This window comes from Bacillus sp. FSL L8-0193 (assembly GCF_037976065.1).
Classification (GTDB): Bacteria; Bacillota; Bacilli; order Bacillales; family Bacillaceae; genus Bacillus; species Bacillus paralicheniformis.
On sequence record NZ_CP150261.1, the window covers coordinates 826,885 to 884,555 of the forward strand.

49 protein-coding genes (1 of these 49 running past the window's edge) are annotated in these 57,671 nt (G+C 47.9%); 32 read left to right on the top strand and 17 right to left on the bottom strand.

Annotation, left to right across the window (positions count from 1 at the left end; genetic code table 11):
- Positions 1-113 precede the first annotated feature (113 nt).
- On the bottom strand, positions 114-1,016 hold the full coding sequence (gene folE2 / locus MHH76_RS04100; RefSeq protein ID WP_023855779.1) for a GTP cyclohydrolase FolE2: 903 nt from the start codon (positions 1,014-1,016) through the stop codon (positions 114-116).
- Positions 1,017-1,148: 132 nt separating this feature from the next.
- Between folE2 and MHH76_RS04105 the strand changes: the two genes are divergently transcribed.
- The 9 genes from MHH76_RS04105 (at position 1,149) to MHH76_RS04145 (ending at position 11,548) form a co-directional block, all read left to right on the top strand.
- On the top strand, positions 1,149-2,261 hold the full coding sequence (locus MHH76_RS04105) for an NAD(P)/FAD-dependent oxidoreductase (protein WP_020450508.1): 1,113 nt from the start codon (positions 1,149-1,151) through the stop codon (positions 2,259-2,261).
- On the top strand, positions 2,255-3,928 hold the full coding sequence (locus MHH76_RS04110; RefSeq protein WP_020450509.1) for a nucleoside recognition domain-containing protein: 1,674 nt from the start codon (positions 2,255-2,257) through the stop codon (positions 3,926-3,928). The genes MHH76_RS04105 and MHH76_RS04110 overlap by 7 nt, the downstream gene beginning before the upstream one ends.
- A gap of 65 nt (positions 3,929-3,993) precedes the next feature.
- Positions 3,994-5,196, top strand: a complete 1,203-nt coding sequence (locus tag MHH76_RS04115; RefSeq protein ID WP_020450510.1) for a GTP-binding protein — start codon at positions 3,994-3,996, stop codon at positions 5,194-5,196.
- Between the two features lie 181 nt (positions 5,197-5,377).
- Complete coding sequence (bioW, locus tag MHH76_RS04120) at positions 5,378-6,148, top strand: 6-carboxyhexanoate--CoA ligase (protein WP_020450511.1); 771 nt, start codon at positions 5,378-5,380, stop codon at positions 6,146-6,148.
- On the top strand, positions 6,145-7,491 hold the full coding sequence (bioA, locus tag MHH76_RS04125) for an adenosylmethionine--8-amino-7-oxononanoate transaminase (RefSeq protein ID WP_020450512.1): 1,347 nt from the start codon (positions 6,145-6,147) through the stop codon (positions 7,489-7,491). The genes bioW and bioA overlap by 4 nt, the downstream gene beginning before the upstream one ends.
- On the top strand, positions 7,481-8,632 hold the full coding sequence (gene bioF / locus MHH76_RS04130; protein ID WP_020450513.1) for an 8-amino-7-oxononanoate synthase: 1,152 nt from the start codon (positions 7,481-7,483) through the stop codon (positions 8,630-8,632). Before bioA ends, bioF begins: the two co-directional genes overlap by 11 nt.
- Positions 8,629-9,336, top strand: coding sequence for a dethiobiotin synthase (bioD, locus tag MHH76_RS04135; RefSeq protein WP_020450514.1), 708 nt, complete (start codon positions 8,629-8,631; stop codon positions 9,334-9,336). The genes bioF and bioD overlap by 4 nt, the downstream gene beginning before the upstream one ends.
- Entirely contained in the window at positions 9,333-10,334 is a 1,002-nt protein-coding gene (gene bioB / locus MHH76_RS04140) for a biotin synthase BioB (protein WP_020450515.1), read from the top strand. Before bioD ends, bioB begins: the two co-directional genes overlap by 4 nt.
- Positions 10,335-10,351: 17 nt before the next feature.
- Positions 10,352-11,548 carry a cytochrome P450 gene (locus tag MHH76_RS04145; RefSeq protein ID WP_020450516.1) on the top strand — a complete coding sequence of 399 codons (1,197 nt, stop codon included), beginning with the start codon at positions 10,352-10,354 and terminating at the stop codon, positions 11,546-11,548.
- A 37-nt stretch (positions 11,549-11,585) separates the two neighbouring features.
- Here MHH76_RS04145 and MHH76_RS04150 read toward each other — a convergent pair whose 3' ends face one another.
- The gene (locus tag MHH76_RS04150) at positions 11,586-12,416 is read right to left on the bottom strand and encodes an ion transporter (RefSeq protein ID WP_020450517.1); all 831 of its coding nucleotides are present in this window, start codon (positions 12,414-12,416) and stop codon (positions 11,586-11,588) included.
- A gap of 165 nt (positions 12,417-12,581) precedes the next feature.
- On the opposite strand from MHH76_RS04150, the gene MHH76_RS04155 reads away from it, so the two are divergent.
- Positions 12,582-13,004: a MerR family transcriptional regulator gene (locus tag MHH76_RS04155; RefSeq protein WP_035336978.1), complete on the top strand. Its 423-nt coding sequence runs from the start codon at positions 12,582-12,584 to the stop codon at positions 13,002-13,004.
- Positions 13,005-13,063: 59 nt separating this feature from the next.
- Positions 13,064-14,248 (top strand): MFS transporter, encoded by a 1,185-nt coding sequence (locus MHH76_RS04160; protein WP_020450519.1) that lies wholly within the window; start codon positions 13,064-13,066, stop codon positions 14,246-14,248.
- Between the two features lie 221 nt (positions 14,249-14,469).
- Here MHH76_RS04160 and MHH76_RS04165 read toward each other — a convergent pair whose 3' ends face one another.
- A complete protein-coding gene (locus tag MHH76_RS04165; protein ID WP_020450520.1) occupies positions 14,470-16,026 on the bottom strand; it encodes an ABC-F family ATP-binding cassette domain-containing protein in 1,557 nt (518 codons plus the stop codon).
- 137 nt (positions 16,027-16,163) lie between these two features.
- Here MHH76_RS04165 and MHH76_RS04170 point away from each other — a divergent pair, with 137 nt between their 5' ends.
- Positions 16,164-17,294, top strand: coding sequence for a DEAD/DEAH box helicase (locus MHH76_RS04170; protein WP_035336973.1), 1,131 nt, complete (start codon positions 16,164-16,166; stop codon positions 17,292-17,294).
- A gap of 43 nt (positions 17,295-17,337) precedes the next feature.
- On the opposite strand, the gene MHH76_RS04175 is transcribed toward MHH76_RS04170, so the two are convergent.
- The gene (locus tag MHH76_RS04175; RefSeq protein ID WP_105979179.1) at positions 17,338-18,366 is read right to left on the bottom strand and encodes an NADP-dependent oxidoreductase; all 1,029 of its coding nucleotides are present in this window, start codon (positions 18,364-18,366) and stop codon (positions 17,338-17,340) included.
- A gap of 50 nt (positions 18,367-18,416) precedes the next feature.
- Positions 18,417-18,800 (bottom strand): DUF3212 family protein, encoded by a 384-nt coding sequence (locus MHH76_RS04180; protein WP_035336969.1) that lies wholly within the window; start codon positions 18,798-18,800, stop codon positions 18,417-18,419.
- A 195-nt stretch (positions 18,801-18,995) separates the two neighbouring features.
- Here MHH76_RS04180 and MHH76_RS04185 point away from each other — a divergent pair, with 195 nt between their 5' ends.
- The 6 genes from MHH76_RS04185 (at position 18,996) to MHH76_RS04210 (ending at position 25,690) form a co-directional block, all read left to right on the top strand.
- Positions 18,996-19,343, top strand: coding sequence for a general stress protein (locus MHH76_RS04185; RefSeq protein WP_026578903.1), 348 nt, complete (start codon positions 18,996-18,998; stop codon positions 19,341-19,343).
- Positions 19,344-19,621: 278 nt separating this feature from the next.
- Entirely contained in the window at positions 19,622-21,058 is a 1,437-nt protein-coding gene (locus MHH76_RS04190) for an anion permease (protein ID WP_039073282.1), read from the top strand.
- A 288-nt stretch (positions 21,059-21,346) separates the two neighbouring features.
- Positions 21,347-21,766: a hypothetical protein gene (locus MHH76_RS04195; RefSeq protein ID WP_026578901.1), complete on the top strand. Its 420-nt coding sequence runs from the start codon at positions 21,347-21,349 to the stop codon at positions 21,764-21,766.
- On the top strand, positions 21,744-22,457 hold the full coding sequence (locus MHH76_RS04200) for an ABC transporter ATP-binding protein (RefSeq protein WP_223254876.1): 714 nt from the start codon (positions 21,744-21,746) through the stop codon (positions 22,455-22,457). The genes MHH76_RS04195 and MHH76_RS04200 overlap by 23 nt, the downstream gene beginning before the upstream one ends.
- Positions 22,458-22,469: 12 nt before the next feature.
- The gene (locus MHH76_RS04205; RefSeq protein WP_043054173.1) at positions 22,470-25,028 is read left to right on the top strand and encodes an ABC transporter permease; all 2,559 of its coding nucleotides are present in this window, start codon (positions 22,470-22,472) and stop codon (positions 25,026-25,028) included.
- 83 nt (positions 25,029-25,111) lie between these two features.
- Positions 25,112-25,690, top strand: coding sequence for a VanZ family protein (locus MHH76_RS04210; protein WP_043054174.1), 579 nt, complete (start codon positions 25,112-25,114; stop codon positions 25,688-25,690).
- A 45-nt stretch (positions 25,691-25,735) separates the two neighbouring features.
- Here the strand turns inward: MHH76_RS04210 and MHH76_RS04215 are convergent, their stop codons facing one another.
- Positions 25,736-26,518 (bottom strand): MBL fold metallo-hydrolase, encoded by a 783-nt coding sequence (locus tag MHH76_RS04215; RefSeq protein WP_039073280.1) that lies wholly within the window; start codon positions 26,516-26,518, stop codon positions 25,736-25,738.
- Positions 26,519-26,622: 104 nt separating this feature from the next.
- Between MHH76_RS04215 and MHH76_RS04220 the strand changes: the two genes are divergently transcribed.
- The 4 genes from MHH76_RS04220 (at position 26,623) to MHH76_RS04235 (ending at position 31,544) form a co-directional block, all read left to right on the top strand.
- Positions 26,623-27,417 carry an MBL fold metallo-hydrolase gene (locus MHH76_RS04220; RefSeq protein ID WP_039073279.1) on the top strand — a complete coding sequence of 265 codons (795 nt, stop codon included), beginning with the start codon at positions 26,623-26,625 and terminating at the stop codon, positions 27,415-27,417.
- 207 nt (positions 27,418-27,624) lie between these two features.
- On the top strand, positions 27,625-29,268 hold the full coding sequence (locus MHH76_RS04225; RefSeq protein ID WP_043054175.1) for a M14 family metallocarboxypeptidase: 1,644 nt from the start codon (positions 27,625-27,627) through the stop codon (positions 29,266-29,268).
- Between the two features lie 128 nt (positions 29,269-29,396).
- Positions 29,397-30,494 carry a nitric oxide synthase oxygenase gene (locus MHH76_RS04230; protein ID WP_043054176.1) on the top strand — a complete coding sequence of 366 codons (1,098 nt, stop codon included), beginning with the start codon at positions 29,397-29,399 and terminating at the stop codon, positions 30,492-30,494.
- Between the two features lie 15 nt (positions 30,495-30,509).
- A complete protein-coding gene (locus MHH76_RS04235) occupies positions 30,510-31,544 on the top strand; it encodes a glycosyl hydrolase family 18 protein (protein WP_026578893.1) in 1,035 nt (344 codons plus the stop codon).
- 40 nt (positions 31,545-31,584) lie between these two features.
- Here MHH76_RS04235 and MHH76_RS04240 read toward each other — a convergent pair whose 3' ends face one another.
- The 3 genes from MHH76_RS04240 to MHH76_RS04250 form a co-directional block, all read right to left on the bottom strand.
- Complete coding sequence (locus MHH76_RS04240) at positions 31,585-32,223, bottom strand: SdpI family protein (protein ID WP_039073277.1); 639 nt, start codon at positions 32,221-32,223, stop codon at positions 31,585-31,587.
- Entirely contained in the window at positions 32,220-32,504 is a 285-nt protein-coding gene (locus tag MHH76_RS04245; RefSeq protein ID WP_020450536.1) for an autorepressor SdpR family transcription factor, read from the bottom strand. The genes MHH76_RS04240 and MHH76_RS04245 overlap by 4 nt, the downstream gene beginning before the upstream one ends.
- A 107-nt stretch (positions 32,505-32,611) precedes the next feature.
- Positions 32,612-32,884: an acylphosphatase gene (locus MHH76_RS04250; RefSeq protein ID WP_020450537.1), complete on the bottom strand. Its 273-nt coding sequence runs from the start codon at positions 32,882-32,884 to the stop codon at positions 32,612-32,614.
- A 111-nt stretch (positions 32,885-32,995) separates the two neighbouring features.
- Between MHH76_RS04250 and MHH76_RS04255 the strand changes: the two genes are divergently transcribed.
- Positions 32,996-33,646 carry an MOSC domain-containing protein gene (locus MHH76_RS04255; RefSeq protein ID WP_035336959.1) on the top strand — a complete coding sequence of 217 codons (651 nt, stop codon included), beginning with the start codon at positions 32,996-32,998 and terminating at the stop codon, positions 33,644-33,646.
- Positions 33,647-33,686: 40 nt separating this feature from the next.
- Here the strand turns inward: MHH76_RS04255 and MHH76_RS04260 are convergent, their stop codons facing one another.
- From MHH76_RS04260 to MHH76_RS04275, 4 genes are all read right to left on the bottom strand, one after another.
- Entirely contained in the window at positions 33,687-33,818 is a 132-nt protein-coding gene (locus MHH76_RS04260) for a DUF2639 domain-containing protein (protein WP_003179731.1), read from the bottom strand.
- Between the two features lie 130 nt (positions 33,819-33,948).
- Complete coding sequence (locus MHH76_RS04265) at positions 33,949-34,104, bottom strand: hypothetical protein (RefSeq protein WP_020450539.1); 156 nt, start codon at positions 34,102-34,104, stop codon at positions 33,949-33,951.
- Positions 34,105-34,187: 83 nt separating this feature from the next.
- Complete coding sequence (map, locus tag MHH76_RS04270; protein WP_035336955.1) at positions 34,188-34,940, bottom strand: type I methionyl aminopeptidase; 753 nt, start codon at positions 34,938-34,940, stop codon at positions 34,188-34,190.
- A gap of 125 nt (positions 34,941-35,065) precedes the next feature.
- Positions 35,066-37,027, bottom strand: coding sequence for an LTA synthase family protein (locus MHH76_RS04275; RefSeq protein ID WP_035336953.1), 1,962 nt, complete (start codon positions 37,025-37,027; stop codon positions 35,066-35,068).
- 262 nt (positions 37,028-37,289) lie between these two features.
- On the opposite strand from MHH76_RS04275, the gene MHH76_RS04280 reads away from it, so the two are divergent.
- The 9 genes from MHH76_RS04280 to MHH76_RS04320 all read left to right on the top strand — a co-directional run bounded on the left by MHH76_RS04280 (position 37,290) and on the right by MHH76_RS04320 (position 53,860).
- Entirely contained in the window at positions 37,290-37,667 is a 378-nt protein-coding gene (locus MHH76_RS04280; RefSeq protein ID WP_020450542.1) for a DUF1992 domain-containing protein, read from the top strand.
- A 70-nt stretch (positions 37,668-37,737) separates the two neighbouring features.
- On the top strand, positions 37,738-39,150 hold the full coding sequence (locus tag MHH76_RS04285) for a sodium:alanine symporter family protein (RefSeq protein ID WP_020450543.1): 1,413 nt from the start codon (positions 37,738-37,740) through the stop codon (positions 39,148-39,150).
- A 188-nt stretch (positions 39,151-39,338) separates the two neighbouring features.
- Positions 39,339-40,751: a PTS system trehalose-specific EIIBC component gene (gene treP, locus MHH76_RS04290; protein ID WP_020450544.1), complete on the top strand. Its 1,413-nt coding sequence runs from the start codon at positions 39,339-39,341 to the stop codon at positions 40,749-40,751.
- Between the two features lie 72 nt (positions 40,752-40,823).
- On the top strand, positions 40,824-42,512 hold the full coding sequence (treC, locus tag MHH76_RS04295; protein WP_020450545.1) for an alpha,alpha-phosphotrehalase: 1,689 nt from the start codon (positions 40,824-40,826) through the stop codon (positions 42,510-42,512).
- A gap of 21 nt (positions 42,513-42,533) precedes the next feature.
- A complete protein-coding gene (gene treR / locus MHH76_RS04300) occupies positions 42,534-43,250 on the top strand; it encodes a trehalose operon repressor (RefSeq protein WP_020450546.1) in 717 nt (238 codons plus the stop codon).
- A 105-nt stretch (positions 43,251-43,355) separates the two neighbouring features.
- On the top strand, positions 43,356-44,048 hold the full coding sequence (locus MHH76_RS04305) for an N-acetyltransferase (RefSeq protein ID WP_023855753.1): 693 nt from the start codon (positions 43,356-43,358) through the stop codon (positions 44,046-44,048).
- A 126-nt stretch (positions 44,049-44,174) separates the two neighbouring features.
- Positions 44,175-45,797 (top strand): NTTRR-F1 domain, encoded by a 1,623-nt coding sequence (locus MHH76_RS04310; RefSeq protein ID WP_268441487.1) that lies wholly within the window; start codon positions 44,175-44,177, stop codon positions 45,795-45,797.
- Between the two features lie 225 nt (positions 45,798-46,022).
- Positions 46,023-51,701 (top strand): NTTRR-F1 domain, encoded by a 5,679-nt coding sequence (locus MHH76_RS04315; protein ID WP_339224568.1) that lies wholly within the window; start codon positions 46,023-46,025, stop codon positions 51,699-51,701.
- Positions 51,702-51,934: 233 nt separating this feature from the next.
- The gene (locus tag MHH76_RS04320; RefSeq protein ID WP_339224054.1) at positions 51,935-53,860 is read left to right on the top strand and encodes an NTTRR-F1 domain; all 1,926 of its coding nucleotides are present in this window, start codon (positions 51,935-51,937) and stop codon (positions 53,858-53,860) included.
- 175 nt (positions 53,861-54,035) lie between these two features.
- Here the strand turns inward: MHH76_RS04320 and MHH76_RS04325 are convergent, their stop codons facing one another.
- The 4 genes from MHH76_RS04325 to MHH76_RS04340 form a co-directional block, all read right to left on the bottom strand.
- Positions 54,036-55,127 carry a DegT/DnrJ/EryC1/StrS family aminotransferase gene (locus MHH76_RS04325; RefSeq protein WP_035339212.1) on the bottom strand — a complete coding sequence of 364 codons (1,092 nt, stop codon included), beginning with the start codon at positions 55,125-55,127 and terminating at the stop codon, positions 54,036-54,038.
- The gene (locus MHH76_RS04330) at positions 55,124-55,666 is read right to left on the bottom strand and encodes a DapH/DapD/GlmU-related protein (RefSeq protein ID WP_035339210.1); all 543 of its coding nucleotides are present in this window, start codon (positions 55,664-55,666) and stop codon (positions 55,124-55,126) included. The genes MHH76_RS04325 and MHH76_RS04330 overlap by 4 nt, the downstream gene beginning before the upstream one ends.
- A 17-nt stretch (positions 55,667-55,683) precedes the next feature.
- Complete coding sequence (locus MHH76_RS04335; protein WP_035339208.1) at positions 55,684-56,658, bottom strand: NAD-dependent epimerase/dehydratase family protein; 975 nt, start codon at positions 56,656-56,658, stop codon at positions 55,684-55,686.
- A gap of 66 nt (positions 56,659-56,724) precedes the next feature.
- Positions 56,725-57,671: the 3' portion of a glycosyltransferase gene (locus tag MHH76_RS04340; RefSeq protein WP_043054179.1), read on the bottom strand. The gene runs 427 nt beyond the window's last position; the window shows 947 of its 1,374 coding nt (coding positions 428-1,374); the start codon falls outside the window, past its right edge; the stop codon is at positions 56,725-56,727.

Here is a 57,671-nt window from a genome sequence, read left to right on the forward strand (position 1 = left end):
CATCGGTATTATACATTTCTTCAATGCTCCTGTTTAAAAACAGCCGGGCGCTGAATCAATCAAAAACTGCATAAGAATCGAGTCTGCCGGAAAAACCGGCAGCTCTTTTTGATTTATATTTTGGAAAACGACAGCCGCGCCACCGCATCATGCATGTGAATCGATTCTTCGTTCCGGCATTCGATCTCAAAGGCGGAGATCCAGTTCATTTCGTATAAGTCGGCAGCCGTTAAGCGGATGACGTCTTCTACAAATCTTGGATTTTCATAAGCCTGTTCAGTCACTCTTTTTTCGTCGGGCCTTTTTAAGACGGGATGGAGCTTTGCGCTTGCGTTCGTTTCCGCTGCGGCAAGAAGCTCGGTTTTGAAATCGTCCGGCATCTCCGCCTGCTCATTGATATGTGCGGTGATCTTGATTATGCCGCGCTGGTTATGGGCGCTGTATTCGCTGATTTCTTTTGAACACGGGCAGAGCGTCGTCACATGGGCCGTGATGCCGACGGTTTGTGAAAAGCCTTTGTTTTCATGATAAGAGACTGTCATATGGATATCGGCGTGCATCAATCCTGACAGTTTGGTTTCCGGGCTAAGGCGCTCGAAATACCATGGAAAACTGACAGAGACGGATGCGCTTTGCTGTTCCATATTGTCGGCTAAATCCTTTGCAAAATCTTTCAGTGTATGGACATCAATCGTCCAGTTTGCTTCGTGATAGCGCTGCAGCTGTTCTGTCAGGCGGCTCATATTGATTCCTTTGCGGCCGCGCGCAAGGCTCGTCGTAAAGGAAAAAGCGCCGATCGTCGTTTGTGTAAACGGCTTGAGCGAGGATGCAATCAAAATCGGATGCGAAACGTTTGAGACACCGACATGGTCAATGTCAAAAAAATAGTCGTTCGGTGTATTTTGAATATCCTTCATCTGTTCTTTATCGGTCGGTTTTATTCCTTTCACGGCTTCGACAGATCCGAAGCGGCGGTGGCGTTCGGGTTTTGCGGGCAAATGCAGGATACGTTCCATTGATGAGACCCCTTTCTATAGTAAATCGAAATAGTTCCTATTTATTTTGAGGGAATGCTGTGATAAAATCAAGTGGTCATGTCTAAAGCATGCAAATTAAATCGAAATGATTTCGTTTAGGGAGTGGTTGTTTTGCAGCATAGCGAAATCGTCATTGTTGGAGCGGGACCCGCAGGTATTGGAATGGGAATCGTTCTGAAAAAACTCGGTTTTCAATCGTTTGCGATTTTGGAAAAAGACCGTGCAGGAGCTTCATTTCGAAGCTGGCCTGAAGAAATGAAACTGATAACACCGTCCTTTACCGGACAGGGGTTCGGGGCTTTGGATTTAAATGCTGTTGCTCCGGGAACATCCCCTGCCTTTACTTTTCACCGCGAGCACTTGAGCGGGCAGGAGTATGGAGATTATTTGGCGCTTTTGGCCGATCATTTTCAGCTTCCAATTCAAGAAGGCACATCGGTTCGCAACGTTTATAAAGACGACGGCGGTTTTTCAGTTGAAACTAATAAAGGCATGATGAAGGCCAAAGACGTTATTTGGGGAGCCGGTGAATTCCAATTTCCGAAATATTCGTTTCATGGTGCAGAGATTGGCATCCACAACAGCAAGGTCGCCAGATGGAGCCAATTTGAAAAGGCCCATTATTACGTGGTAGGCGGCTATGAAAGCGCAATGGATGCGGCGGTTACACTGGCGTCCTATGGCAGCGATGTGACGGTTGTGATGCCGAATTCGCTCAGCGAAAACGCTGAAGCCGATCCAAGCCGGTCGCTTTCACCTTATACATGGGAGCGTCTTGAAGATGCGTATGAAAAAGGGAAGGTTCAGTTTTTGGAAAAAGCCCTGGTAGAGAAACTGGCGAAAAACGGACCAGCCTATGATTTATATTTGTCAGACGGGAGGAAAATCCGCTCGGAAACACGGCCGATTATCGCGACAGGCTTTCATTCCGGGGCAAAACAAATCGAGCATTTGTTTGAATGGGGAGAGAACGGCAAACCGCTTTTAACGAATGAAGATATGTCGACCGTGACGGACGGTCTTTATTTAATCGGGCCGAGCGTTCAGCACCAAAACGCCGTCTTTTGTTTCATTTATAAATTCAGGCAGCGATTCGCCGTCATCGCCGAGCATTTGTTGGAGAAACGAAAGTTTTCGATCGATGAAAAGGTGCTGACAGAATACAGGGAAAATCAAATGTTTCTCACGGATTTGAGCTGTTGTGAGGTGCAGTGTGAATGCTGAAAGAGCCAACGCGGCGGCAGCGCATGCTCTTCATCGGACTCGAATCGGTCGGGAAAACAACGCTTTTTTCCGCGATCACAGATCAGAGAGCAGGCGAAGCAGCCAATGTGAAAGGATCGACGATATTTGCGGCTGAACGGGAGATCAAAAGCCTTCCGGGCTGGCAAGCCATTGATACACCGGGCATTCGGGAGGATGACAGCGTGTCGAAAAGAGCGCTGAAAAAAGAGATCGAAAAGGCCGATGAGGTGGTTGCCGTCTTGCGCGGCACCCATTTTTCAGAAGAGGTGAACGCGGTCTTGGACCTGATTCCGCCGGATGCCAGGCGCGTCTGCTTTATCGTTACGTTTCAGGACAAAATGACGGACGCCATGCGCCGGACGCTTTCTGAGCAAGTGGCCAAGCACAGTCTCCCGGTCCTGCTGGTTGATACGAGAACTGTGACAGACGATAAAAAAGAGCATATCATCGCTTTTTTAAGAAAAGAGGCTGAATTTCATCCGCTGAAACGGAAACGGATGAAACAGATTGAACTTGAAAGTGTGGCTGTTCAGCAGTTTGTGTTTCATCGTCCCGTAGTTGGGCCTGTTGTGAGTACTGCACTTTTATGTTTGTTATTTATGGTGCCGATCATATTGGCTTATCATACATCAGAGTGGATGCAGCAATACGCGGACGAATGGGCGGTTGAACCTCTCCAAAATGCGGTCGGAGGCTTGCCGTCATGGCTGAGCGCGGCATTGGCGGGGAATTATGGCCTGTTATCCCTTGGCATTTACTCGTTTGTTTGGGCGTTTCCTGTCGTTTTGTTTATGTCTATAGCAAATGCGGCAGCAGATGATTCGGGTTTAAAGGACCGGATCGTCGATTCACTGGACCCGCTGATGCGGAAGATCGGTCTGAACGGCCGCGATTTAGTTCCGCTTTTGACCGGATTTGGCTGCAATGTCGTTGCCGTTCAGCAGACGCGGTCGTGCAGCATGTGTACGAGAAAGCGTTGTGTATCATTTATTTCTTTCGGATCAGCGTGCAGCTACCAAATCGGCGCGACGCTGTCGATTTTTCATACTGCGGGAAGGGAGTGGCTGTTTATCCCTTACCTCGCTGTTCTTGTTGCCGCAGCAGCCGCTCATAACCGGATATGGTATCGCATTGATCAGAAATGGGCCGCTTACTTCGAGCGCCGGCAAACGTTTTTACAGATGCCGTCCTGGAAAGGGATCGTCTTTCGAGTAAAGGAAGTGCTTCAGCAATTTATCTTTCAGGCGATGCCGATCTTTCTCATCATTTGCCTGGCGGCGACAGTATTGAATGAACTCGGTGTCATCCGTCTTGTGACATTGCTTGTCTCGCCTGTTTTAAGCCTGTTCGGTGCTCCGGAAGATGCGGCGCCGGGCCTTGTTTTTTCTCTGATCAGGAAAGACGGCATTCTCTTGTTCAATGAAGGGAATGGAGCGCTTCTTGATGTGCTGCCGGGGGCAACGCTCTTTCTGCTCATTTACTTGGCATCAACCTTTACTCCATGCATGGTGACGGTTTGGACAATTGCCAAGGAACTGGGGATGAAAACGGCGGCAGCCATTATGGGAAAACAGATGGCCACTTCAGTCGTGTCAGTTTTGATCATCATGATCATCTGGAAGCTGACACTTTGCATTTTTAAATAAATTGTGGTGAAATAAAATACAAATCGTAATCATTACGATTTGATAAGAGAAAGGAGAATGGAAAAATGAGTAAAAGGATTCCTGTAACAGTATTAAGCGGATACCTGGGGGCGGGTAAAACGACGCTGCTGAATCACATATTGCAAAACCGCCAAGGGCTGAAAGTCGCCGTTATCGTTAATGACATGAGCGAAGTCAACATTGATGCCGGGCTTGTCAAGCAAGGCGGCGGCCTGTCGAGGACGGATGAAAAGCTGGTCGAAATGTCAAACGGCTGCATTTGCTGCACACTCAGAGAGGACTTGCTGGTTGAAGTCGAAAAACTGGCGAAGCAAGGAAATATCGATTATATCGTGATCGAATCGACCGGTATCAGCGAACCGATCCCGGTCGCTCAGACGTTCTCTTACATCGACGAAGAATTGGGTATTGATTTGACGCGGTTCTGCCGTTTGGACACAATGGTCACGGTGGTCGACGCCAATCGTTTTTGGCACGATTTTCAGTCGGGTGACAGCCTGCTGGACCGGAAAGAGGCTGTCGGTGAAGAGGATGAACGTGATATCGCCGATCTGCTCATCGATCAAATCGAGTTTTGCGATGTGCTGATTTTGAATAAATGCGACCTTGTCTCCGAGGAAGATCTGGGAAAGCTTGAGAAAGTGCTGAAAACGTTGCAGCCTAAAGCAAACATCATCAGAGCGGTCAAAGGAGAGGTCGATCCGAAGGTCATCTTAAACACCGGTCTTTTCAATTTTGACGAAGCAAGCGGCTCAGCAGGCTGGATCAGGGAATTAAACGAAGGACACCACCAGCATACGCCTGAGACTGAAGAATACGGAATATCTTCGTTTGTATACGAAGCGCGCCGTCCTTTTCATACCGAGCGGTTTTATAACTGGATTCATTCGCTGCCGGAAAACGTCGTCAGGGCGAAAGGAATCGCCTGGTGTGCGACGCGCAACAGCCTTGCCCTTTTGATGTCGCAGGCAGGCCCATCCGTGTCGCTGGAACCGATCTCTTATTGGGTGGCCGCGCTGTCCAAGGCGGAACAGGAGCAAATCCTCAGACAGAATCCAGAGCTATTAAAAGAATGGAATGAAGAATTCGGAGACCGCCACACAAAGCTCGTCTTTATCGGATTGGATCTGTCCCCGTCAGAAATTACCGCCGAAGCGGATCGATGCCTTTTGACAGATTCGGAGATGGCGGACGACTGGTCGCTTTTATCTGACCCGTTCGATTGGCAGATTGAAAGAGCTAGATAAATGAATTTCCACATTAAGACAAAAGAGATATCTCTTTTGTCTTTTTTTATTTCAAACAAACCGGTGTTTTGTACACCATGTTGACATATCAGGAAAGGAATACTAATATTTTATTGTAATGTTAACTTAAATTATTTATAGGTTAACATATGAGTGCGGTGTTTAGAGGGGGGATGAAAGCATGAAGGGAGAAGCGTATTACAGTGTGAGAATGAGAGCCTCCGAGAACGGTCCCCATGAAGAGGGGGGAAAACACATATCCGGAGGAGAGCGGCTTGCGCCTTTCATCGGTGTAAAGGATGCCGTCAGCGATTTATTGGAAAAAGCATTGTCTCATTCGCGGGGCAAGCCGGACTTTATGCAAATTCGCTTCGATCTTGTAAACGAACCGATAAAGTTTGTCCAGCCTCTGCGCATTGAAACGAATGAAACAAAATCAGCGGAAGAAGGACAAGCGCTTGCCCGTGAGCTGATCAGCCGCGCCGGCGTACCGAAAAACGCGGTAGACAAAGCGTTTCAAGGCATTGCCGAATACTCGGACGTAAGGGGCGCCGTTTTGTTTGACATTCATTCAGGCCGGAGGATTGACGGAAGAAAACAAAAAGGAGTGCGCGTCTCACGGCTCGATTGGCCGGAAGCCGATTTTCAAATGTGGGCGGCTTTGTGCGGAATGCCGCCGAATCCGCGGTTGAAAGAGGCGCTTGCCATCGCTTCTAAGGTATGTGAGCATCCGGCTGTCGTCGCCGAATTATGCTGGTCAGATGACCCTGATTACATAACGGGCTATGTTGCCGCTAAAAAGCTGGGTTATCAGCGGATAACAAGGATGAAAGAGCATGGAGACGAGAGCGGCTGCCGGATTTTTTTTGTTGATGGATTAACAGATATCAAGAGCTGTATAGACGGCTTGGAAAAACAGCCTGTATTCATTCGGTCGGGAGGTAAAACATGAATCAATCATTCGTTGAAAAAAGCAAAAAATATCTTTGGCTGCCTTTTACCCAAATGAAAGACTATGACGAAAACCCGCTGATCATCGAAAGCGGGGAGGGCATCAAACTGAAAGATATCGACGGCAGGGAGTACTATGACGGATTTTCTTCAGTATGGCTCAATGTCCACGGCCATCGCAAGAAGGAACTGGATGAAGCCATCAATAAACAGCTCGGCAAAATCGCTCATTCGACATTGCTGGGGATGACAAATGTTCCGGCGACAGAGCTTGCCGAGGTGTTAATCAAGATCACACCGGAAAAGCTGACGCGTGTTTTTTATTCGGACAGCGGCGCTGCAGCAATGGAAATCGCGCTGAAAATGGCCTTTCAATATTGGAAAAACATCGGCAAGCCGGAGAAACAAAAATTCATTTCGATGAAAAACGGCTATCACGGCGATACGATCGGCGCTGTCAGCGTCGGTGCGATCGAGCTCTTCCACCATGTATACGGGCCGCTTATGTTTGAAAGCTTTAAGGTAAATGTTCCTTACGTGTACCGCTCGAAAAGAGGCAACCCGGACGAGTGCCGCGATGAATGCCTCGCAGAACTCGAACGGCTCCTGAGCGAGCGGCACGGTGAGATCGCCGCGCTGTCGGTCGAATCGATGGTCCAAGGGGCATCGGGGATGATCGTGATGCCTGAAGGATATTTGGCAGGCGTCCGGGAGCTTTGTACGAAATATGACGTTTTAATGATTGTCGATGAAGTGGCGACAGGATTCGGCCGAACCGGGAAAATGTTTGCCTGTGAGCATGAACGTGTTCAGCCTGACTTGATGGCGGCTGGAAAGGCCATTACCGGAGGCTATTTGCCGATCGCCGTCACTTTTGCGACAGAGGAAATTTATCAGGCATTTTATGATGACTATGACAAACTGAAAACGTTTTTCCACGGCCATTCGTACACGGGGAACCAGCTTGGCTGCGCCGTTGCTCTGGAAAATTTGCGCCTGTTCGAATCGGAAAAAATCGTCGCTCAAGTTGCGGAAAAGTCGAAAATAGTGGAATCGCTTTTTCATGATCTTGCAGCGCTCCCTCATGTCGGCGACATCCGCCAGCTCGGTTTAATGAGCGGGATCGAACTCGTTCAGTCGAAAGAAACGAGGCAGCCTTATCCGCCTGAAGAGCGAATCGGATACCGGGTGTCTTTGAAAATGAGGGAGCTTGGCATGCTGACGAGGCCGCTCGGGGATGTTATCGCATTTCTTCCTCCGCTCGCCAGCACCGCCGATGACCTGAGCGCCATGGTGTCCATTATGAAAGAAGCGATTCAAGAGGTTACAGGCCGTGCCCATTGACGAATGGCTCAGCAGTCGGCTCGCCAGGACGAAGGCAGCCGGGCTTTACCGCTCGCTTAAACCGCCTCAAGCTGTCGCGGAAGCGAAACGTACGAATTGGGCGTCAAACGATTATTTGAGCCTGGCGAACGACAAACGGCTGATTCACGCCGCAGAAACGGCGCTTCGCCGCTTTGGAGCCGGGAGCACAGGGTCAAGGCTGACGTCCGGCAATACCGAATGGCATGAAAAACTTGAGCGGAAAATCGCCGGTTTTAAGCAGACAGAAGCCGCTCTCTTGTTTTCAAGCGGATATTTGGCCAATATCGGCGTGCTTTCGTCTTTGCCTGAAAAAGGAGACGTCATATTAAGCGATCAATTGAACCATGCGAGCATCATCGACGGCTGCCGCCTTTCAAAAGCTGATACGGTTGTTTACCGCCACACGGATATGAATGATCTTGAAGAAAAACTCCGCACCGCACAGAGCCGTGCTCGCTGTTTTATTGTGACAGACGGCGTGTTCAGCATGGACGGCACAATTGCACCGCTTGACGAAATCATGCTCCTTGCCAAGCGGTACCGGGCCTTTGTCATCGTTGATGATGCCCACGCAACAGGGGTTTTGGGAGATGCCGGCAGGGGAACGGGCGAGTATTTCGGCGTCTCCCCAGATGTTGTGATCGGCACGTTAAGTAAAGCTGTAGGCGCGGAAGGCGGCTTCGTCGCGGGCTCTAAAGCATTGATCGATTTTTTGCTGAATCATGCGAGAACGTTTATCTTTCAAACGGCTGTCCCGCCCGCAAGCTGTGCGGCGGCATGCAGAGCTTTAGACATCATTAAAGACAGCCGGGATAAACGCCGGCTTTTGCAATCATCGGTGACCACGATCAAACGGGGTCTCGAGGATATCGGGTTTACGGTCAAGGGAGAAGATACGCCGATCATACCCGTTATGATCGGAGACCCTCAAAAAGCCGTTCGATTTGCAAACGGCCTCAAGGAGAAAGGGATTGAGGCCCCGGCCATCCGCCCGCCGACTGTTGCGGAAGGAGAGAGCCGAATCAGGCTGACCGTCACCGCAGATCGCAAGTTAAGAGATATTGAAGCTCTATTAGAGGGGTTTAAATTAGTGGGAAGAGAGTTGAACTTGGTGAAATGAAGGGTTTTTTTGTAACGGGAACTGATACGGGAGTAGGGAAGACGTTTATCGCTTGCGGCCTTGCCGCTTTGTTGAAAGAGCAGCATGTTGATGTCGGCGTGTTCAAGCCGTTTTTGAGTGGAGAGCTTAGCAGCGATCCGCAGAGTGATACAGCACTTTTGAAGAACAGCTCTGAAACATCTCTCGCTGATGAGGAGATCACACCTTTCGTGTTTAAAGAGCCGCTTGCACCTTACACAGCAGGGAAGCTCGAAGGGAGGACCGTCGGGCTGGAAGATGCCGTGAACCATTGGAAAAAGATTAAGGATCGGCACGATTGCTTCATTGTTGAAGGGGCAGGCGGGATTGCGGTGCCGCTCGGAGAGGATTATTTCGTCAGCGACTTGATCAAAGCGCTCGATTTGCCGGCTGTCATTGTGGCTCGTCCCAATCTTGGAACGATCAACCATACGTATTTAACCGTCCAATACGCGAAACAAATGGGGATACGCGTGATCGGCATCGTGATCAACGGCATCAGCAGCCGGCCCGGACTTGATGAACAGACGAATCCGGACATGATTGAAAGATTTTGCGGTGTGCCGCTCCTCGGCGTTACGCCGAAGCTTGAAGACGTTTCACCAACACAAATTCACCACATGATCAAGGAGCATGTCGATGTTTCCTTGATTATGAATCAAATGCAAATGGGGGCAGAAACATGAATCAGTGGATGGAACTTGCAGAACGGGTGCTGGATGGCGGAGAAGTAACTGAAAAAGAGGCGCTTTCCATCTTGGAATGCTCGGATGACGACGTTCTCCTGCTTATGCATGCTGCATTTCAAATCAGAAAACGCTACTTTGGAAAAAAAGTAAAGCTCAATATGATTATGAATGCAAAATCTGGACTTTGTCCGGAAAACTGCGGCTACTGCTCGCAGTCTTCGATATCAAAAGCGCCGATCGACAGCTACAGGATGGTCGACAAAACGACCCTGCTTGAAGGTGCAAAGCGTGCGCACGATTTAAATATCGGAACGTATTGCATCGTGGCGAGCGGCAGAGGCCCGTCCAACAGAGATGTCGATCAAGTGGTCGGCGCCGTTAAAGAAATTAAAGAAACGTACGGCTTAAAAGTCTGTGCATGCCTCGGACTGCTAAAGCCCGAACAGGCCGAGCGGCTGAAGGAAGCCGGAGTGGACCGGTACAATCACAACATCAATACATCAAAAAGCAATCATTCAAACATTACAACGTCCCACACGTATGATGACAGAGTAAACACTGTGGAAACAGCCAAAAAATCCGGCATGTCCCCATGCTCGGGCGTCATTGTCGGGATGAAAGAGACGAAGCAGGATGTCGTCGATATGGCGAATAGCTTAAAGGCGCTTGATGCAGACTCAATTCCGGTTAATTTTTTACATGCGATCGACGGAACTCCGCTGGAAGGGGTCAATGAATTAAATCCGCTTTATTGTTTAAAGGTTTTGGCTTTGTTCCGCTTTATCAACCCGACAAAGGAAATCCGTATTTCAGGGGGGCGCGAAGTCAACCTCCGCTCCTTGCAGCCGCTGGGGCTGTATGCCGCCAATTCGATCTTCGTCGGAGACTATTTAACAACGGCAGGGCAGAATGAAACAGAGGACCATAAGATGCTCCATGATTTAGGATTTGAAGTCGAATCGGTGGAAGAAATGAAAGCCAGTTTACAGCGGTAACACGGGGGAGATATAACATGACGACAGAACTGCACGAGGCAGGGCCGCGTCTGAAATCGGATTCGGATTTTTGGAGAGATCCATATCTGTTTTACGATAAACTGCGGTCCGTTCATCCTGTATATAAAGGAACCGTTTTAAAGCATCTGGGATGGTATGTCACCGGATATGAAGAAGCGGCGGCGATTTTGAGGGACGCGGTATTTAAAAACCGCGTTCCTCTCCCTGAAGCCTCTACAAAATATGAACAACTTCACGAATTGCAGCGGAATATGATGCTGTTTCAAAATGAGTCTGGCCATAAGCGGATGCGGACGATTGTCGGCAAAGAATTCATGCCGCAGAAGACGGCATCTTTCCGTCCTGTTATAGAAGAAATCGTCCATGAATTGCTCGATCAGCTTGAAAACAAGAAGATGGCGGACATGGTATCCGAATTCGCCTTTCCTTTGGCAAGCCTTATCATTGCCGACATGCTCGGCGTCCCCGCAGAGGAGAGATATCAATTCAGGCAATGGACGGCGGATCTCATTCAAACGATCGATTTGACCCGCACACGAAAGGTGCTGGCAAAAGGCGGGGATACCGTTGCCAAGCTGACGGCGTATTTTAAAGATTTGATTGAAAAGCGAAAAGCTCATCCTTCTCAAGACCTGATCAGCACATTCGCCGGTCATGAGCAGCTCGCCGAAGATGAAGTTCTTGCGACGTGCATTCTGCTTGTGATTGCCGGGCACGAGACGACGGTCAACCTTTTGACGAACGGATTGTTTTTGCTCATGAACCATCCCGGCCAGCTCAGCGCGCTGAAAGAAAATCCGCTGCTGATTGAGTCAGCCGTTGAAGAATGCCTGCGCTATGAAAGTCCGACACAGCTGACAGCGCGCACCGCGTCAGAGGACTGTGAAATCAACGGGAAGATCATCAAAAAAGGAGAGCACGTATACATCCTTTTAGGCGCCGCCAACCGCGATCCGAAGATATTTCAAAATCCGCATGTATTTGACATCACGAGAAAACCGAATCCGCACCTTGCCTTTGGAGCCGGTGCACACGTATGTTTAGGCTCGGCATTGGCGCGGCTCGAAGCGCAAATTGCCATTCCCGCATTGTTGGAGCGGCTGCCTAAGTTGAAGCTTGCTTCAACAGACATTCCATTTCGCAGGTTAATCGGCTTTAGATCGCTGGCCGAGCTGCCTGTCATTCTCAATTAAAGACAAAAAAGGGCTGGCTTACAGGTGCCGGCCCTTTTTAATCTTTCTTTTCATTTTGCGTGATATAGGTTTCCAGAAGCGCTTTTAATTCTTTAACCTCCGCGCGCAGTTCTTTGATTTCTTTTGTATCCTCTTTCAGCTCGCCTGTCTCATCTTCTATTTCCTGAGAAATTTTTTGTGCATTATTCACGATTTCCCCGACGATCAAGTTGATCATAATGAAAGTCGCAATGATGATAAATGAAACGAAATAGAGCCATGACCAGCCGCTCTCGGCAAAAATCGGCCTGAATATGCCGCTTGCCCACGATTCGAGCGTAAAGGTTTGGAACAGTGTCAGAAGGCTGAGCTGCAGGTTGCCGAAGTATTCCGGCGCGATAGCAGAAAAGAACATCGTACCGATGACGGCGTACACATAAAAAATGATGCTCATCAGAATAATGACGCTGCTGATAGTCGGAATCGCCATAAACAGCGCATTGACGATCCTTCTTAATGAGGGAACGGAAGTGATCGTCCGCAGCACCCGCAGCACCCGGAAGATACGGAGAACGCTGACGAAATTCGTATTGTAAAGAATCAAACTGCCGGCGACGATTACGAAGTCAAAAACGTTCCAGTTGTTTTTAAAAAAGTGCTGTTTTTGAACGAATAGTTTAAGAGATAGTTCGATGACAAATATCGTTAAAAACAAACAATCCACAATAAAAAATACTTTTTGATAAGGTTTAAAGAAAGCGTAAGTTTCCAAACCGATCGAGATGGCATTCAACACAATGACCGTCGTTATGAATGACTGAAACAGCCGGCTTTCAATCAATGCCGAAACTTTACTTTGAACTGAAAATCGATTTTGATGAGTGTTCACTCTGATTATTTGTCCTCCTGTTTAGTTGTCCATTCTATGATACGTTACAGCAGCAGGATGATGTCAAGTCAGTTCTTTTTTTTGTATCGAAAAAAACTTAACGTTTACGTAAAAGTATAATAGTAGTATAATAGAAAAGAAGAAAAATCTCGGGGGGATATGGACGTGGAGTGGATGAAGATTGATCAAATGGCCAAGCGAAGCGGCCTGACGAAAAGAACGATCCGCTTTTACGAAGAAATCGGTCTGCTTTCTTCACCGAAGCGGACGGAAGGCGGTGTCCGTCTTTACTCTGAAGACGATCTTGAAGAGCTTGAAAGAGTGATCAGCGCGAAGGAAGTGCTGGGATTCTCGCTGCAGGAGCTCCAGCAGTTCATGGAAACGGGCAAGCACTTGGAGATGAATAAAGAAGGATACCTTTTATCGCTGGACAAACGGGAACGAAAAGAAAAGCTCGAAGACATTCAGAGGATGCTGAATGAACAGATGAGAATGATTGATGAAAAGATTGAAAAATTTCAATCATTCAAGAAGCGCTTGGAGGCTATGCAGGCAAAAGCCGAGAATGCGCTTGAATCAATTGATTAAACAAGAAAAACGCTATTTTTATAGCGTTTCTTTATTTGCAAAGAAAGGTTTGATAGATCATGAATGAACAACCACCTGAGAACTCAAGTATGTTTAAACAGCCAAAAGCGGTCTGGGCCGTGGCCTTTGCTTGCGTGATCTCGTTTATGGGGATCGGGCTTGTCGATCCGATTCTGCCGGCGATTGCGCGGCAGCTGCATGCTTCCCCCAGCCAAGTTTCGCTTTTATTTACAAGCTATCTGCTAGTCACAGGTTTCGCCATGCTTTTATCAGGCGCCGTATCGAGCCGGATTGGGGCAAAGCTGACGTTAATCAGCGGCTTGATCCTGATCATCGTTTTTGCAGGCTTGGGCGGGCTTTCGCATTCCATTTCTCAGCTCGTCGGCTTTCGCGGCGGCTGGGGACTCGGAAACGCCATGTTTATCTCAACTGCGCTTGCCGTCATTGTCAGCGTGGCATCTGGCGGAAGCGCAAAAGCCATTATTTTGTATGAGGCGGCTTTGGGATTGGGCATTTCGGTTGGACCGCTTGCCGGTGGAGAGCTTGGCACAATATCGTGGAGAGCGCCGTTTTTCGGCGTATCGGTTTTAATGGCGGCCGCTCTTTTGGCCATCTTTTTTCTTTTGCCGCCTGTCCAAAAGCCGCGGAAGAAAATTTCCGTCAGCGCGCCGATCAAAGCGCTTCGTTATAAAGGGCTATTGACGCTTTCAGGCGCCGCATTCTTATATAACTTCGGTTTCTTCACCCTGCTTGCATATTCGCCGTTTGTTCTTGACTTAAATGAACGGGGCCTCGGCTACGTCTTTTTCGGCTGGGGGCTGTTTCTTGCGATCACTTCCGTTTTCATCGCTCCGGCCGTACAGCGGATCTTTGGAACCGTCCGCTCGCTGATCTTTCTGTTTATGCTGTTTGCAGCTGATTTGCTCGCGATCGGGATTTGGACGGAGCACATGGCGCTCGTCATCGGGGCGATCATCATAGCCGGAGGGATTCTGGGCATGATCAATACGATTTTGACAACAGCGGTGATGGAAGCTGCGCCTGTCGAACGGTCTGTCGCTTCATCTGCCTACAGCTCCATCCGGTTCATCGGCGGGGCCATTGCGCCTTGGATCGCCGGTGTGTTAGCCGATCATTTTACTGCGCATACTCCCTATTTTGCAGGATGCATCGCCGTGCTTGCCGGCATGGCCGTTTTGACTGGAGGCCGCCGTTATTTGGCAGGCATCAAAGCCGGTCATTAATGAAATCAGCGTGTCGAGAAACCCTCGCATTCGTTGTCAGGCCTGCGCGTCGGTGCTCACGAATTCCAACATTCGCTCCGCTCCGATGCTCGGCCTTCCTAGACTGCAAAGGTTTTCAATCACGCAGAAAGGATGACAAAATCCCAAAACAAAAAGCCGTTTTGGGATTTTGTCAACAATCTGAAAGCTTGTTTCCCTAAAAGGAAACAAGCTTTTTTTGTTTATAAAACTTTCGTTGTCCATGACTCGCAATTCCATGTTTCTGTCGCGATGTCCATATAGAATTCAGGTTCGTGAGAGATGAGCAGGACGGAGCCTTTGTATTCTTTCAAAGCTCTTTTTAATTCTTCTTTTGCTTCAACATCAAGGTGGTTTGTCGGTTCATCGAGTACAAGCAGGTTCGTTTCCGAATTGATAAGCTTGCATAGTCTGACTTTTGCTTTTTCCCCGCCGCTTAATACGGATACCCTGCTTTCGATATGCTTTGTCGTCAGTCCGCACTTCGCCAGAGCCGCGCGGATTTCGTACTGTGTAAAGGACGGAAAGTCGTTCCACACTTCTTCTATGCATGTGTTGTTGTTGGTCTCTTTGACTTCCTGCTCGAAATAGCCGATATGAAGGTGTTCGCCGCGTTCGACTTCTCCCGACAGCGGTGAAATTTCACCCAAAAGGCTTTTCAGCAATGTCGTTTTTCCGATGCCGTTGGCTCCGTACAGAGCGATCTTTTGGCCCCGCTCCATTCTCAAGTTCAGCGGACGGGACAGCGGCTCATCATAGCCGATGACGAGCTCTTTCGTTTCAAAAATCAGCTTTCCGGATGTTCTTGCTTGTTTAAAATGAAATTCAGGCTTCGGTTTTTCCGAAGGGAGCTCGATCATATCCATTTTATCGAGCTTTTTTTGCCGGGACATCGCCATATTTCTTGTGCTGACGCGCGCTTTGTTGCGGGCGACGAAATCTTTCAGCTCCGAAATCTCCTGCTGCTGTTTCTTGTAGGCTGCTTCAAGCTGCTGTTTTTTCACTTCGTATACTTCGCGGAATTGGTTGTAGTCGCCGACATAGCGGGTCAGCTCCTGGTTTTCCACATGGTAGATCAAATTAATGACGCTGTTTAAAAACGGAATGTCGTGAGAAATCAAAATAAAGGCGTTCTCGTACTCCTGCAAATAGCGTTTCAGCCATTCGATATGCTGTTCGTCCAGATAGTTTGTCGGCTCATCGAGCAGCAGGATGTCGGGCTTTTCCAAGAGCAGTTTAGCAAGCAGCACCTTTGTCCGCTGGCCGCCGCTCAAATCCGCGACATCCCTGTCAAGGCCGAGATCGTTAAGCCCGAGGCCGCGGGCGATTTCTTCGACTTTTGCGTCAATCGCGTAAAAGTCGTTGTTGGTCAGGGCGTCCTGGATCGTTCCGACTTCTTCGAGAAGCTTTTCAAGCTCATCGGGGTCAGCCTCGCCCATTTTTGTGTAGATGGCATTCATTTCTTCTTCCATCGCAAATAAATAATGGAAAGCGTTTCTCAGCACGTCGCGGATTGTTTGTCCGCGCTCAAGTGATGTATGCTGGTCCAGATAGCCGACCCGGACCTTTTTGGACCATTCCACTTTTCCTTCGTCAGGCTCAAGTTTGCCTGTAATGATATTCATGAAGGTCGATTTTCCCTCGCCGTTTGCTCCGATGAGACCGACATGTTCGCCTTTCAGCAAGCGAAAGGATATATCATGAAAGATCGCCCGGTCGCCAAAACCGTGGCTCAGCTTTGTGACTGTAAGTAAACTCATGTTTTGCACCTCAAAAAATATAATCTGTATTCTATAAGATTATATCGAACTCAGAGGGAACAATAAAAGAAAAATTGCGCAGCCGCTTTTGTTTTGAGATACTAGGAGCAGAATCAACCTGATAAAAGGAGAAAAACATGACAGAAAGATGGCCATTTTTAAATAAAGCAAAACCGTTTATTCAAGAAAACTGGAAGGCATCGGGCTTTCAAGAGCCGACGAGTGTCCAAAAAAATGCAGTCGATCTGATTTTGGACGGGCGTGACGTGATCGCCGAGTCGCCGACTGGAACGGGCAAAACGCTCGCTTACGTCCTGCCGATTCTGGAAAAGCTGGAGGCGGATCAAAAGAACGTGCAAGCTGTGATTTTGGCTCCGTCCCGCGAGCTTGTCATGCAGATTTTTGATGTGATCGTCGAATGGAAAAAAGGCTCGGATATCAGAGCCGCTTCCCTGATCGGCGGCGCCAATGTTAAAAAGCAGCAGGAAAAGCTGAAAAAACACCCGCACATCATTGCGGGCACACCTGGACGCGTATTTGAGCTGATTAAAATGAAAAAACTGAAAATGCATGAAGTGAAGACGATCGTCCTTGACGAAACCGATCATCTGCTTACGCCGGAGCATCGCGGGACGATACAAAGCATCATCAAATCGACGCTCCGCGACAGGCAGCTCCTCTGTTTTTCGGCGACTTTAAAAGACGACGCCGAACGCGAGATCCGCAGCATGACGACAGAAGCGGAAGTTCTCAGGATCAAGAGGTCGAAAGAAGAATCTGCAAAAATCAAACACCAATTTCTCGTATGCGACCAGCGGGATAAGGTGAAGATCCTGCAAAAATTCTCGCGGCTTCCAGGTATGCAGGCGCTCGTCTTTGTCAAAGACATCGGCAACTTAAACGTGTATGCCGAAAAGCTCAAATTTCATCATGTCGACATCGGCGTTCTTCACAGCGAGGCGAAAAAAATCGAGCGCGCCAAAATATTGCAGGCATTTGAAGCAGGCGAATTCACACTGCTTCTCGCGACCGATATCGCAGCGCGCGGAATCGACATCGAAGATCTCCCTTATGTCATCCACGCCGATTTGCCAAACATTGAAGGCTATATCCACCGATCGGGAAGGACGGGAAGAGCGGGGAATGAAGGAACCGTGATCAGCCTTGTCAACCGCATTGAAGAGGAAAGGCTGAAAAAGCTGGCGAAGAAGCTTGAAATCCCGCTTCAGCGGATCGTGTATGAAAGAGGACGGATTATTGAAAGATAAGAAAGAGGCCTGCTGCCGGCAGGCCTCTTTTTTATATGAATGCTCAGGCATTGTCGGAATCGGCGACTTTGATCAGCTGTTTGCCGAGGTTTTTTCCTTCAAACAAGCCTAAAAATGCCTCAGGTATCCGCTCGAAACCTTCTGTTATCGTTTCCTCATATTGAAGCTGCCCGCTTTTTACCCATTCGGCGAGCTGTTTGGTTCCTTCAGGAAAGCGATCCCTGTAATCGTTGACGACAAATCCTTTCATCAGGGCGCTTGTTTTAATTAAGGCTGTTTGTACACGCGGCCCCATATCATCTTCTGCGCTTTTGACGTTATAAGAAGAAATCGCCCCGCAAACCGGAATTCGTGCAAACTTATTGAGCAGGGGGAAGACAGCATCTGAAATCGTGCCTCCGACGTTGTCAAAGTAAACATCGACACCGTCCGGACAAGCTTGTTCAAGCGCTGAGGCCATATTTTCCGTTGTTTTATAATTGATTGCTTCATCAAAACCGAGCTTTTCTTTTAAGTATGCCGTTTTTTCGTCAGAGCCTGCAATACCGACGACTCTCGCCCCTTTGATTTTGGCAATTTGTCCGACGGCGGAGCCGACTGCTCCGGCGGCACCGGAGACAACAACCGTTTCACCGGCTTTTGGCTGTCCGATGTCCAAAAGTCCGAAATAAGCGGTCAAACCGGTCATGCCGAGAATCCCAAGAAAAGCGGTAACAGGCGCGAGGGACGGATCGATTTTCTGCAGATTGTCTTCGCGAACCGCTGAATACTCCTGCCAGCCCAAGCGGCCCAAAACAATGTCCCCTTTTTTGAGCTTGTCTCCTTTTGCAGATATCACTTCGCCGATCACGCCTCCGGTGATTACTTTATCAAGCGGAAATGGCTCGACATAGGATTTCGTGTCCTGCATTCTTCCCCTCATATAAGGGTCCACTGAGACATAAAGCGTTTTTACAAGCGCTTCACCGTTTTTTGCTTCCGGAATTTCCGTTTCTTTTATGCGAAAATCGTCCATAACAGGTATGCCCTGCGGACGTCTTGCGAGTTCAATTTGTTTTTGCGACATAATGATTCCTCCTTTTACTTATAACTTACCACGTAAAAAAGAGGTTTAGCAAAAGATCAGCGGGTTACATGAAAGGTTTTTTTCAGCACAGCATCGGGCAGAAAAAGATGAAAAACATCAGCATTTCTTTCATTTAAAAGATATTGATTGGCATTTTCTCTCGAAAATTGAAACATGTCTTTTGTGATAAAAGGAAGCAATGACAGGAGATATGAAGAGAGGAGGTCTTCGGTGCTGCTTGCCGTTCTCCTTTCTTCCGGATCGCCGATGTTCATGATGATTGAAAAGACGTAATCGATATTGATGCCGAATCGTCTGGCGGCAAAAGATTCAAATCGATGAGTATCAACTTCTTGATGACCTTCCCTTGAAAAAATCTGCTTGACCAAATCGCTAATGATCCATGCGTTATATTGCTGTTCCGGTGAAAAATAATACACGCTTCAATCACCCCATCTCAAAGCCTTGTCTATTTGTAATGTACCTGAATTGGCAATCCTTTCAAACGTTTTGTCTGAAAATTTATAACAATTGTAACATTGAAATGAAAATGTCATGACAGAGCATTCATCCGTTTAGCCGCGTAAACAAAGGGTAAGTGTTAAATACAACATGAAAAAAGGGAGGAGATTCATATGAAACCAGTAGTAAGACAATATACTAATGATGAAAAACTGATGAAGGATGTTGAGGAACTCAGGGAAATCGGAGTTGCAAGAGAAGATATTTACGTTCTGTCACATGATGACGACCGTACTGAAAGACTTGCGGACAACGCGGATGCCAATACGATCGGAGCCGAAGAGACAGGCCTTAAAAATGCCGTGGGCAATATCTTCAACAAAAAAGGGGACGAACTCCGCAATAAAATTCATGAGATCGGCTTTTCAAAACAGGAAGCAGAACAATTCGAGAAGCAGCTTGATGAAGGAAAAGTCCTCCTCTTTGTCACGGATCATGAAAAAGTGAAATCTTGGGTATAAATTGAGACTGCCGACAAGGTCGGCAGTTTCAGCGTGTCGAGAAACCCTCGCATTCGTTGTCAGGCCTGCGCGTCGGTGCTCACGAATTCCAACATTCGCTCCGCTCCGATGCTCGGCCTTCCTAGACTGCAAAGGTTTTCAATCACGCTGAAGGGATTTTGTCAAAAATCTGAGACTGCCGACAAGGTCGGCAGTTTTTTTAATAAAATAAAATTTGAATGATAGCAGGAAAGGAGTAGAATAATAAACGAAAACGATATGAATAGGAGGAAAAGGTTTTGGCTAAAGAAAAAGATGCAGAACAAAAATCGGCATTGAACATCATTCCTCTTGCGGTCACGATTTTAGTCGGAGCGGTGATTTGGTTTATTCCGTCGCCCGCCGGATTGGACCCGAAAGCATGGCACTTATTTGCAATCTTTGTGGCAACGATTATCGGCTTTATTTCAAAACCGCTACCGATGGGGGCAATCGCCGTATTCGCATTGGCGGTCACGGCGCTGACCGGAACGCTGTCGATTGAAGAAACGCTCAGCGGTTTTGGAAACAAGACGATTTGGCTGATCGTTATTGCCTTTTTTATTTCACGGGGATTCATTAAAACCGGTTTAGGTGCGCGAATCGCCTATTTATTTGTGCGGATGTTTGGCAAAAAAACACTCGGACTCTCGTATTCACTTCTTGTCAGCGATTTGATTTTGTCGCCGGCGATCCCGAGTAATACCGCACGGGCCGGGGGAATTATTTTTCCGATTATCCGTTCGTTATCCGAAACTTTTCAGTCAACGCCCAAGGACGGCACGGAACGGCGCATTGGCGCTTTCTTGCTGAAGGTGGGCTTTCAGGGGAACTTGATCACTTCAGCGATGTTCTTAACGGCTATGGCGGCAAACCCGCTGATTGCCAAACTTGCCCATGATGTGGCAGGTGTGAATCTGACCTGGACAAGCTGGGCTGTGGCGGCCATCGTCCCGGGACTTGTCAGCTTGATCATCACCCCGCTTGTCATTTATAAACTGTATCCGCCTGAGGTGAAAGAAACACCTGATGCGGCGAAAATCGCAACAGAGAAGCTGAAAGAAATGGGCCCGTTCAAAAAATCGGAACTCTCGATGGTCGCGGTCTTTTTGCTCGTCCTTTTTTTATGGATTTTCGGCGGAAACCTGAAAATTGACGCAACGACAACGGCATTGATCGGTTTAGCCGTCCTGCTTTTGACACAGGTTCTGACGTGGGACGATATTAAGAAAGAGCAAGGCGCATGGGATACGCTGACATGGTTTGCCGCGCTCGTCATGCTGGCGAGCTTTTTGAATGAACTCGGCATGGTCGGCTGGTTCAGCGATGCGATGAAATCGTATGTTTCAGGATTCTCCTGGGTCAGCGCATTTCTCATTTTAATTGCGGTTTACTATTATTCGCATTATTTTTTTGCGAGTGCAACCGCTCATATCAGCGCGATGTATTCGGCCTTTCTCGCCGTGATTATCGCTGCAGGCGCTCCGCCGCTCCTCGCAGCATTAAGCCTTGCGTTTTTCAGCAACCTTTTTGCTTCGACGACACACTACGGAGCTGGAGCGGCACCCGTCTTTTTCGGGGCCGGCTATATTCCACAAAGCAAATGGTGGTCAATCGGCTTTATCCTGTCGATTGTTCATATTGTGACATGGCTTGTTGTCGGAGGGCTATGGTGGAAATTGTTGGGTATATGGTAAAATGAAGGGCAGGAGAGATCCTGTCCTTTCTTTTATGTCCATTTCGATGCTGTTGATTTGAAATTCCACACTTGCGGTTAAAAGTCGTAATAAATTAAAAGCTTTGGAATTAGCCTATCTATCATCATATATCCGTTTTATATTAGTTATTTCTTTGAAACAAATGATGGATATAGAAATCTAATTTATGCATTGACTTACATTATTTTTCATATTAACCTAATATATGACAGATCTGTTTCTGATTGGACAATCAAAAAGAAGATAAAAAGGAAGAGGGGATTATTTATGAAAAGATTATTAAAGAGAAAGAAAATATTTGGTACTTTCTCTGTGGTAGCTTTGGTCTTTATTTTCGGCTTTAGTACGGTGAGTTTAGCTTATAATGAGCCATATTCTTTCAATATCCGATCAGCAGTAACTGGAGAAGCTAAACATAAACTAAGCAATAAATCTACCACTATAACTGCTAGTGCAAGAACTATTAAGGCTGAAACTGGTGAAACTCTGTCACAAACTCATAAATATACTGTCACAATTAGCAAAGGAGTATTTACTAGCTACAGTACCGGTAGATTAACCACCGGAAAAAGTTATAGCAAAAATGTAGGAAAAGTGGCTAAAGGAACTTACAGAGTTAATGTTACGAAGCACACATATTCAGATTACGGAATTAATATAAAAGGTGGAGGAAGGATTAAACAATAAGAATATTATGAGACAAGATAATAGAATTATAATATCGACAAATCAAGTAACAAAAACATATGGGGAGGGTGCTTCATTATTTAATGCGTTGCACCCTACTACTCTTTCTATAAGCAAGGGTTCAATTAATGTAATCTTAGGGAAAAGTGGATCAGGTAAAACAACTTTGCTGAGTCTTCTTGGTGGCATGGAGGAACCTACCAACGGCCATGTGTGGTTTAAACAGCAAAATTTTTACAAATTAAAGGATCCTGAACAAGCTAATATTAGAGGCAATAATTTCGGTTTCATTTTTCAAAATTATCATTTAATACCTGAAATTTCAGTGTTTGATAATATTATCCTACCACTAATGATTAATAAAAAGGAAAAAGACATTTCGGACATTAAGAAACTGACAAATATTTTAGGGATTGGGCACAAGTTGAAATCTTTTCCTTTCCAACTGTCAGGTGGTCAGCAACAAAGAGTTGCTATTGCAAGAGCAATGGCAAATGATCCAGAAATCATTTTTGCGGACGAGCCGACTGGTAATTTAGATCAAAAAAATGCGGAAAAAGTTATTGAACTTTTAGTTTCTTTATGCAAAGAATTTGATAAAACATTAGTGATTGTTACACACGAAGAGAACTTGATAGAGAGGCCAGATCAGCTTTTTTTAATTGAAGATGGACGAGTCAAAACTTTATAAAGGTGTTGAAATATGTTTTGGGTTAAATTAGCTTTTAAGTCGTTGTTCCAAAGAAGAAAAATATCTTATTTAATGGTTTTAATAATCTCTATCTCAATGGTCTTTCTTATTATGGTGAACAGCGCTACAGAAGAAATTCTGAAATACACAAAAGAAAAGGCCTATGAAAAATATGGTGAGCATCATGCTATAATTAACAATCTTAGTGAAAAGGAGTTCAGAGAGTTAAAAGGAATACATAGTGTAAAAAAAGGAGGAGGAATTTTTTTAGTTGGTTACACTGAAGATTTTAATGAATCTTCAGTCGGAGCTTCTATTGGATGGTTTGACAAAAGTGCTTTAGAATTAGGGCATATACATATTTTACATGGGAGGATGCCTGTACACAAAAATGAGATTGCCATTGAATCATTTTTAACTGACTCTTTTAAAACAAATGACGTTATTGGAGCGGATGTTAAATTAAAAATAGGTGCTGTTGAGGAAGTTTATCAAATAGTAGGTATTGTGAATAACTATTCCTCAAATTGGTCTACTCCAATAAATATAGAAAAAGGAAAGAATACATATCCAAATGTTTTTATAAGTCCGACAAAATTTAATGCAGATAAGCACATTGATATACAAAAAAGTTTTATCTTTTCACTTCAAAATGAAAATGTAGAAAAGATCGAACAAGAAATAAATGAAAATTTTGAGCAACATTTGTCTAGCCCTGAACAATTATATGAAAATGAGAATCTTTTTAATGAAGGATATAAAAACTATAATAGGATTTTCTATATATGTTTATTTTTTTCGATAATTCTAATATTTGGTTCGTTGTGTTGCTGTTTTCGAATATTTGAGGTGTTCTATCAGAATTACCGGCAAAAAATTGCGATACTGAGATCCCACGGAGCAAAAAAAAATCATATAAGGCTTCTTGTTTTTTTTCAGAGTACCATTATTGTTTTAGTGAGTTTCTTAATATCTTTTCCTGTTGGGGTGTACTTGAAAAAGATATTAAATCATCAAACATATCGTACTGAAAACTACAGTTCTTCACCTCTGTTGGAATCTACTCTGTTCGTCACGATTTGGCTCACCTTATTATTTTTTTCATTATGTATAACAGCACTAATTGTAACGGAAAAAATAAGCAAAGAAACAATTCATACTAATTTAAAAGGGAATCCGCTTATAGCAAAAGGATACCGTGTTTATCAATTTATAGAAAAGTTTCCTTTTAAATTGAAGTCTTTGGTGATTCAACTTACGTTTCGATGGAAATCTTCTATATTATTTATTGTTATACTGTCTTTCTCGATCATGATTTTTTTCTTCACCCAGTTAATAGCCGATGAAACAATTGAAAAATCCGAAGAAACAACACCGGATTTTATACTTTCATCTAAGCAACTGACTGCTGAGGAACATGTAAATGGCTATATTATCGAAACCAATCAATCTGTTTCTTTTGATTATAAAAGTGTAGAAGATCTTCAACGCTTGCCAGGAGTTGTTTATATTGATAAAGTTCCAAACTCCCTAGGGAGCACCTTGCTCCTAACCAAACAACAACTTTCACCCAATATTAAATCTTGGATAAATACCTATAAGCTGGAGAATATAAATGTTGAAATATCTGAGGACACAATAGATAATTTAGTACCAAATAATCTTATACCTATTCCTAACGTGAATTTTGTATTAGTGAATGACAGTGAACTTAAACATCTCCAACGCATGTATAGTTTTGATGAAAGTTCCGTAAGGAAAGTGAAAAAATCAAGATCAGCCTTTATTTTCTTTCCTGAAATAAATCAAAAAGAAATGAATAATAAAATTATAAATGGAGACGAAGTGAAAATCGGCAGGATTGCATATTCTGATGAAAAAAAACCAAAATTTGAAAATTGGGATTTGAAGGTAGAACGGATTATCTTGTCTCCTTACTTGATGAAACAAAATCAGATTTCTCAAGAACGTGAGGGAATTACAGTTTTAATTTATGAAGAAGTGGCTAAAAAAATTGGGGTTTTTGATGGCTATAAAGAATTGACAATATATACTGACCATTCAATTTCTAAACAAAAAAAGAAGGGGATTATTAATAAGACGAAACAAATGGTTTCATCAATTCCTGGAAGTCTGTATTATTCAGAAACAGAAGATAATAAGAGACTTGAGTCAATTTCTAATTATCTATCCATACTTGGGACTGTGTTATTTGCGGTTACTGCATTTTACTCTGTTTTAACATTAGCTGCAACAATGTATTCTAGAATCATTCAAAGAAAAGCTGAAATTGCAATTAATCGAGCCTTTGGAAAAAGCGTCACAGCCGTCTTGAAAGACCTGATAATTGAAATGACTATTTATTTAATATTAGCTTTTCTTTTAAGCGGAACGATCATTCTTTTTCTTACATTATCAATGCCTGAAAACTATAATAATTATAATTATTTCAAATATTATTTTTATTCAGTTGCTTTCACAAGTACTTTATCTTTGCTTTCACTGTCTATCTTATTTTTTGTACTGAAAAAAATAAGTATTTCTGACGCTTTAAAAACTAAGGAAGAATAGTTTGGTAATTAGTGTTTATGAGCTATGGTGAAAATCCACAAAACTTGTTAGTATAGTGACTAAAAATAAAGGTGTGAATTTTAATGTTTTGGTCAGTTAATTTAATGCTACTCGGTTTCATGTGCGCAATCGTCTACTTTTTGTACGACATTGTGAAAAACCGAAAAAAAACAAGTTTTTTTAGAAAAATGGTGTTTGCCAGTTTTATTGTTTATTTGAGCGTCGTTTATCACTATACGATAGGCGGAATCAACATTCCGCCGCAGCCGGCATACGCTCAAATGAACATTCAGCTCATTCCGTTTTATTTTGTCGCTGAATGGGTGCAAATGCATCAGCAGAGCGGGTTTGATTGGTTTTTTTGGAATTCTGTCAAGCTTACATTTTTTAATGTTTTATTGCTCATTCCTTTAGGTGTGTATCTTTCCGTTCTATGGAGAAAAATTTCGCTGAAAAAAGCGGCGGTTTTTGTTTTTTTGACAAGCTTTTTGATTGAGAGTCTCCAGCTTGTGCTATCTGTGACTGGATTTATAATGGCGAGAACCTTTAATGTGGATGATTTAATTTTAAATACGGCCGGCGGTGTAATCGGTTTCTGCCTGACGTCTTTCATGTTCGGAGCTAAAGGATCAGGTTCCCGCCGAAAAGATCTGCATTTTTGAAGAAGTGCGAAAGATGGTTCCCGGCCGGGCAATCATCTTTTTTAGTTAAAACTGAAAGCTCAGGCTCTTAAATCGGTGCATGCCTGTGCCGTGTTTTGCCAGCCCGTGTTTCTTTAAGTGCAGTGCCGCATGCCCGGCTTCCTGCAAAATGTCAGGAGCAAGACCGAGCTGATGATGCCCGCCGAAAACCTTTTTCACGCGCCCGATAGCCGAGATTTTTTCAAGCGACTGAATCAATTGGGCCGGATCAGTCGTCGGGTAGAATGCATAGATGGGGGCTCCGGTATACAGCAGGTCGCCGGTAAACAAGTAGCCTGACGCCGGATCAAAGATACAGATATGCCCCGGGGAGTGTCCGGGCGTATGATAAATAACGAGCGGCCTTGAATCGCAGCCGACTGTGTCGCCGTCTTGCAGCGTTCCCGACGGTTCACCTCTGAACGGGGTGTATGTTTCAGCGGAAAAGCCGGCCGGTACAGGTTTGGTGATATCTCGAGAGACATCGCGGCGAATGTGCTCGATCGGAAGCCCTTTGATTCCGTCCGTCAGCCAGTCTTTCTCGGCTTCATGAACGTAAATGCGCTGATATTCACCGTGGCTTCCGATGTGATCCCAATGGACATGGGTTGTGATGACGCTGACCGGCAGATCGGTCAGACTATCCGTTACCGTCTTCATGCTGCCGATACCAAGACCTGTATCAATTAAAACGGCTTCCTTCGCCCCAATCAGCAAGTAAGAGTGCACATTTTCCCAATGCCCGCATTCGCTAATCGCATATGTGGATTCATCAAGCTCTGTTACAGTAAACCATTGACCATCTCCCATTGGTTTGTCCCTCCTTCATTTTTTCAAAGGTGCTCATCCATGCATATCCTCAAGTCAAATGTGCAAAGTAATAAAATATATGATAAGTGAGTGTGGTGAACATAATGAGTGATCCTTACATGCCTTTGACATCCATCAACAGCGGGGTCCTGGAAGAGTATGCCGAAGGTGTATTCGGTTTGACGGTGCAAATCGTCAATGTGTATTTTATTTTCGATCCCGATTCGCGGGAAGCCATTTTAATCGATGCCGGAATGCCCAAGTCCGCTCCATTTATTTTAAGAGAGGCAAAGGAGCGGTTCGGCGATTTTAGCCTAAAAGCAATCGTTTTGACGCACGGACATTTCGACCATGTCGGCGCTTTGGAAGGTCTTCTCGAAACATGGCCGGTTCCAGTTTACGCCCATGAAAAAGAAATGCCTTATTTAACGGGAAAAGCCGATTATCCGCCTGCCAAACCGCAAGTAAAAAGCGGGCTGGTTGCAAAGATGTCTCCGTTGTTTCCGAGGCACTCAATCAACATTTCGTCCCATGTAAAGCAGCTTTCTGAAGATGGGTCGCTTCCGTTTCTTAAAGGGTGGAAATGGATTGAGACGCCGGGACATACACCGGGTCATGTTTCGCTTTTCCGGCAGTCGGACAGAACCTTGATCGCAGGCGACGCCGTTACAACTGTAGAGCAGGAATCTCTGTTTGAAGTGGCGATTCAAAAGCAGGAGCTGAACGGACCCCCGGCTTATTTCACAATGGACTGGACAAAAGCGGCGGACTCGGTTCGGAAGCTGTCGGAATTAAAACCGGCTGCATTGTTGACGGGACACGGTGTACCGATGAAAGGAAGCGATTTTTCCAAAGAGCTCCTTGATCTGTCAGGCCGCCTTCCCGCTTCTGATTCGTAAAATGCCATATGCTGCACTTAAAACATTCAGCCAGGCTGAATGTTTTTTTATAGGGAAAAACTAACCATTTACATGTGATGATGGCCATCCATCGTTCTATATTTCGGATGTTGTTGTATACCAAAGGAATCATTTTCTGAAATTTTAGACAAAACAAGCTGATATTTCATTTATAATGCAGGTATGCCTGAAAGGAGCTGAGAAAAGATGAACATTCAAAAAAGGGTCCAAGCTTTGCTGGCAGCTGCGGCAATGTTTGCAGGACTGATGGTGTCTGATGCGGTTCACGCTGCGGAAACCCCTTACTATGGAAAGAACTATACTCAGCCAGAGCAAGTGTCATCATTATATCCGGAGCCGGAAGAAACTTTCTCGACCCCTGCTTTTGTGAAAGAAGGGGAAGCCTTTACGACACAAGAAGAAATGATGAAGTTTATAACCAGTCTGACAAAGAAAAGCCCGAATGTCAAAATCGGGAATATCGGTTTTTCAATTGAAAAAAGAAATATTCCCGTGCTTTATTTCACAAAGGATAAGCAAATACGTTCCATATCAAAAAAACCGACCGTCTGGCTGCAAGGACAGATACACGGAAATGAGCCGGCAGCGGGAGAATCGGTCCTGGCGATGGCTGAAAAACTGGCCGGGCCGTACGGCGACAAAGTGTTGGACAAGATCAATGTCATCGTCGTTCCGCGGGTCAATCCTGACGGCTCGTATCAGTTTAACAGACGGCTGGCGAGCGGAATCGACGGAAACAGGGATCATGTTAAGCTTGAATCTCCGGAAGTCCGCGCCATTCACCAGGAGTTCAATCAATATTCGCCTGAAGTCGTTATTGATGCCCATGAATACGGTGTCGGCCAAAACGAATTTCAAAGCGTAGGCGAAAAAGGGTCATTAAAATACCATGATATTTTAATTTTATCAGGAAAAAACTTAAACATTCCAGAATCGATCAGGTATGCGTCTGACAGCCTTTATGTGAACGGCGTCAGAGCTAAACTTGATGAAAAAGGTTTTTCTAATGATGCATATTTTACGACAGGAAAAAGCAAGGACGGAAAAATCGAATTCTATGAAGGAGGTACTGAAGCGAGAATCGGACGTAATGCATTCGGCCTCCAGCCTGCTCTTTCCTTCCTAGTGGAAAGCAGGGGGATAGACATCGGACGCGAAAATTTTGCAAGAAGAGTCGCGGCTCAGGTTGCTACTCATGAGACGATCATCGACACGACAGTGAAGCATGCAGCCGAGATCAAGCGCCTTGTCGCCAAAGAAAAATTAAAGCTGATAAAAAATGGTGCAAAAGTGAGCGATAAAGACCAAGTGATCATCAACAGTGAGTTTGCAGGGCCGTATAAAGAAACGCTGAAAGTCGCTGATATCGCTTCAGGACAAGCAGTTGACGTTCCTGTCCAATATTACAGCGCTTCGGAAGCCGTCCCTGTGCTGTCAAGAACACGTCCGACCGCTTACCTTGTCCTTCCGGGCCATCAAGATATTGAGCAGAAGCTGAAGGATCAGGGATTAAAAAGCGTGACACTTCCTTTCAAACAAAAGCTCACCGCTGAAGCGTATGAGGTTTTATCGAAAGAAACATCGGGAGAATCTGAGGGCCGGCCTGTGATCAAGGTGGAAACGAAGCTTAAAAAACAGAAAAAAGAGTTTCCAAAAGGAACAAAAATCTATTTTACAGCACAGCCGCAAAGCAATCTGCTGTCGATTGCGCTTGAGCCGGAATCGGTTGACAGTTATGTAAGCACGGGTTACATCCCTTCTCAAACAGGCAAACAGCTGCCGGTTTACCGCTTCATGCTGAACACCAAAACGCTTAACATTAAGGAATAATCATCAGGCATCCGTCTTTGACGGATGCTTTTTAGCGGTTTTTTGTCTTTTCATACATAATGGTTTTAAACTGAGATTGAAACCTATACAATAAATATCAGTCTGAAATCTGGAAGGAGAGAATCCGGTTGGAATCATATGAAGAATTATGGAGGGAAGCCAAGACCTTCATCGAGCTCTGCTACGGGGAACTGTCGAAGTCCGAAGAAGAAACAAGGATGCGCTTACATAAAATAGACGAAGAAATCAGAGAAACCGGAAGCTATACACATACATTAGAAGAAATCGAACATGGCGCGAAAATGGCGTGGAGAAACAGCAGCCGCTGCATCGGCCGGCTGTTTTGGCACTCTCTTACTGTCATCGATCAAAGAGGCGTTCAAACCGAGGCAGAGGTGCGGGATGCGCTTTTTCACCATATAGAGCTTGCGACAAACGGAGGGAAAATCAGACCGTTCATTACGATTTTTCCCCCGGAACAAAGCGGGCAAAAAAAAGTGTCCATTTGGAACCATCAGCTGATCAGGTATGCGGGGTATGAAACGGAGCAAGGTGTCATCGGCGATCCGGCATCATTGGAACTGACAAAAGCGTGTGAAGTGCTCGGCTGGAAAGGCGAAGGTACGCCTTTTGACGTTTTGCCGCTTGTTTTTCAAATAGATGGCCATCCCCCTGTGTGGTATGAGCTGCCTCGTGAAATCGTCAAAGAGGTCCGGATTGAACATCCGGAGATTGAAGGCTTTAAAAGTCTGGGGCTGAAGTGGTACGGTGTGCCGATTATAGCCGATATGAAGCTGGAGGTCGGAGGAATTCATTATAATGCCGCCCCGTTTAACGGCTGGTATATGGGAACGGAAATCGGAGCGCGCAACCTCGCGGATACAGACCGCTATAATGTACTCGAAAAAGTGGCAGAAATTATGGGACTTGATACGGAACGGAATACTTCGCTGTGGAAAGACAAGGCGCTTGTTGAATTAAATACGGCGGTGCTTCACTCTTATAAAAATGCCGGCGTCAGCATTGTTGACCACCATACCGCGGCAAGCCAATTCAAGCGGTTCGAGGAGCAGGAAGCTGAAGCGGGAAGGGAGCTTTCAGCAAGCTGGACATGGCTGATTCCGCCGTTATCTCCGGCAGCGACCCATATCTTTCACAGCTATTATGAAAATAAAACGCTTAAACCGAATTACTTTTATCAGGAAAAGCCTTATTCGAACGATTGAGAGGACGAATAGACAATGAGAAAAATCTACTTGCTATGCAGCGTATTCGCTGTATGTTTAACGATGCTTACATATACAGAAACAGAAGCAAAAGCGGCCAAAATCGTACTCGGCTATACAACAGGGGAAGCAGCTTCCTATCAATCGCTGACGGCATACCATCACTATATCAATGCCGCAGCTCTCGACACGTACGCGTTTAATCAAAAAGGAGATATCATCGGAGACACTCCGAAAAAACAATTATCGTTTGCAAAGAAGAAACGCCTCAAGACGTGGGCGGTCATTTCAAACTACAACGAATCCATTCACGATTTTGACGGGAATCTGGCATCAACGGTCATGTCCGGCAAAACGGCGCGGCAGCACTTTACAGAACAGCTTATTACGCTTGCGAAGAAGCAGTCGTTTACCGGAATTAATATTGATTTTGAAGCTGTAAAGCCGAACGAGAGAGCTAAATACTCAAGCTTCATCCGTCATGTCGCAGCCGCTTTGAAAAAACACAAGATCAAAACGATGGTTTCGGTACCGGCGAAGAGTGCAGATGACCGAAAAGATGGATGGAGCTGGCCGTATGATTATGCGGAAATCGGAAAATCAGCTGACTATGTTCAAGTCATGACCTACGATGAACACGGGATCTGGAGCGAGCCGGGCTCTGTTGCCGGAATGAACTGGGTCAAAAGCTCATTAGCATATGCGGTGAAAACGATCAAAGCCGAAAAAGTCATTATGGGCATCCCCTCATACGGGAATGATTGGGATTTAACATCCCGAAAGAACAGCAAATTGAAGCAGTGGAACGACGTGAAGGCGCTTAAGAAAAAAGTGAAGGCTAAGCCTGTATATGATAAAAGATCGGGGTCGATGAGATTTTCTTATACAGATCAACACAAACACCGCCATGTCGTTTGGTATGAAGATGAAAAAACGATTGCGGCGAAAAGCCGCCTGGCCATGCGATATAAAATCGCAGGAGTTTCCGTCTACTCGATGGGACATGAATCGGCCTCTTTTTGGCAGGCGGTGCGGAAGGGAATAAAATAAAGGCTCCAATTCGGAGCCTTCTTTTTCATTTATTCTCATGTCAGCTTTTCATATTGATTTCTTTTCGGTACAGGACATAAGAATAAATATAGGGCGCGAAAACCGTTGCCAAAATAACCGGAAGCATGATTTCTGGGCTGATAGATAACAATCCGTCCGCAATGATCAGCAGTCCTGCTAAAGTAAATACTTTCGCCGCAAATCTGTGGGTTTTTTTCCAGATTGAATCGCTGCTCAATGTCCAAGGGTTTTTGATCCCGAAAAAAAAGTTTGAGCGGACTCTCGGGAGGTAATTGCCTATGACAATGAGTAGAGCGCCTACTAGAACCGGTACAATGCTGCCAGCGGGCAGATCATACCCGAGCCCTGTCATGATTACAAGCACGTTGATCAGGGAAAATAGAATCAGCATGGCATTGATGAGAAGGTAATAAGTCTTTGAAAAAAGCTGATAGTTTTTTCTGCGCGGATCGATTTTTGGCGTTAAGAACATCAACACATACACAAAAACGAGCAGCCCGGTCATGATAAGCATTGCTTCCATTTTTGAAGCATAACTGTCGACTTCTCCCGAAAATGACCAATGAATTGGAACTTGATCGGAAATGTGCGGATAAGCGATGGCCCACATGATTAGATTTATGGCGATTATAGCGAGTGAAAAGATGTGTTTTCTCATTTGGCATCCCCTTTATCTTTGCCGGCTTGCTCAGTAAAACTGAAAGCCCAGCCGATGATTTCTTGAAATATTGTGGTGTTCAGCGAGTAAATGATGTATTGGCCTTTTTTTTCATCTTGAATTAATTCAGCCTGTTTTAAAATTTTTAAATGCTGAGATATACTTGGTTTAGACATTTGAAACTGGTCAGATATTTCACCGGCGGTCATATCCCGATCCTTCAGCAGATTTAAAATTTTTCTTCTCGTCGGGTCAGCTAGAGCCTTAAAGGTTTGGTTCATATTCAGCATCCTTGGAATTAAGTATTTAGCTATTTAACTAAATACTAAAATAAAAGAGGAATTTAGTCAAGATTCGTTTGAAAAATCCGCCATCTCCGGCGGATTTTTCAATAGCTGATATTAAACTTGTGGAATCCGTCAATCTCTTTTGTTTCTTCGACATTCACGTCCGTTACTTTTGAGAAGGGACTTCCTTTTTGAATCGCTTTTAAAAATGGCTTCAGGCTTTCCTCGGGTCCTTCGGCGCGGATTTCAACTGTGCCGTTGTCGCGGTTCCGGACCCAGCCGGTCAATTTGTGCTTATCTGCTTCCATTTGAACAAAATAGCGAAATCCCACGCCCTGAACGCGTCCGTCTACAATGATTCTGTATTGAAGCATCGAGAACACTCCTTTTCTTTTATGCTACCACATTTCTCATTTTGAGATCATGGGATAGACATGTTTCGGATAAATCGTTAAAATATGAAAATAAAGGAAGGGCGTGAGGTTTTGGAGCATCAGGAGTATGAAATTTTATCTATTCATGTAGGCCGTCCGCACACATACGAATTCGACGGAAAACAGGTGGAAACGGCAATCGTGAAGGAGCCTGTCGGCGGACCCGTATATTTGAGCCGTACGAATTTTGAAGGGGACGGGCAGGCGGATCTGATTCACCACGGAGGAGTGGATAAAGCGGTTTGCGTCTATCCGGCGGACCACTACATGTATTGGGAAAGCGTCTTGAAGCGGAAGCTGCCGGAGGCGGCATTTGGAGAAAACGTGACGGTTAAAGGGCTCACCGAAAAAGATGTGTGCATCGGTGATATCTTCAAGCTGGGGGAGGCTCTTGTTCAAGTCAGCCAGCCGCGCCAGCCTTGTTTCAAGCTTGCCAAACGGCTGAATCAAAAAGATATGGTGTTACAGGTGAGGGACACCGGGTTCAGCGGATTTTATTTCAGGGTTCTCGAAGAAGGAATCGTTGCGCCCGATTCCGGGCTGCAGCTCGTTTCAAGAGATGCGCATGAAGCCACAGTTTCGTACGCCAACCATTTGATGTACCATGACAGGGGCAATCACCCCGCCATTCGGAAGATCCTTGAGGTTGAAGCGCTGTCGGAAAGCTGGAGAAGCTCATTTTTAAAGGAGCTGAGCGCATAAAAACAAGCCGTGTCCGAAAAGGAGCACGGCTTTAACATGTTTATTTTTTGACGCTTTCAAGCAGGTTGGCCAAAAAGTGTTTTTTATAGCTTTGAAGCTTTCTTCCTTCATACTTTGTCATTCCCAGCTTTTTCAGTTCTTCTACATACCAGCCTTTGCTTCCGTAATGCATGGCAGAAAACTCCCTTCTATAATTCGATGCAATTGGCATTCTAACATCTATAGAAAAACACTGAAAAGGGATAGGCGGCAATTTTTAAAAACTGAGTCTTTCGTCGTAGTTTGGAAGTTTGAGGAAGGCTTCAGCCGTGTGTCAAACTGGTGACGATCATCACAATGATTGAGATGCTGAGGACGATTCCGATATATTTTAAGAAGCCGTTCTTTTTTTTATGAGCATATACGATTAACAGGATGCTCTCGATGAAAAAGATCAGCCCGATGATGGCAAACAGCATGCGGTAAAGCTCCTTTCGGCACAGTTTGTCTTTTATTTTAGCATAAAAGCCCGGACTTCTATGAGCCGGGCTTTTTCACGTAATCAGTCAAGCTGTGTTAAAATGATCGGTTCGTTTTTCGTAATGACGATCGTATGCTCGATCTGTGCCACAAAGCTGCCGTCAGGCGTTTTGAATGTCCAGCCGTCTCCGGCTTCGATGGTATGCTCGGCTTTTGTGGAAACAAACGGCTCAAGGGCGATGACGGTTCCGTTTTTAAAGAGCGCATTATCAAACGGGTCATAGTAATTTAAGATATGGTTGGGCGCTTCATGGAGGTTCTTTCCAATCCCGTGTCCCGTCAGGTTTTTAATGACGGTAAATCCGTTTGCTTTTGCTTCATTGTATACGGCTCTGCCGATTTGGTTTTGTTTCTTGCCGGCGCGCGCCTGCAAAAGTCCCTTTTGAAATGCGCTTTCCGCGCTTTGGCAAAGCTTGTGCAGCGTTTCATCGCCTTTTCCGAGTACAAATGAAATGCCAGTATCAGAATAGTAGCCGCCAAATTCAGCGGAGATGTCGATGTTGATCAAATCCCCTTCTTTTAAAATCGTGGATTCGCTTGGGATGCCGTGGGCGACTTCATCGTTCACACTGATGCACGTCGTTCCTGGGAAATCGTATTCTTTTTCCGGAGCCGGTGCGGCGCCATGAGCCTCAAGCACTTCTTTACCGATGAGGTCCAGCTCTTTTGTGCTCATGCCGGGTGCTGCTTTTGCCTTCATTTCCTCCCTGGCTAAAGCGACGATTCTGCCTATTTTCTTGAGCCCTTCCAGCTCTTGGTCATTTGTTACAATCACAATTCATTCCCGCTTTCTTTTTTTATATTCCATTTCAAGCTTACCATATCTGCTTGCGAAAAAGGAACAGAGCGGCTTCAAGACAAAAAAAAGCACCCGCTTATAAATAAGCGGGTGCTGTCTGTTTATTGTCCGGAATCTGATTTCGTAGTTTGCGCCGCATCAGATTCTGATGTTTTCGGATTGTGGTTGGTGTAGTCGTAGTCGCTCGGGTTGATCGCTTTAAAGCCTTTCGGTTTATAAAAGCGCAGCAAATCTCCGTCGACGATTTTATCCGACATTTCGAGTTCTTTTTTCACGGACTCATCGATGTTCGGATCGATGTCTTTTTCGTTCAGAAGCTCTCCTGTTTTCGTGTCGTAGTAGTTACCGTTCGTTTTCGTATATTCCGGAGAAACGAAATCGCCGTTGCGGAACGGAATAACTTCACGGTGTTCCGGTGACAGAAGGTCTGAACCGCTCATCAGGTAATCTTTCGTATTCACGCCCATCAAATGAAGCAGGGTAGGGGCTACATCGACTTCGCCGCCGTATTTATTGGATTTGATTCCCTTGACCCCAGGCGCGTGGATGAACAGCGGAACCCTTTGCAATTGGGCATTTTCATATGGTGTGATGTCTTTGCCCAATACTTTGGCCATCGCTTTGTTGTGATTTTCCGAAATACCGTAGTGGTCTCCGTACATGACGACAATCGTATTATCATACAGTCCGGATTTTTTCAGATCGTTGAAAAATTGTTCAATGGCCTGATCCATGTAGTTGGCCGACTGGAAATAATGGTCAACGACGCTGTCGCCGGTATCGCCGGCAGGGAAGTCTGTATCGCCTTCATCCATCTCGAACGGAAAATGGTTCGAAAGGGTGATAAACTTCGTATAGAACGGCTGTTTCAGGCTTTTCAACAGCGGCATTGATTCTTCAAAGAACGGTTTATCTTTCAATCCGTAGTTTTTCGTTTTATCTTCGCTCATATCGTAATACGTAGCGTCAAAGAATTTGTCATAACCGATGGCTTTATACATTTCATTGCGGTTCCAGAACGTTTTGTAGTTGCCGTGGAATGCCGCTGATGTATAGCCTTGAGACTTCAAAATGGCCGGAGTCGACTGCAGCGTGTTTTGCGCTTTATTAATGAACACTGACCCTTGTGATAAAGGATACAGCGAGTTGTCCATCATAAATTCCGCGTCAGACGTTTTACCTTGTCCTGTTTGGTGGAAAAAGTTATCAAAATAAAACGTTTCATTGTCATGCGCCAGTGAATTTAAGAACGGCGTGACTTCCTTGCCGTCGATCTTATAGTCGATCGCGAACGTCTGAAGTGATTCCAGTGAAATGTAAACCACGTTCATGCCTTTCGCTTTTCCGAAGTATTCGGCATTCGGCTTATCATGATTGGCTTTAATATAGTTCTCTACTTCCGTCACGTCGCTGGAGCTTGCCAGTGCGCGCTGGCTGTTTGACTTGATATTCTGCACCGCATCATAGATTGTGAAGTTGTAGGTTCCCAAATATTTCACAAGGTAGTTGCGGTCAAAAGAACGGGTCAGAAGCTCCGGACGATCAATCTCGGCAACGGCCAGGTTGACGAGGAAGACAAGGACGCTTGTTCCCATCACAATTTTAAACGGGCGCTTCGTTGTTGTTTCAGAAGGTCTGTTATAGAAAACAGCCAGCCCGATTAAAATAAAGGTATCGATGAAATACAAAACATCAAGCGGGTGCATGAGCGAGAAGATGCTGTCCCCGAGCTGCCCCCCGTTTGTTTTTGCCTGCATGATCGTAGGCAGCGTGATAAAGTCGCTGAAAAATCTGTAGTATACGACGTTTGCATATAGCAAAAAAGACATTAAAAAATGAATCACTATAATCGCTGTCTGCTGTATTTTTTTCTTGAACAAGAGTCCTAATCCAAGAAAGAACAAGCTTGAGCTAATCGGATTCACAAAAAGCAAAATCTGTTGTACTGTGTTGGTTATTCCTAAATTAAATTCAATTACATACGCAGCATAAGTTTTCAGCCATAGCAATATGGCGGCTATCAGGAAGAAGGCAAGACCTCTTTCCTTAATAAATCTTTTCAATTGTTACACTCCTTTTTTCCGGATCAGTAAAAAACCATCGGAACGAAAGAAAAAAACGAATGTATAAAATATACCATGAAATACCGATTTAGAAAAGCGGAAATCAACCTTGTGAAAAGAAGCGCAAAACCCCTGGTAAATCAGGGTTTTACAGTTTTCTGAAAAACATTTGGGAATATTTTACGCTTGTCTTGCATTGGCGGGAACGCATCTTTATGGCAGACTGTTGTTAGTATATGAACAAAAGGGGAGGATGTAGACCATGGATTTTTCGAGCATCGTTTCTGAAGATAAGATTAAGCGGGCCATTAAGGACGGCGAATTCGAAGGGCTTCCGGGAATGGGGAAACCCTTGAAAAAAGACGATGCCGCCCATGTTCCAGAGCATCTCCGCATGGCTTACCGGGTGATGAAAAACGCCGGAATGACGGGGGACGAAGGGGCTTTGAAGAAAGAGCTGATGACAATTGACGACTTAATCGCAAAGTGCGCGGATGAAGACGAGCGCGATCGTTTAATTGAGAGAAAAACAGAAACGCGGCTCAGGCTCGACAGGCTCGCCGACAAAAAAGGCATGTTTTCCAAACCAGCCTCAGCGTTTTATAAAGAAAAAGTGTACCGAAGGCTCAGCGGGAAATAAAAAAGCGCTGAGCAGGTTTATTTCTGTCCTATAGTGGTATTGACCCATAAACGAATAAAAGGGTGATAGGATGGAACGATTGTTGAACTGGGTTGAATACATATCAGATTGGCTTTGGGGGCCGCCGCTCATCATACTGCTGACAGGGACGGGAGTCTATTTAACGATCCTGCTGAAATTTTTTCAATTTCGCTATCCTCTCTATATTTTTAAGCAGACGATCGGAAGCGTCGGCAAAAAGCCGAAAGGAGAAGGGACAGTTACACCGTTGCAAGCTTTGACATCGGCTCTCAGCTCAACAGTCGGCGCCGCCAATATCGTCGGTGTGCCTGCGGCGATCATGTTCGGCGGTCCGGGAGCCGTGTTTTGGATGTGGCTGGTCGCTCTGTTTGCCATGGCGATCAAGTTTTCGGAAAGCGTCCTCGCCGTCCACTACAGAGAAAAAAACGAAGAAGGCGAATATGTCGGGGGGCCGATGTATTACATTACAAAAGGACTCTCTATGAAATGGCTCGGCGTCTTTTTTTCGGTCGCGCTGATGATCGAGCTCGTTCCGAGCATCATGGTGCAGGGAAATTCGGTTTCCGCATCATTAGCTGAGTCGTTTTCATTCAATCGTTTATACACCGGAATCGGGATTGCTTTTTTGATCGGTTTAGTGGTGATCGGAGGGATTAAACGGATTGGAAAAGTGACAGAGCTTGCGGTTCCGCTTATGGCAGGGGCGTACATTGGGGCCGGTTTCCTGATTGTCGTCATGAACCTTTCTTCTGTACCCGCATTTTTCTCTCTCATCTTTTCGAATGCGTTTACATCCTCTTCGGCATTCGGCGGCTTTGCAGGTGCGGCGGTTGCTGAAACCGTTCGCTGGGGATTTGCACGTGGACTTTATTCCAACGAAGCCGGGATGGGGACGGCGCCGATTGCGCATGCGGCGGCGATGACCGACCACCCTGTGAGACAGGGATTCTGGGCGGTGATCGGCATTGTGGTCGATACGCTGCTGATATGCACGACCACAGCCTTCGTTGTGCTCGCATCAGGCGTTTGGACCGCTGAAAATGCTGCGAGCAATCCAGGGGCACTGGCGGCAGCCGCATTCCGCAGCTATTTCGGCCCTGTGGGCGGATACTTCGTCTCCGTCTCGCTCGTTTTCTTTGTCTTATCAACGATCACAGTGGTCATTTTTTACGGAGTAAAACAAGCTGAATTTCTGTTCGGACGGCTCGCGGGGCATATGATTAAATTCGTCTATCTGGGCGCCGTCATCATCGGAGCTGCCGGAGGAGCAAAGGCAATATGGGGATTCCTTGATCTTGCGCTCGTTTTCATTCTTATTCCGAATATTTTGGCGGTGCTGCTCTTGAGCAAAAAAGTAAGGTCTTTATATGATGAGTTTTTTACATCAGAAAAGTATTATTTGAAAGACATCGGTCAGCAGGACTGCGCTGATGAACGTGATGAAAAAGTGAACAATTTATGATCTCAGCCGGTTGTTCCCGGCGTATAAATCGGAGGAAGCCTTGCTGTCCTTCGTTTTATGAAGGGAACGGCCGGGCTTTTTTTATTTTTGAAAGCGCTATAAAAATATGTTGACTACTTGTATATACAAGAATACAATATAGGTATAACATGTATATACAAGTTATAAGAGGAGAAGGAGGGATTGGAATGACTGATTTAAATCAATCAGCGCGACGGATTGTCGATGCTGTCGGCGGTGCGGACAACATTGCAGCGGTAACCCATTGTGTGACGCGTCTGCGATTTGCACTGCTCGATGAAAGCAAAGTCAATCAAGAGGTGTTGGAGCAAATAGATGTTGTCAAAGGATCGTTTTCAACGAACGGCCAATTCCAAGTGGTGATCGGCCAAGGAACGGTCAACAATGTATACGCGGAGCTGGTGAAGGCCACAGGAATCGGCGAATCGTCAAAAGATGACGTCAAGAAAGCCTCAGAGAAAAATATGAATCCTTTACAGCGTGCTGTGAAAACGCTTGCAGATATTTTTATTCCAATATTGCCGGCGATTGTCACCGCCGGACTGTTGATGGGAATCAACAATATCCTGACGGCTCAAGACATTTTCTTCAGCGGAAAATCGATCGTTGAAGTCTATCCTGAATGGGCGGATCTCGCCAATATGATTAACTTGATTGCGGGAACGGCTTTCGCATTTCTCCCGGCATTAATCGGCTGGTCGGCCGTCAAGCGGTTTGGCGGAAATCCGCTGCTCGGCATCGTGCTGGGCGTCATGCTTGTGCATCCTGATTTGTTAAACGCTTGGGGATACGGGGCTGCCGAGCAAAGCGGAGAGATTCCTGTCTGGAATTTATTCGGTCTGGAAGTGCAGAAGGTCGGCTATCAGGGGCAGGTGCTTCCCATTTTGCTCGCATCTTATTTGCTTGCAAAAATTGAGCGCTTTTTGACAAAGCGGACGCCTGAGAGCATTCAGCTCCTTGTTGTGGCGCCGATTACGCTGCTTGTCACAGGTTTTGCTTCATTTATTGTCATTGGACCGGTTACATTTGCCATCGGAAATGTCTTAACATCAGGCCTTATTGCTGTCTTTGAACAATTTGCCGTACTGGGCGGACTGTTATACGGCGGACTTTACGCCGCTCTCGTCATTACCGGAATGCATCATACATTCCTTGCCGTTGACCTTCAACTGATCGGATCAAAGCTCGGCGGAACATTTTTATGGCCGATGCTGGCGCTGTCCAATATCGCACAAGGTTCAGCCGCGCTTGCGATGATGTTTATTGTCAAAGATGAGAAGCAGAAAGGTCTGTCCTTGACATCCGGCATTTCAGCTTATCTTGGAATTACCGAACCGGCGCTGTTCGGGGTGAATCTCAGATACAGATTTCCGTTCGTGATCGCGATGATCAGCTCGGGGATTGCCGGAATGTTCATTTCCTCGCAAGGGGTTTTGGCAAGCTCTGTCGGCGTCGGCGGTGTACCCGGAATTTTCTCTATCATGAGCCAATACTGGGGAGCGTTTGCAATCGGGATGGCGATTGTGCTGATCGCGCCGTTCGCCGGAACATACCTCTATGCAAAATTAAAAATGAAATAAGAGAGGGAGAGGGGCGCGCATATTTGTCAGCCCTTTTCCCATTTCATAAAGAAGAAAACGGTGGTGTTGAAAATGGAAACGAAAGAAAATCCATGGTGGAAAAAAGCAGTCGTCTATCAGATTTATCCGAAAAGCTTTAAAGATACAACAGGTAACGGTGTCGGCGACATTCGCGGCATCATCGAAAAGCTCGACTACATCAAGGAGCTCGCCTGTGATGTCATTTGGCTGACGCCGATTTATCAATCGCCGCAAAATGACAACGGCTATGACATCAGCGACTATTACAACATTCATGAAGAATATGGAACAATGGCCGACTTTGAAGAGCTTCTAGAAGAGGCTCACAAACGCGGCATAAAGGTGATCATGGATCTTGTCGTCAACCATACATCAACAGAGCACAAATGGTTTAAAGAAGCAGCGTCCGGAAAAGAAAATCCGTATCGCGACTTTTATATTTGGAAGGACATGAAGCCGGACGGTGCCCCGCCGACAAACTGGGAATCGAAGTTCGGCGGTTCGGCGTGGGAGTTTCATGAAGAGACCGGACAGTATTATCTCCATCTCTATGATGTGACACAGGCGGATTTGAATTGGGAGAACGATGAAGTCAGAAAAAAAGTGTACGAGATGATGCATTTCTGGTTTGAAAAAGGAATCGACGGCTTCAGACTTGATGTCATCAATGTCATCTCAAAAGACCAGCGTTTCCCTGATGATGACGAGGGGGACGGGCGCAGATTTTATACGGACGGGCCGAGGGTTCACGAGTTTTTGAATGAAATGAACAGGGAGGTCTTTTCAAAATACGACAGCATGACGGTCGGGGAAATGTCATCGACGACAATCGCAGATTGCATCCGGTATACAAACCCTGAAAGCCGGGAGCTCGATATGGTGTTTAACTTTCACCATTTAAAGGCCGACTATCCAAACGGGGAAAAATGGGCGCTGGCGGATTTTGATTTTCTAAAGCTGAAGAAGATTCTTTCTGAATGGCAGACTGAAATGCATAAAGGAGGCGGGTGGAACGCATTGTTCTGGTGCAACCACGACCAGCCGCGGATCGTCTCACGCTACGGAGACGACGGAAAATACCGCATAAAATCTGCGAAAATGCTGGCAACCGCAATTCATATGCTTCAGGGAACGCCATACATTTACCAGGGAGAAGAGCTCGGGATGACCAACCCGAAATTCGATGACATCTCTCTTTATCGGGATGTCGAATCTCTCAATATGTACCGTCTGCTGAAAGAAGCAGGAAAGCCGGAAGCCGAAATCATCGAAATCCTGAAAGCGAAGTCCCGTGATAATTCAAGGACGCCGGTGCAGTGGAACGGAGAAAAAAATGCCGGGTTTACGACGGGGACACCGTGGATTTCGGTGCCTGCCAACTACAAAGAAATCAACGCAGAAAAAGCGCTCAGCGATCCTGACTCGATTTTCTACCATTATAAAAAGCTGAATAAGCTCCGCAAGGAATTCGATATCATCACAACCGGAGATTATCAGCTGATTCTGGAAGACGATCAAGCACTTTATGCGTATTTGAGAAACGGAGCGGATGAAAAACTGCTGGTGATCAATAATTTTTACGGGAAAGAGACCGAGTTTCAGCTCCCTGATGATATTGATATTGACGGCTATGATGCCAAGGTTCTCATTTCCAATGACACCGATCTTCCCGAGTCATTTACACGCTTTAAAGTGAAACCGTATCAATCGATTGTTTATCATCTCGCCAAACCATGCTAAACTAAGCGTGGTGGTAAAAAAATGAAGATCAACAAGTATATGATGATTTACAAACAAATTGCAGAACAAATCGATCAAAGCATACTGAATGCCGGAGATATCCTGCCGTCTGAAAACGACCTTGCCGAACAGCACGACACCTCGAGGGAAACGGTTCGGAAAGCGCTGAATGTGCTTGCCCAGAACGGATATATTCAAAAGATCAAAGGAAAAGGGTCAGTCGTGCTGCACAGGGAGAAAATGCAGTTCCCGGTTTCCGGTTTGGTCAGCTTTAAGGAACTTTCAGAAACGCTTGGCAAAGAGACAAGCACGACGGTCCACGAGTTCGGCTTGACGCATCCGGATGCATATATTCAAAAGCAGCTTCGCACTTCTGGAGATGAAGAGGTATGGCGGGTCGTCAGATCGCGGAATATTAACGGAGAGCGCATCATCCTGGATAAAGACTATTTTATCCGCAAGCATGTGCCGCTCTTGACGAAAGAAATATGCGAGGACTCGATCTACCAATACCTTGAAGGTGAATGCGGGCTCGTCATCAGCTATGCCCATAAGGAAATTGTGGTCGAGCCATGTACGGCTGAGGATCAAGAATATTTGGATTTGAACGGATACGAACACATTGTGGTTGTGAAGAATTTTGTTTTCCTTGATGATACAACCTTGTTTCAATATACGGAAAGCAGACACCGCTTGGATAAATTCCGTTTTGTCGATTTTGCAAGAAGAGAAAAGTAGCACGGTGCGCCTGACGGCGGCCGTGTTTTTTTATGCAGCCGTTTCTCATCACGTCCGCATTGAATATGCTACAGCAGGTGTAAATGAGAAATGGAGGATGTATCAATGATTCATGAAACCGTAAAGATCGGAAAGAACGTAGTATTGGGAGAGCAGGCTGTCATTGAAGAAAATGTGGTCATCGGGGACAACGTAACAATCGGTCATCATGCCATTATTAAAAAGGATACTCAGATCGGCAGCGGGGTGAAAATCGGCGATTTGGCCGTCCTTGGCAAAGCGGCTTCTTCAAATAAAAAAATGGCACGCCAGCCGAAGCAGGCGGGAGCGCCTTTGCGGATAGAAGATGATGCCGTAGTCGGTGCGAGTGCTGTTATATACCGGGACGTGCTGTTGGAAAAAGGCGTTTTTGTGGGAGACATGGCGAGCATTCGCGAAAATGTTGCGATCGGAAGAGAAAGCATTATAGGACGCAACGCGATGGTTGAAAACAATACTAAAATTGGAAAGAGAGTGACGATTCAAACGGGCTGTTATATCACCGCTGATATGACGATCGAAGATGAAGTGTTTATCGGTCCTTGCTGTTCCACATCAAATGATAAATATATGGGAATGGGAAACTACCCGTATCAAGGTCCAACTATTAAAAGAGGAGCGAAAATCGGAAACAACGCAACATTGCTGCCGGCGGTCGTCATCGGGGAGCATGCGGTCATCGGAGCGGGCGCCGTCATAACAAAAGATGTTCCCGCAGGCAAAACGGCTGTGGGCAATCCAGGCCGGTTGCTGAAATGACGGTTTTTCAATCTTAGCCGTGTTATATAACGTGTCTGCAAAAAAAGAGAGATCATAGGATATAGAGCTTCAATATCTTTTAAAGATCATTGCAGCCAGAAAATGAAAAGAATTGGGGGTGGAAAAATGTCCATTCAAAACGCGGTGATGAACGGTGGTTTTGAGACAGGTGCTTTCTCGCCTTGGGTAGGCGTAAACGCATCTGTTTCAAGCCAGTTTTCGCACTCGGGATTTTTCTCTGCGAGATTTTTGGGCGGAACAGCCACATCATATATTGCTCAATTTGTTCCGGCCAGGGCTGGGGAAGGAAGCGAATTTCTTGTTTCTCTTGCGAGAGCGGGATTTCTCCCGGCACCTTCTGTAACGATACAAGTTACTTATTTTGACAGTCAATTTAATTTTCTCGGATACGGGCTGTTTGCCACTGTGCCGTCAAGCAGAATACCGGCAGCCGAAAATGGGACATGGCTTGAAGTCTATCAAACAACTTCACCGGCTCCCCCCGGCACCACCCAGGCATTCATTTTGATCAACAACATTCCGCAGGCGGGAACTGCAAGTGTGCTTGTGGATGATGTTGCTCTATTGAGTGTTGAGGGTGGAGGAGGTCCAACCGGAGCGACAGGTCCGACGGGAGCCACCGGCCCAACAGGACCAACAGGCCCAACCGGGGCAACCGGAGCGACAGGCCCAACGGGATCAACAGGCCCGACGGGAGCGACCGGATCAACAGGTCCGACCGGATCAACAGGTCCGACCGGATCAACAGGCCCGACAGGCGCAACAGGCCCGACGGGATCAACAGGCCCGACCGGAGCAACCGGAGCGACCGGACCGACGGGATCAACAGGTCCAACGGGAGCGACAGGACCGACGGGAGCGACGGGTCCAACGGGAGTGACGGGTCCGACGGGATCAACAGGCGCAACGGGATCAACAGGCCCGACCGGAGCCACGGGATCAACAGGTCCAACGGGAGCCACAGGAGCGACGGGTCCAACGGGAGTGACGGGTCCAACGGGAGCAACAGGCGCAACTGGATCAACAGGTCCGACGGGAGCGACAGGTTCGACAGGAGCGACAGGTTCGACAGGAGCGACGGGTCCGACAGGAGCCACCGGAGCAACAGGAGCCACAGGTCCAACGGGAGTGACAGGTCCGACAGGAGCCACAGGTCCAACGGGAGCAACGGGAGCAACGGGAGCAACGGGTCCAACAGGAGCCACAGGTCCAACAGGCGCAACGGGTCCAACAGGTCCAACAGGAGCCACAGGTCCAACAGGAGTAACAGGTCCGACGGGAGCGACAGGTCCAACAGGAGCGACAGGTCCGACGGGTCCGGGAAGTCTGTTGGGAACACCGGCGCAGTCAACTGACCCTGTTTCACTCACAGTTGGCAGCGAAACACCAATTCTAACGACAACTGTTACCTCTTCAGCTGGACAGAATATAAAACTCGATTCTATGGCTGAAGTTGATATTATCATAGGGCCAGCTACTACTTTTGAATACAGTATAATTTTTACATTGTATAGAAATGACGTCGCTATCGCACAAGTGTCTGTTGATTCTCAGGATGAAAAATCGGCAGGTTCGGTTCGTGTATATGGTGATATTCCTAACCTTACATGGGTTGATACACCAGGGGCAGGAACACAAACTTATGAGGTTAGAATTAATGTAACAGGGACTAACCTTTTGGCAGCCAATGTTAATACAAGAGCGCTAAATGCTGTAATCTTTGATTGATTGTAAAATGAAGAGTCCCCTTTAAGTTTTCATAAAGCTTAAAGGGGGTTTTTGTTTAAAAGATTCTAATGATAAATTATAAAATTTATCATTTATAGTGATTGGCGTTATAAAAATTCAAAGAAATAGAGTTTTATCCAAACGGTATACATAGATATTTCATATTTTGTTTGAGGGATATTATTATCTCAATTTTTGAGAAAGGGTGGTGAAACTTGATTGACCATTGAGAATCGAATAATAAATGGAGGGTTTGAAACCGGTTCTCTGCCGCCTTGGACAGGATTTAATGCCGTAGTTACTTCTAATTTCAGCCATTCAGGGATTTATAGTGTTAACTTGGTAACTTCATCGATTGGAATCTTAGCTCAGAGCTTTCTGGTTAACCCGGGAGAGAATTTTGAATTTGTTATATCTATTTCAAAAGCTAGCAGCGCTCCTTCTCCTGCGATTGTAATAACAGTAGATTATTACAACTCCTCTTTTGACTTTTTGTCGCAGGGATTAAGCTTAACAATTCCAGTAAACCGTCTATCTGCAGTAAATGTGTGGAATGAAATATATGCTACAACGAATAGTGCTCCTCCTGGAACCGTTATAGGAGTGGTAACTATTCAAAAACTCCCTCTTAGTGGGGGGGCACCGATATTAATTGATGATGTTGCAATGATAACAATTGATCAACCAGGAGCGACGGGTCCAACCGGAGCCACAGGTCCTACGGGAGCAACAGGTCCAACAGGAGCCACCGGAGCGACAGGACCGACGGGAGCAACCGGAGCGACAGGCCCAACGGGAGCAACTGGTCCAACAGGAGCCACCGGAGCGACAGGCCCAACAGGTCCGACAGGAGCAACAGGCCCAACAGGTCCGACAGGAGCAACAGGCCCAACAGGTCCGACAGGAGCAACAGGAGCAACCGGCCCGACAGGCGCAACTGGATCAACCGGAGCGACAGGTCCAACAGGAGCGACAGGCCCAACCGGGGCAACAGGAGCAACCGGAGTAACAGGTCCAACGGGTTCAACCGGTCCAACCGGAGTAACAGGTCCGACAGGAGCAACAGGCCCAACAGGTCCGACAGGAGCAACAGGCCCAACAGGTCCGACAGGAGCAACAGGAGCAACCGGCCCGACAGGCGCAACTGGATCAACAGGAGCGACAGGCCCAACCGGGGCAACAGGAGCAACCGGAGTAACAGGTCCAACGGGTTCAACCGGTCCAACCGGAGTAACAGGTCCAACCGGAGTAACAGGTCCAACCGGAGTAACAGGTCCAACCGGAGTAACAGGTCCGACAGGAGCGACAGGCCCGACAGGAGCAACCGGCGCAACGGGAGCGATGGGTCCAACAGGGGCGACAGGACCAACGGGTCCAACCGGAGCCACAGGTCCAACAGGAGTAACCGGGGCAACAGGAGCAACCGGAGCCACAGGCGCAACGGGTCCGACAGGAGCCACAGGAGCGACAGGCCCAACGGGATCAACCGGCCCGACAGGAGCCACAGGCGCAACGGGTCCAACTGGATCAACAGGTCCGACGGGAGCAACCGGGGCAACAGGCGCAACTGGATCAACAGGTCCAACAGGAGTAACCGGGGCAACAGGCGCAACCGGAGTAACTGGTCCAACGGGTCCAACAGGAGTAACCGGAGCCACAGGCGCAACGGGTCCGACAGGAGCAACAGGAGCGACAGGCCCAACGGGATCAACCGGCCCGACCGGAGCAACGGGTCCAACAGGGGCAACAGGCCCAACGGGATCAACCGGAGCGACGGGTCCAACAGGAGCAACCGGTCCGACGGGAGCAACCGGGGCAACAGGAGCAACCGGAGCCACAGGCCCGACGGGATCAACCGGAGCCACAGGCCCAACAGGTCCAACGGGAGCCACAGGCGCAACGGGAGCAACCGGAGCGACAGGCGCAACGGGTCCAACAGGGGCGACAGGACCAACGGGTCCGACAGGAGCGACAGGTCCGACCGGAGTAACCGGGGCAACCGGAGCAACGGGTCCAACAGGAGCAACCGGTGCAACCGGAGCGACAGGTCCAACAGGAGCAACAGGAGCAACCGGAGCCACAGGCCCGACGGGATCAACCGGAGCCACAGGCCCAACAGGTCCAACGGGAGCCACAGGCGCAACGGGAGCGACAGGCGCAACCGGAGTAACTGGTCCAACGGGAGTGACAGGCCCGACAGGAGCAACCGGCGCAACGGGAGCGACGGGTCCAACAGGGGCGACAGGACCAACGGGTCCAACAGGGGCAACAGGCCCAACGGGAGCAACCGGAGCGACGGGTCCAACAGGAGCAACCGGTCCGACGGGAGCAACCGGGGCAACAGGAGCAATCGGAGCCACAGGCCCGACGGGATCAACCGGAGCCACAGGCCCAACAGGTCCAACGGGAGCCACAGGCGCAACGGGAGCAACCGGAGCGACGGGAGCGACAGGCGCAACGGGTCCAACAGGGGCGACAGGACCAACGGGTCCGACCGGAGTAACCGGGGCAACCGGAGCAACGGGTCCAACAGGAGCAACCGGTGCAACCGGAGCGACAGGTCCAACAGGAGCAACAGGATCAACCGGAGCCACAGGCCCGACGGGATCAACCGGAGCCACAGGCCCAACAGGTCCAACGGGAGCCACAGGCGCAACGGGAGCGACAGGCGCAACCGGAGTAACTGGTCCAACGGGAGTGACAGGCCCGACAGGAGCAACCGGCGCAACGGGAGCGACGGGTCCAACAGGGGCGACAGGACCAACGGGTCCAACCGGAGCCACAGGTCCAACAGGAGTAACCGGCCCAACAGGAGCAACGGGTCCAACTGGATCAACAGGTCCGACGGGAGCAACCGGGGCCACAGGCGCAACTGGATCAACAGGTCCGACGGGAGCGACAGGTCCAACAGGAGTAACCGGGGCCACAGGCGCAACCGGAGTAACTGGTCCAACGGGTCCAACAGGAGTAACCGGAGCCACGGGAGCGACAGGTCCAACAGGAGCGACGGGAGCCACAGGAGCAACGGGTCCGACAGGAACAACCGGCCCGACCGGAGCAACGGGTCCAACAGGGGCAACAGGCCCAACGGGAGCAACCGGAGCGACGGGTCCAACAGGAGCAACCGGTCCGACGGGAGCAACCGGGGCAACAGGAGCAACCGGAGCCACAGGCCCGACGGGATCAACCGGAGCCACAGGCCCAACAGGTCCAACGGGAGCCACAGGCGCAACGGGAGCAACCGGAGCGACGGGAGCGACAGGCGCAACGGGTCCAACAGGGGCGACAGGACCAACGGGTCCGACAGGAGCAACAGGAGCAACCGGAGCAACCGGAGCAACCGGAGCCACAGGCCCAACAGGTCCAACGGGAGCCACAGGCGCAACGGGAGCGACAGGCGCAACCGGAGTAACTGGTCCAACGGGAGTGACAGGCCCGACAGGAGCAACCGGCGCAACGGGAGCGACGGGTCCAACAGGGGCGACAGGACCAACGGGTCCAACCGGAGCCACAGGTCCAACAGGGGCGACAGGACCAACGGGTCCAACTGGATCAACAGGTCCGACGGGAGCAACCGGGGCCACAGGCGCAACTGGATCAACAGGTCCGACGGGAGCGACAGGTCCAACAGGAGTAACCGGGGCCACAGGCGCAACCGGAGTAACTGGTCCAACGGGTCCAACAGGAGTAACCGGAGCCACGGGAGCGACAGGTCCAACAGGAGCGACGGGAGCCACAGGAGCAACGGGTCCGACAGGAACAACCGGCCCGACCGGAGCAACGGGTCCAACAGGGGCAACAGGCCCAACGGGAGCAACCGGAGCGACGGGTCCAACAGGAGCAACCGGTCCGACGGGAGCAACCGGGGCAACAGGTGCAACTGGATCAACAGGTCCGACGGGAGCGACAGGTCCAATAGGAGCCACGGGAGCGACAGGTCCAACAGGAGCCACGGGAGCGACAGGCCCAACAGGAGCGACAGGCGCAACTGGCCCAACGGGAGCCACAGGCCCAACAGGTCCAACGGGAGCCACAGGCGCAACGGGAGCCACCGGAGCGACGGGAGCGACCGGAGCAACGGGTCCAACAGGGGCAACAGGCCCAACGGGAGCCACCGGAGCGACGGGTCCAACAGGAGCAACCGGTCCGACGGGAGCAACCGGGGCAACAGGTGCAACTGGATCAACAGGTCCGACGGGAGCGACAGGTCCAATAGGAGCCACGGGAGCGACAGGTCCAACGGGAGCGACAGGCTCAACAGGCCCAACAGGAGCAACTGGTGCAACCGGAGCGACCGGACCGACGGGAGCGACAGGTCCAACGGGAGCGACAGGACCGACGGGTCCAACGGGAGTGACGGGAGCGACCGGAGCCACCGGCCCGACCGGAGCGACAGGTCCAACAGGAGCAACCGGAGCCACAGGCCCGACGGGATCAACCGGAGCGACAGGCCCAACAGGTCCAACGGGAGCCACAGGTGCAACGGGATCAACCGGAGCGACCGGAGCAACGGGTCCAACAGGAGCGACAGGTCCGACCGGTCCGACCGGAGTAACCGGGGCAACCGGAGCAACGGGTCCAACAGGAGCGACAGGTCCGACCGGAGTAACCGGGGCAACCGGAGCAACGGGTCCAACAGGACCAACGGGAGCCACAGGAGCAACCGGCCCGACAGGAGCAGCGGGTCCAACAGGACCAACGGGAGCCACAGGAGCAACCGGCCCGACAGGAGCAGCGGGTCCAACCGGAGCGACAGGCCCAACGGGAGCAACCGGCCCGACAGGAGCAACGGGTCCAACCGGAGCCACAGGTCCAACAGGAGTAACCGGCCCAACAGGAGCAACCGGTCCAACAGGAGTAACCGGGGCAACGGGAGCCACCGGAGCGACGGGAGCCACAGGCGCAACGGGTCCAACAGGGGCGACAGGAGCAACGGGTCCAACCGGAGCGACAGGTCCAACAGGAGTAACCGGGGCAACGGGAGCGACGGGTCCAACAGGGGCAACCGGAGCAACGGGTCCAACCGGAGCGACAGGTCCAACAGGAGTAACCGGGGCAACGGGAGCCACCGGAGCGACGGGAGCCACAGGCGCAACGGGAGCGACGGGTCCAACAGGGGCGACAGGACCAACGGGTCCAACCGGAGCGACAGGTCCAACAGGAGTAACCGGGGCAACGGGAGCGACGGGTCCAACAGGGGCGACAGGAGCAACGGGTCCAACCGGAGCGACAGGTCCAACAGGAGTAACCGGGGCGACAGGAGCAACGGGTCCAACAGGGGCAACAGGACCAACGGGTCCAACAGGAGCCACAGGTCCAACAGGAGTAACCGGGGCAACCGGAGCAACGGGTCCAACCGGAGCAACGGGAGCGACAGGTCCAACAGGAGCAACCGGCCCAACAGGTCCACAGGGTCCGACGGGTCCGCCGGGTGAAGTAGGAGTAATGGTAGTAGCTGGTCCAACCGGCCCAACAGGACCAGCTAGTCCACAAACCGCTATATTCTTTAACAATCTATTTGGGTCTACTACTGTTTACAATCCACCAACGATTCCTTTAAATACAGAAGTAACTGTTGTGTCGGTTCCTAATGTATCGGTCACTAGTGGGCAAAATATTAAGGTGGATTATGCATTGGCGATAGAAGCCGTAAATACTGCAAACAGTAATATAATTTTTGAAATAAGGCTATATAGAGGTGGAACTTTAGTTCAAACAAGAATATTTAATAGAAGTCTCGCGGCTGCCGGCACTCAAAGGTTTCCATTAGCCAGCACAATTGTTGATACAATTCCTGCCACCGCAACAGTTGAATATTCCGTTAGGGTAGCGGTAACAATGGCTTCAAACGTTACTTCTGCTGCAGCATTCAATAGAAATTTAAATCTCATTCGGTTCCCTTAAAGGGAGGGGGAAAGCTAAATGGAGCTTTCCCCTTTTGAAGTTTCATATTAAGTAAAAGGACGTTGTTGTTAAAATTAATATATTTTGCTTCTCTCGGATTTAGCTGCTATAAATGTGTTTTAATCATATGGAAAATAACGTGACCGAGCTTAGCAGGGAGACATAGTATATGTTAGCTTCATTCTTGAAAAGAGAATTGAGGCTAATCTAGTGAAAGGGAGGTAAAATCCTAGATGTCGATCCAAAATTTGGTTGTCAATGGCGGCTTTGAAAACGGGGCACTTCCACCCTGGGTAGGCCAAAATGCAACCGTCACAACTCAATTTTCCCATTCAGGTTTTTGGTCGGCAAGATTACTGGGCGGGGCTGTTACTTCTTTTATTGCACAATTTGTTCCAGTAGATGCAGGAGAAGGTTTGGAATTTTTAGTTTCTCTAGCTAAAGAAGGTTTTCCTGCTCCATCGCCTCAGGTGCAAATTCAAGTGTCTTATTTTGATAGTTCATTTAATTTTCTAGGCCAAGGTCTCTTTTTAAATATCCCGTTCAACAGACTACCAATTGTTGAGAATAATACATGGCTTGAAGTCTATCAAACGACGACCCCAGCTCCAGCTGGCTCTACTATGGCTTTCATTTTGATTAATACTTTGCCGCAGGCAGGTACAGCGAATGTCATTGTAGATGATGTAGCACTATTAGATGTAGAAGGCGGAGGAACAGGTCCAACCGGCCCGACAGGTCCAACAGGTCCAACCGGCCCGACTGGAGCAACCGGCCCAACAGGAGCAACCGGCCCGACCGGAGCAACCGGCCCAACAGGAGCAACCGGCCCGACGGGAGCAACCGGCCCAACAGGAGCAACCGGTCCGACGGGAGCAACCGGCCCAACAGGAGCAACCGGCCCGACGGGAGCAACCGGCCCAACAGGTCCAACAGGCGCAACCGGAGCAACAGGCGCAACGGGAGCGACGGGAGCAACCGGTCCGACGGGAGCAACGGGAGCGACAGGCGCAACCGGAGCAACCGGCCCGACGGGAGCAACCGGCCCGACGGGAGCAACGGGAGCGACAGGCGCAACCGGAGCAACCGGCCCGACAGGCCCAACCGGAGCGACAGGAGCAACCGGTCCGACGGGAGCAACCGGCCCGACAGGAGCAACGGGAGCGACAGGCGCAACAGGTCCGACGGGAGCAACGGGAGCGACAGGCGCAACAGGTCCGACGGGAGCAACCGGCCCAACAGGTCCAACAGGCGCAACCGGAGCGACAGGCGCAACAGGTCCGACGGGAGCAACCGGAGCGACAGGCGCAACCGGAGCGACAGGAGCAACCGGAGCGACAGGCGCAACCGGAGCGACAGGCGCAACCGGAGCGACAGGCGCAACGGGAGCGACAGGCGCAACGGGAGCGACAGGCGCAACGGGAGCGACAGGCGCAACGGGAGCGACAGGAGCAACCGGTCCGACGGGAGCAACGGGAGCGACAGGAGCAACCGGCCCAACAGGTCCGACGGGAGCAACGGGAGCGACAGGAGCAACCGGCCCAACGGGAGCAACGGGAGCGACAGGAGCAACCGGTCCGACGGGAGCAACCGGCCCGACAGGAGCAACGGGAGCGACAGGAGCAACGGGAGCGACAGGAGCAACAGGAGCGACAGGAGCAACCGGCCCGACAGGAGCAACAGGTCCAACAGGAGCAACAGGAGCGACAGGCCCAACAGGTCCGACGGGAGCAACTGGCCCGACAGGAGCAACCGGGGCAACCGGTCCGACAGGAGCAACCGGTCCGACAGGCCCAACCGGAGCAACGGGAGCAACCGGCCCAACGGGAGCAACCGGCCCGACGGGAGCAACAGGTCCGACGGGAGCAACCGGGGCAACCGGAGCAACGGGAGCAACCGGCCCGACGGGAGCAACCGGTCCAACCGGAGCAACGGGAGCGACAGGCGCAACCGGTCCAACAGGTCCAACCGGAGCGACAGGTCCAACCGGCCCAACAGGTCCGACGGGAGCAACCGGTCCAACCGGAGCAACGGGAGCGACAGGTCCAACAGGTCCAACCGGAGCGACAGGTCCAACTGGCCCGACAGGTCCAACTGGCCCGACAGGTCCAACTGGCCCGACAGGTCCAACCGGCCCAACAGGTCCAACCGGCGCTTAATATTTAACGACTATTAGCAAATATTTTCCGTTTGTTTTTCCGGAACTTCGCTGGAATGCTATGCGAATGATTCAGGGGGCAGTAAACCTATGGTTTACTGCCTTTTTTCTATTGCTTATTTCTAAGAATAAAAACATCCCTGTCACTATTTTGTGAAAGGGATGTTTTTGATTGATTAGACTTTACGTTGGCTAAATGATTGAATGGCTGAGACTACCTGCTCCACATTGACTTGGTCATGACAGGGGAGGGTGATCGTATTTTGTTCAAGAAAAATGGAATTGGGTTTAATCTGTCTGTATTTGCGGCGGTAATAGGTAGTGCCGCTTAAGCAATAGGTGCCGAAAGTCGACTCTATATGGCAGTCGCTCAAATATTGAATCAATTCGTCGCGAACGATGTTTTTTGGAATTTTGAAAACGGCGGATTGTGTATTGTGTACAACGTCAGGTCCGATTTTTTGACTTTGGAATCCGAGGGGTTCAAGCTGTTCACTATATGCTTTCTGCTGAAGGTTTCTGCGATGAATGATGTCATCTAGTTTTTGGAGCTGTTTGATTCCAAGAGCGGCTTGGATATCAGATAATCTGTAGTTGTAGCCGAAATCCATAAAATCCAATTGGCCGTCAGAGATAGCGGCGCCATGGTTTAACTTGACTGAAAACCAATCTTTCAACGCTTCCCGGTCGGTTGTAATTGCCCCTCCTTCGCCTGTCGTAAGCAGCTTTCTGGGGTGAAAGCTAAAACAGGTAAGATCGGCAATTTTTCCGGATTTACAACCGTATTCACTGCTGCCCATCGCACAAGCGGCATCATCCACAAGCGGTAAGCCGTACGCTTCACAAATGTGTTTGATGTTTGTGATACCTGTCGGGTTTCCAAGAGCATCTACAAAAAGAACGGCTTTTGTCCGGGACGTGATTTGACTTTCCAGCTCTTCTGGAAGCATGTTAAATGTTTCAAGATCAACATCGGCAAAAATCGGCTTGGCACCTAAATCTTCTATTACATTGACAGTGGCGGGAAACGAAAAGTCTGAGACGATCACTTCGTCTCCGGGTTGGACGTTAAGGCTTTTAAGGCACATCGATAAAGCCGTTGTAGCCGATGTTGTTAAAAAAGCATGCTTTGCACTTACATACTGTTTAATATGATCAGCAAATGTTCTGACATAAGGGCCTTTTGTCAGGATGCCGGAAGAAAATATTTCTTTTAATTCTGCTTCCACTTCTTCAAACGTAATATACGGCTCGATCAATCTGATCATGAGGGCTCCTCATCTTTCATCCTTCGGTTTTTGATCACCTTTGCCGGCACGCCTACCGCTATGCTGTACGGGGGAATATGACGATTGACGACGGCGTTTGCTCCGATTTTGGAGTGGGCGCCTATCGTAACGCCTGCTAAAATAGACGCACCGATCCCGATGTTGCAGTTTTCTTCAATATGAATGGGAGCGAATGTAAGCGGCGAAAACAAAATGGTACTATCGGGTATATCAGGATCGGTATGGTAGGCGGCGTGTATCCGGACATTCGGACCAATTCCCGCAAATTCTCCGATTGTAACCCCGCCGGCACCGTGTATAAAACATTGCTGACCGATCCAGCTGTTTGAGCCGATGATCAGGTCATGCTTATAATAGCCTTTTAAAATCGTGTCATGGCCGATATAAACGTTATCTCCGATATAGATATTTTCCGGATGAAAAATGCGGACTCCGTCTTCAATAACGACATTTTCGCCGCACCCTCCAAGCTGGGAAAGGGTAAATTCACCTTTTCCTTCGCTTTTCCATTGTTTCAACAAAAGCGCCTCCTTTCTTATTGATCCAAATTTTTTCGAATGCTTTCAGCTGTTCTTGTGATCCCTTCTTCCAGATCTACTTTTGCGCTGAAACCGAGCATTTCTTTTGCTTTATTGACCTGAGGGATGCGAAGTTCAATATCGGCTTCTTTTTTCTCTCCAAAGAAGATTTGCGATTTTGATCCAAGAACTCTGATAATCGTGCTTGCCAATCCGTATACAGTGATCACAGTCCGTTCATTGCCGATGTTGAAAGACTCTCCGATGGCTTCTTTCATCGTCAAACAGCGCAATATTCCGTCGATCATGTCATCTACATAACACCAGGCCCGGATTTGCGTTCCGTCGCCGTGAATATAAATCGGCTCATCTAACAGAGCTCTGTGAACCATCGTTTTGATGGCGCCTTCCCCGACTTGTTCCGGTCCATAAACATTAAAAGGGCGGACGGTGACGGTCGGGAGCCCCAGTTCTTTAAAATAGGCATATGCCATATGTTCCTCGGCGAGTTTGCTGACAGCATATGTCCAGCGAGCTTCTCCCACAGCTCCTAAAACAGTATGACTGGTCTCGCGCGCTCTGAAAGCGATTTGGCCGAACACTTCACTCGTACTGAAACAAACGACCCTTTTGCATTCGGTTAAACCTGCAGCCGCTTCTAGCAGATTGGCTGAACCGATCATGTTGACCTGCATCGTTTTAACGGGATTTTGAATGACCGTGTCAATCCCTGCGATGCCGGCGGCGTGGACAATGTGGCTGGCTCCCTGGATCGCCTTTTTAAGCGTGTTCACATCTAAAATGTCTCCCTGCACCACTTTCAAGTGAGGATGGTCCCGGTAAGGTTTATACCGGAGGGAGTCTCTTGAAAAATTGTCGTATACGGTGACGCTGTTGCGCTCTATCAGTTTTCCTATTAAAGAGGATCCGATAAAGCCTGCTCCGCCAGTTATGAAAATATGCTGGCCGGATAACTCTGTCATATCGCTCATCAATTGTTCACCTGCTTGTTTCGTTTTTTTGAATTACAAATCCCGCGACGCGAAAGGTGTTCAATATCATCCCGAAAGTAGCGTCTGATAAACAGCCAGCATTTTTTTGCTGTTTTTCACCATATCATGATGAACTTCTGCATACTTTCTTCCTTTCTGGCCGATTTCCGGCAGCATATCCCGGTTTTTCAGCATATTTTCAATCACTTCTGTAATGTTGTCGGGATTTGCTCTTATGAGAGGCAGTTCGGAAGGATAGTGCTCCTTCATAAAATCACTGACCCAACAGATAACGGGTTTCCCCATTGCCATCGATTCGACGGCAAATAATCCATAGCTGCCGATATGAAGCTGATCAATGATCAAATCCGCCTTTTGATAGATTTTCTTTGCCTGTTCATGAGAAACCCCTCGTACTAGGTGAAAATGAAAATCGTATTTTTCTTTTAAAGACTCCACCGCCTTAAGGATATGGCGGGTTCCTTTTATTCCTGGAGAGGTGGGGGCATGAACGATGAGCGGTTTTTCATTTGACCTGTAGTCGGGAATATAGCGGTCAAGCTGGATCATGGTAGGAATCATGTGGATATGCTCATAATAGTCTTTTACATACTCGTAAAGTTCCATATCGGCGACGATGCAGTGCTGGACATATTGTGAAATTCGTTTGAGGTGATATCGAATTCGCGCTTCGTTTTTCGTTTTGACAACGGCGTATGGATTTGTTTTAGCCAATGTTGAATAAAGCCTCACATCGCTGCCCCAATGATGCATGATCATTGGTTTACCCGCCTGTTTTAAAATGGGATAATCCGACATGTCCAGCGTAAAGCTTGTGCCAAAATGAAAATGGAACAAATCATAGGATGGCAAGAGATCACTGGCAAGCCTTCTCAGCTTCGCATTCATGGCGGGCGTATTGCGTTCTTTCAGCAATGACCAGGTGTAGTCGGCAGCGTAATTTAAATAATAAGGATAGTAATTTAAAGTGTGGGCAAGCGCGCCATGCTGTG

What these genes read in the sequence shown, in the direction of transcription:
- MHH76_RS04305 (WP_023855753.1), top strand. Translation starts at nt 43,356, where the DNA reads ATGATTCATGAAACCGTAAAGATCGGAAAGAACGTAGTATTGGGAGAG.
- MHH76_RS04225 (WP_043054175.1), top strand. Translation starts at nt 27,625, where the DNA reads ATGAACATTCAAAAAAGGGTCCAAGCTTTGCTGGCAGCTGCGGCAATG.
- MHH76_RS04325 (WP_035339212.1), bottom strand. Translation starts at nt 55,127, where the DNA reads ATGATCAGATTGATCGAGCCGTATATTACGTTTGAAGAAGTGGAAGCA.
- MHH76_RS04235 (WP_026578893.1), top strand. Translation starts at nt 30,510, where the DNA reads ATGAGAAAAATCTACTTGCTATGCAGCGTATTCGCTGTATGTTTAACG.
- MHH76_RS04195 (WP_026578901.1), top strand. Translation starts at nt 21,347, where the DNA reads ATGAAAAGATTATTAAAGAGAAAGAAAATATTTGGTACTTTCTCTGTG.
- MHH76_RS04205 (WP_043054173.1), top strand. Translation starts at nt 22,470, where the DNA reads ATGTTTTGGGTTAAATTAGCTTTTAAGTCGTTGTTCCAAAGAAGAAAA.
- MHH76_RS04280 (WP_020450542.1), top strand. Translation starts at nt 37,290, where the DNA reads ATGGATTTTTCGAGCATCGTTTCTGAAGATAAGATTAAGCGGGCCATT.
- MHH76_RS04170 (WP_035336973.1), top strand. Translation starts at nt 16,164, where the DNA reads ATGACAGAAAGATGGCCATTTTTAAATAAAGCAAAACCGTTTATTCAA.
- MHH76_RS04210 (WP_043054174.1), top strand. Translation starts at nt 25,112, where the DNA reads ATGTTTTGGTCAGTTAATTTAATGCTACTCGGTTTCATGTGCGCAATC.
- MHH76_RS04335 (WP_035339208.1), bottom strand. Translation starts at nt 56,658, where the DNA reads ATGAGCGATATGACAGAGTTATCCGGCCAGCATATTTTCATAACTGGC.
- MHH76_RS04245 (WP_020450536.1), bottom strand. Translation starts at nt 32,504, where the DNA reads ATGAACCAAACCTTTAAGGCTCTAGCTGACCCGACGAGAAGAAAAATT.
- MHH76_RS04260 (WP_003179731.1), bottom strand. Translation starts at nt 33,818, where the DNA reads ATGCATTACGGAAGCAAAGGCTGGTATGTAGAAGAACTGAAAAAGCTG.
- MHH76_RS04285 (WP_020450543.1), top strand. Translation starts at nt 37,738, where the DNA reads ATGGAACGATTGTTGAACTGGGTTGAATACATATCAGATTGGCTTTGG.
- MHH76_RS04145 (WP_020450516.1), top strand. Translation starts at nt 10,352, where the DNA reads ATGACGACAGAACTGCACGAGGCAGGGCCGCGTCTGAAATCGGATTCG.
- MHH76_RS04160 (WP_020450519.1), top strand. Translation starts at nt 13,064, where the DNA reads ATGAATGAACAACCACCTGAGAACTCAAGTATGTTTAAACAGCCAAAA.
- bioD (WP_020450514.1), top strand. Translation starts at nt 8,629, where the DNA reads ATGAAGGGTTTTTTTGTAACGGGAACTGATACGGGAGTAGGGAAGACG.
- treR (WP_020450546.1), top strand. Translation starts at nt 42,534, where the DNA reads ATGAAGATCAACAAGTATATGATGATTTACAAACAAATTGCAGAACAA.
- MHH76_RS04310 (WP_268441487.1), top strand. Translation starts at nt 44,175, where the DNA reads ATGTCCATTCAAAACGCGGTGATGAACGGTGGTTTTGAGACAGGTGCT.
- folE2 (WP_023855779.1), bottom strand. Translation starts at nt 1,016, where the DNA reads ATGGAACGTATCCTGCATTTGCCCGCAAAACCCGAACGCCACCGCCGC.
- treC (WP_020450545.1), top strand. Translation starts at nt 40,824, where the DNA reads ATGGAAACGAAAGAAAATCCATGGTGGAAAAAAGCAGTCGTCTATCAG.
- MHH76_RS04115 (WP_020450510.1), top strand. Translation starts at nt 3,994, where the DNA reads ATGAGTAAAAGGATTCCTGTAACAGTATTAAGCGGATACCTGGGGGCG.
- MHH76_RS04165 (WP_020450520.1), bottom strand. Translation starts at nt 16,026, where the DNA reads ATGAGTTTACTTACAGTCACAAAGCTGAGCCACGGTTTTGGCGACCGG.
- MHH76_RS04220 (WP_039073279.1), top strand. Translation starts at nt 26,623, where the DNA reads ATGAGTGATCCTTACATGCCTTTGACATCCATCAACAGCGGGGTCCTG.
- bioW (WP_020450511.1), top strand. Translation starts at nt 5,378, where the DNA reads ATGAAGGGAGAAGCGTATTACAGTGTGAGAATGAGAGCCTCCGAGAAC.
- MHH76_RS04320 (WP_339224054.1), top strand. Translation starts at nt 51,935, where the DNA reads ATGTCGATCCAAAATTTGGTTGTCAATGGCGGCTTTGAAAACGGGGCA.
- bioB (WP_020450515.1), top strand. Translation starts at nt 9,333, where the DNA reads ATGAATCAGTGGATGGAACTTGCAGAACGGGTGCTGGATGGCGGAGAA.
- MHH76_RS04110 (WP_020450509.1), top strand. Translation starts at nt 2,255, where the DNA reads ATGCTGAAAGAGCCAACGCGGCGGCAGCGCATGCTCTTCATCGGACTC.
- MHH76_RS04215 (WP_039073280.1), bottom strand. Translation starts at nt 26,518, where the DNA reads ATGGGAGATGGTCAATGGTTTACTGTAACAGAGCTTGATGAATCCACA.
- MHH76_RS04185 (WP_026578903.1), top strand. Translation starts at nt 18,996, where the DNA reads ATGAAACCAGTAGTAAGACAATATACTAATGATGAAAAACTGATGAAG.
- MHH76_RS04240 (WP_039073277.1), bottom strand. Translation starts at nt 32,223, where the DNA reads ATGAGAAAACACATCTTTTCACTCGCTATAATCGCCATAAATCTAATC.
- MHH76_RS04265 (WP_020450539.1), bottom strand. Translation starts at nt 34,104, where the DNA reads ATGCTGTTTGCCATCATCGGGCTGATCTTTTTCATCGAGAGCATCCTG.
- MHH76_RS04250 (WP_020450537.1), bottom strand. Translation starts at nt 32,884, where the DNA reads ATGCTTCAATACAGAATCATTGTAGACGGACGCGTTCAGGGCGTGGGA.
- bioA (WP_020450512.1), top strand. Translation starts at nt 6,145, where the DNA reads ATGAATCAATCATTCGTTGAAAAAAGCAAAAAATATCTTTGGCTGCCT.
- treP (WP_020450544.1), top strand. Translation starts at nt 39,339, where the DNA reads ATGACTGATTTAAATCAATCAGCGCGACGGATTGTCGATGCTGTCGGC.